Genomic DNA, 56,507 nt, shown 5'->3' with positions numbered 1-56,507 from the left:
GCATCCAGCACGGACACCGCCAGCACGGTCACCACGGAGGCCGTGGAGACGGCCAGCGCGACCGCGACGTCGGCCGGGTCGGTGCCCGGCATGCTGGCGCAGACGGCGAAGCCGAACAGGAAGAACAGGGCGCCGGGAGGATTCCACCGCCGGATGTCCGCGAGAGCCGCAGCCGCAGCGGCGACGAAGGCCGTGCAGACCACCAGCAGCCAGGGAGCCGGTCGGGCCGCGGCCAGCGCGACTCCCGCGACGATCACCAGCACCTGCGCGGCAGCGACCTCCGCCTGGACCCGCAGTCGCGTCCGTGGCGGGCGCCGCCGACCGTACACGGCCACCGTCGAGGCCAGCAGTGCATAGGGAGACCACTCCAGGCGCCCTGCCGCGGCGAGCGCGAGGACCGGTATCAACGCCGACACCGCCAGACGTATGGAAACCCGGTGCGCCCCGGCGTTGGGGCCGAGCTGCACGAAGTCGACCAGGCGTGGAACCGCTTCTGCGATCGGGAGACCCTGCTGTGCGCGCGACGACACGTCATCCCACCTCCTTCACCAACAGACTACTTTGCTGGAGAAGTTTTTTCTTCGCCAGGCAAGCACTTTCTTCTCTTCCGAAGTAGATTGGAGGCATGGCAGATGCGATCGACATCATTCGAGCCCAGTGGGCGGCGGCGGAACCGGACGTGGACACCAGCCCGGCGGAGGTCGTCGTGCGGGTGCTGCGCATCGCCCGGATCCTGCAGAAACGCAGCGATGACGTACTGGAGCGGCTCGGGATGACCCGGGCCGAGTTCGACATCCTCTCGCTGCTGATCCGGGCGGGCCGGCCGGTCAGCCCCACGGAGATCTGCGACCAGTTGTGGACGTCGGGGGCCGGGACGACCAAGCGGCTGCACAAGCTGACCGAGCGACGGCTGATCGTGCGCCTGCCGAACCCGCAGGACGGCCGCAGCATGTTCGCGGAGGCCACCGAGGCCGCCCGGGAGCAGGTGGTACCGGTGCTACATGAACTGACCCGCTTCGAAGGGCAGCTCATCGAGCGGTTGGGTGGCTCCAAGGACTCCGTCGTCGACGCGCTGCGCACCCTGCTGGCCGCGGTCGAAGACGATCGCGCCGAACCGGATCCCCGGGCCCTGCTCCGCTCAACGGCGCTGCGCCGCCCGGCCCCGGGCCGCGCAGCCACCTGATTCGCATGACCCTGTCCGCCGGACCCCCGGCGCGGTGCTCAGATCGAGCACCGCCCGCATCATTCCCGGCCCTCGGACGGTGCCCGTGGCGGCTCAGGTTGCGTGAAACCGCCCGCGAGCAGCACTTGCTCGGTGCGGCGGTAGTGCTCGGCCAGCAGATCGGCTGCGAGGTCCGCGTCGCGGGCCACTGCGGCCTCCATGATCGCGAAATGCTCGGCGCCGACGTCGCGCTTGGCCGACAGCTTGGCGGCGGCCGGCCCGGACCAGCGCCGGTACAGCTCGGTGGCCGCGCGCAGGGTGTGGCAGAAATCCAGCAGGAGCGGCACCTGGCACGCGCCGATCAGCGCCTCGTGGAACGCGGCGTGAGCTGCCGCCCACTCCTCGCTGGTGCGTTCCGGGTCGTCCGCCTCGCGGATGGGGGTGCGCGCCAATCGGTGGTGGGTCGAGACGACCTCGCTCTCCCAGGACAGATCGCCACGCTCGACGGCCAGCCGCAGTGCTCTGGTCTCCAAGTCGACACGGACCAGGGTCAGATCGCCCAGTTCCTCAGGGGACAGAGTGACCACGCTGAAGCCCTGGCCGCTGCGCGCCGACACGAGCTTCTGCTCGGCCAGCTTCGTCAGCGCCTCCCGGACGACCCCGAGGCTGACGCCGAAGCGCTCGCGGAAGTCGGCGGGGCTGAGCTTGTCTCCTGGGTGGAGTCGCCCGGCCAGGATGTCGCCGCGGATGCGCCGATAGATGTCCTCGTTCAGTGTCACCGCTGTGCCGCGCCTCGCCATGCGCGCAGTCTAGCCGAGACGACTGCAGAGGCAGAAGACGTTTCCCTATTGACGAATCGTTTCTTGCCCCCTTAGAAACGATCCTGTAAACGCAATGAGAACTACGGAGGCAGCGATGCGCTTGGTCACCTTCCGCCACAACGGGCGGACAGGCTTCGGACGGCTTACTGGGGACGGTGACGCCGTCATCGACTGTGGTCCCCTGCTGGGTCCCGAGCTCGGTTCGGTGCGGGCAGTCCTGGCCGCCGGAGCGCTGGAACAAGTCCGGGAGGCCACCGAGGGCCGCACGGGCGATGCGAAACTCGCCGACGTCGAGCTGCTGCCGCCGATCCCAGATCCGGCGAAGATCCTTTGCGCCGGGGTCAACTACCGCACGCACCGGGAGGAGACCTCGCGTCCCGAGAGCGCGTACCCGACGATCTTCCCCCGCTACGCCGACTCCCAGGTCGGCCACGACCAGCCGCTGGTGAGGCCTGCCGAGACTGAGACCTTCGACTACGAGGGCGAGCTCGCCGTCGTCATCGGTACCGGAGGGCGACGGATCCGCGCCGAGGATGCCTTCACGCACATCGCCGGCTACGCCTGCTACCAGGACGGCAGCGTCCGGGACTGGCAGCGGCACTCCGGTCAGTGGGTGGCCGGCAAGACCTTCCCGGCGACCGGTGGCTTCGGTCCCGCTCTGGTGACCGCCGACGAGGTCCCGGACGTAGCGGCTCTGGACCTGGTGACTCGGGTGAACGGGGAGGTCCGCCAGGCAGCCTCGGTGGGCGACCTGATCTTCTCCATCCCGGAACTCATCGCCTACATCTCCACGTTCACGCCGCTGGCCCCCGGAGACGTCATCGTCACCGGCACCCCGGGCGGTGTCGGCCTGTTCCGTGAGCCGCCGGTGTTCCTGCAGCCGGGTGACGTGGTGGAGGTCGAGATCTCCGGGATCGGCACGCTACGCAACACCATCGCTGCGGAAGCCTGAGGGAAGCGCCATGAAAGCGATCACGGTCTGCCAGGCAGGCGGCCCCGAACAGCTCACATGGGCCGAGGCCACGGCTCCCCGGCCCGCTCCGGGCGAGGTAGTGGTGCAGGTGGCGGCCACCGCCGTCAACCACGCGGACCTTCGCCAGCGGCGCGGCCTGTACCCCGTGCCGCCAGGCGCCTCGCCCATCCTGGGCCTGGAGTGCGCGGGCACGGTCGCCGAAGTCGGCCCCGACGTCCAGGGCATCGCCGTCGGGGACCGGGTCTGCGCCCTGCTGGACGGCGGCGGCTACGCCGAGCGGGTGGCCGTCCCCCAGGGGCAACTCCTCCCCATCCCCGACGGGCTGGACTTCGCCGAGGCCGCCTCGCTCCCGGAAGCGGCCTGCACCGTCTGGCTCAACCTGGTGATGCTGGGCGGACTGACGGCCGGGCAGACCGTGCTCGTCCACGGCGGCACCTCCGGCATCGGCACCCTCGCCCTGCAGGTCATTAGAGAACTCGGTGCTCGGGCCGTGGCCACCGCCGGCTCCGCCCGAAAGACCGAGTGGTGCCGCGACGCCGGGGCGATCGCCGTCGACTACCACCACGAGGACTTCGTCGCCGCCGTCCGCGACGCCACCGAAGGCCGCGGCGCCGACTTGGTCCTCGACTGCGTCGGAGCCCCCTACCTCACCCGCAACCTGGACGCCCTCGCCGACGGCGGACGCCTCCTCGTCATCGGGCTGCTCGGCGGCCGCAGCACCGAGATCGACCTCAACACCCTCCTGCGGCACCGCCTCACTCTCACCGCCAGCACCCTGCGCGCCCGGTCGGCAGCCGAGAAGGCCCGCATCGTCGGCCAGGTACGGGAGCATCTCTGGCCCCTGATCGACGCCGGGCGGGTACGCCCCGTCATCGACCGCATCCTCCCCCTGCCCGAGGCCGCCGAGGCCCACCGGACCCTGGAAGGTGGCGGCCACATCGGAAAGATCGTCCTGACCACCCCACAGCCTGACCTTCTCTCACTTCACCGCGCCCGAAAGGACAGCCGACTGCCATGAGTCTCCACACCCTGCGCCACATCACCCTCGGCGTCCCCGATCCGGCCCCTGTCGCGGAGTTCTACACCGAGTTCGGCCTGCACCCGCTCGGCCGAGGGCGCTTCGCGACCCGCGACGGCGGCGAGCAGCTCCGCCTGGTCACCCGCCCCACCCGCCGCCTGGTCGCAATGACCATCGGAGCCGACAACCAGGACGACCTCGGTCGCGTCGCATCGAGCCTGCACGCCCAGGGGTTCACCGCCGACCGTCAGGAGACCGCCGTCAGCGCGGTCGAACCGGTCACCGGCGTCACCGTACGCGTCGAGATCGCTGCCCCCATCAAGCAGAGCGACAACGGCCCGCTCATCGAACCCAACGCGCCCGGCCGGCCGCTGCGTGTCAACGCCCGTGCCGAAGCCCTGTCCCGGACGGCTCCGGTCACGCCGCGCAAGCTCGGGCACGTCGTCGTCGGCTCGACCGACCTGGCCACCTCGATGCGCTTCTTCATTGACGGCATCGGCTTCAAGGTGAGCGACAGCATCAAGGACCGCGGCTCGTTCCTGCGTTGCTCCACCGACCACCACAACCTGCTCGTCCAGAACACCCCCGCCACCTTCGTGCACCACAGCTCCTGGCAGGTCGAGGACGTCGACGAGGTTGGGCGCGGTGCCGCGGCCATGCTGGAGGCGGACCCGGCACGCCACGTGTGGGGTCTCGGACGCCACCACGTCGGCTCGAACTTCTTCTGGTACCTGCGCGACCCCTCCGGCACCTTCGCCGAGTACTACAGCGACCTCGACGTCGTCGTCGACGACGACCTGTGGAAGCCCGAGGTCTTCAGCGGCCGCAACGCCCTCTACCACTGGGGGCCACCACCACCCCCCTCCTTCATTCGCCCCGACGACCTGGCCGAACTCATGACCGGAGCGCACCAGCCACGCGGCTGAGTGCCGCCACACTGCACCCAAAGGAGTCGCACCATGACAGGTAGAAGAACGACCAGAACCGGCGAAATCACCTGGTGGCGCTTGTGGGCCACCCGCCACCGCCTTGCCGCGGCCCTGATGGCGGGCCTCGTGGCCACCCAGGTGGCGACGATCTTCGGCTACTGGTTCCCCGGCGTGGGCCTGCCCCGCCTGGACTGGAACACCGTGAACGGCCTGGTGTACGTGCCCTTCGCGTCTCCCCTGGAGAAGTTCGCCGTCGGCGGTGTCTTCCACTATGCCGACGGCATCGTCTTCGCCGTGGTCTTCGCGTGTGCCCTGCACCCCCTGCTGCCCTGGCGCAGCACTCGGCTCGGCAACCTGGCCAAGGGACTGGCGTTCGGCACGCTGCTCGCCGTCGTCGCCGTCGCATTCATGACCCCGCGCGTCTACGGACCCGCCATGGGCGCCGACCCCGGGTTCCTGAGCCTGCACCTGGGGTGGAAGTACATTCTCGCGGTCTTCGTCTGGCACTGGGTCTTCGGTCTGCACCTGGCCCTCCTCTACAACCCCCTGCCTTCCGACGCCGGCACCGAGACCACCCTCGCCCATGCCTCCCAGGGCGCCGTACCCGCTGCCACCAGGCAGCAGACCGATCTCGCCGAGATCACCCCGGGCACAGTCGCCTAGGCTCCTTCGGACCGACCGCACGGGAACACCCATGAACAAGCTCCACGCCAATGCCGCCGCGGCCCTCGCGGACATCCCCGACGGCGCCTCCCTCGCCGTCGGCGGGTTCGGCCTCAACGGCGTACCTCATGCCCTCATCGACGCACTGCACGCCCAGGGGGCAGACCGCCTGCGCGTGGTCTCCAACAACTGCGGGAGCGGCGACCGCGGCCTGGGTCTCCTGTTGCCGGACCATCGCATCGCGCACGTCACCTGTTCCTACATCGGGGAGAACAAGGAGTTCGCGCGTCAGTACCTCGCCGGTGAGATCGACGTCGCACTGATCCCCCAGGGCACGCTCGCGGAGCGTCTGCGTGCCGGCGGTGCCGGGATTCCCGCCTTCTACACCCCGGCCGGAGTCGGAACCCAGGTGGCCGAGGGCGGCCTGCCCGTGCGCCACCACCCGGACGGACGGGTCGCCATCGCCTCCCCACCCAAGGAGCAGCGGGTCTTCGACGGGCGCAGCTACGTCCTGGAGCGCGGGATCAGGACCGACTACGCGCTGGTGCGAGCCGCACGCGGCGATACCCACGGCAACCTCGTGTTCCACAAGGCCGCCGCCAACTTCAACCCGGTGGTCGCCATGGCCGGCCAGATCACTGTCGCGGAGGTCGAGGAACTCGTCGAACCCGGCGTCATCGACCCCGAACACGTCCACCTGCCGGGGGTGTTCGTCCAACGTGTCGTGGCGCTCACCCCCCAGCAGGCGGCCGACAAGCCGGTCGAGAAGAGGACCGTACGCCCATGAGCTGGACCCGGCAGGAGATGGCAGCCCGCGCCGCCGCAGAACTGGTCCCGCACTCGTATGTGAATCTCGGCATCGGTCTGCCCACCCTCATCCCCGCGAACCTGCCTGTCGACGCCTCGGTGGTCTTCCACTCGGAGAACGGCATCCTGGGCACCGGCCACTACCCCACGGAGGAGGAGCTCGACCCCGACCTGATCAACGCGGGCAAGGAGACCGTCACCGTGCTGCCCGGTGCCGCGTTCTTCGACTCCGCGACTTCCTTCGCCATGATCCGCGGCGGGCACATCGACACCGCCGTCCTGGGCGCGCTGCAGGTCTCGGCCAGCGGTGACCTCGCCAACTGGGCCGTACCGGGTGCCATGGTCAAGGGAATGGGCGGCGCGATGGACCTGGTGCACGGCGCCCGCCGCGTTCTCGTCCTCATGGACCACACCACCAAGACCGGCGCACCCAAGATCGTGGACGAGTGCACCCTGCCGCTCACCGGTCGAGGCTGCGTCCACCGCGTCATCACCGACCTCGCGGTCATCGACGTCACGGCCGACGGCCTCCGGCTCGTCGAGACCGCCCCGGACGTCGGCCCGGCATACGTCCAGGAACGTACCGGGGCGCCGCTCCAGTGGGACGGTCGCGCTCCGGCGGCGTAGCCGGCAGCGCAGGCCGCGGATCCCGCCCTACTCTTGCCCCAGCGAAGGACACCATTGATGAGCACAGCACCGCACAGCGCCCCCTCCACCGAGGAGTTCGACACGGACGTCCTCGTCGTCGGCACCGGTCCGACTGGCGCCACCTGCGCGCTCGCCCTGGCCACTCTCGGTATTCGCGTGCGGGTGGTCACCAAGTGGAACTGGTTGGCCAACAGCCCCCGTGCGCACATCGCCAACCAGCGCGCCCTGGAGGTGCTGCGCGACCTCGACGTGGAGCAGGAGGCCACCTCGGTGGCCACACCGTGGAACCTCATGGGCGACACTCTGTTCACCGCGAGCCTGGCCGGTGAGGAGGTCGCCAGGCTGCGCACCTGGGGCACCGGCGAAGCCCGGATCAGCGACTACCTGCAGGGCAGCCCCTGTCCGCTGCTGGACATCCCGCAGACCTACATGGAGCCGGTGCTGGTCAAGAACGCCGCAGCCCGCGGTGCCGAGATCGTCTTCAACGCCCAGTACCTCAGCCATGTGCAGGACGACTCCGGCGTCACCTCCACGGTCCGTGACCGGCTCAACGGGCACGAATACACCATCCGCAGCCGCTACCTGGTCGGTGCGGACGGTGCCCGGTCAACTATCGCGGAGGAACTGGGCCTGCCCATCGAGGGCGTCATGGGGCGCGCCGGCACCGTCTACACCCTCTTCAGGGCCGACCTCGCCCGGTACGTCGCCCACCGGCCGGCCGTGCTGCACTGGATCATGACCCCCGGCGCCGGATACGGCGAGATCGGCATGGGCACCTTCCGCGCCGTGCGCCCCTGGAACGAGTGGATCGCCGGCTGGGGATACGACATCGACGGCCCGGAGCCGGACACCAGCCCCGAGGCGGTCCTGCCGCGTATCCGCGAGATGATCGGCGATCCTGACGTGGACATCGAGATCGAGAACGTCACCACCTGGCAGGTCAACCAGGCCTGGGCCACCCGGTACTCCAAGGGACGGGTCTTCTGCGGGGGCGACGCCGTCCACCGCCACCCGCCGTCCAGCGGGCTCGGCTCCAACACCTCCATGCAGGACGCGGCCAACCTCGCCTGGAAGCTCGCCTACGTGATTAAGGGATGGGCCGGGCCCCGGTTGCTCGACTCCTACTCCGAGGAGCGTGCGCCCGTAGGTGCCCAGGTGGTCGCCCGGGCCAACCAGTCCCGCATCGACTACCGCCCGGTCAACGAGGCGTTCCGCACCGAGGGCCAGGCCGATCCGGTCTCGGCCGGCCTCGCGAAGGTCCGCGACACCGGCCCTGCCGGAGTCGGAGCCCGTGAAGCCCTCGTCGCCGCCATCGAGGGCAAGAACACCGAGTTCAACGCGCAAGGAGTGGAACTCAACCAGCGCTACCGGTCCTGCGCCGTCATCCCTGACGCCGAAGCCGGCGAGGAGACCTGGCAGCGCGATCCCGAGCTCCACCTGCAGGCCACCACCCGGCCGGGCGCCAAGATCCCGCACGTGTGGCTGGTCGACGAGATCGGGCACAAGGTCTCCAGCCTCGACGTGACCCAGAAGGGCACGTTCTCCCTCGTCACCGGCCTGTCGGGCCAGGCGTGGGTACAGGCGGCGCAGAAACTCGACCTGCCGTTCCTGCGCACCGTCGTCATCGGGGCCAAGGGCGCAGAGGACCCGTACCACGACTGGCACCGCGCCCGCGAAATCCACGAGGCCGGGGCACTGCTGGTCCGCCCCGACGGCTATGTCGCCTGGCGCCACGGGCAGCCGGTCTGGGCCGACGAAGAGGCGTTCCACCTCCTCCAGAAGGCCCTGGTCACCCTCCTCCACTGACCGGCGCCTAGTTGGCGCCGATCACCTTGAAGCTCGCGTCCTCGAAGATGTGATGCATGTTGGTGCCGATGTCGTGGACCTCGTACCCGCCATCGGAGAGCTGAACGACCCGGTCGACGAGGCCGCCCGGGTACTTGGCCAGCGCCGCCGCCACCGCCTGGTCGGCGGTCGCCGCGCCGACGATGGTGCCCTGGCCGTCGCTGTAGTCCGCGGGAATCGTGCCGAACGCCTGCGTCCCGGCCTTCTGCCCGCGCTGCAGCGCGCTGACGTCCGAGGACGCCGTCGTGTAGGGGCTACCCGCGGGCTCGACGATCACCGTGGTCGCGGTGATCGACTTGTTGTTCACCGTGCCGAGCACCAGGACACCGGCGCCGTTCTTGACCGCGTCCGCCGTGGTCGCGGTCGAGGTGCCGCTGGTCGCGTCCTGATAGGCGGTGGACGAGGCCTCGCTGACGGTGATCTGTCCGCCGGTCGGTGTCGTCACCGTGAACCCGTTCCCGGACACGCCGCTGACGGTGCCCGAGGTGCCACCGGGCTCGTTGACGGAACGGGCATTGGACGCCGATCCACCCTCGCCCAGGGCCCCGCGGGCCTTTCCGCCCTTGAACCCCGAAGCAGCACTGGCCGTGGTGTGCGATGAACCCGAGGTGGACACCACGCCGATGGCGATCCCGCCGCCCACTGCGAGCACCGCCGCACCGGCAACGATCGCGATGTTCCGCTTGTGGGAGAAGAACCCCCGCGATGCGGACGGATTCACCGGCACAGGCGAGACGAGCTGCGCGGGCACGGGGTCCGGCTCACCGGTCGGCTGGCCACCGCTCCCCGGCCCGTCGTCCGGAGTGTTGCTGTGTTCGAAGCCACTCATGGTCGGAAATCCCCTCTGCGACTACCTGTACAGAAAGTCTGGATGCCGCGCATGTGCCGGACCTGTGGCAGCCGTGGGAGTTCCCTGAAGCGGCATCACGCCTGCAGCATCCCGCCCTCCGTCTCGATCACCCGTACCGGGTGACGTGGCCTAACCCGGCAAGGAGGTAACCATGGTGGCGCAATGCAGTACGTCCGTTCCCAGCAGGCTGCCGAGGTCTCACATGCTCATCGAACTTCGGACACTCCAACTGAAGATCGCGGCGGGGCCCGCAGTCACCGACGCCTTTGCCGCGGTCCTACCGTCGCGCACCGAACTCTCACCACTGGCCGGCTTCTTCGCGACGGAGGTCGGCACGCTCAACCAGCTGATCCAGCTATGGCCGTACGAGAACGCCGCCGAGCGCGAGTCGGTCCTCGCCAGAGCGGAGAAGCTTCCCCAGTGGCCGCCGCAGATCGACGAGCATGTGATCGAGGAGGAGGTGCGGCTGCTGGAGCCGCTGCCGTTCGCGCCGCCACTTGAACCCGGCGAGTTCGGTGCAATCTACGAGATCCGCACCTATACCTACGGGGTCGGCTTCATGCCGGAGGTGATCGAGCGCTGGTCAGAGAAGCTCCCCGAGCGGCGCAAGCTGTCACCGTTCATCGGTGCGTATCGGACGACCACCGGCCGACGCAACCAACTGGTACACATCTGGGCCTACCGGGATGCGGCTGAGCGCCAGCGGATCCGCGCGCAGGCGATCGAGACCGGGGCCTGGCCGCCGAACACGCACGCCGAGGGGATGCTGCTCCGCCAGGAGAACATCCTCACGATCCCGGCTGTGTTCTCGCCTCTTCGCTAGCCGGGCCATGTCCGAAATACTCCGATCCGGGTGATGCGCACTAACCCGACGCCGCCGCAATATTTCCTTGGCAGCTTTGGATGAAAAAGGAGGATTCCATGTCTTCGACTCCCCTCGTCCCGACCGATATCACCGCGCACGTCAAGAGCACGTACTTCCGGGTGATCCTGCCGCGATCCGAGGAGAAGCCGCTCACCCAGCGCTACACGGACAATCTGAACGGCCGTGTGGCCTATGCCTTCGATTGGCCCGCCATCGATACCCGAGTGGTCGGGCTGGAATCCCCGTACGGGAATGTCTCGGCCATGTTCACCGATGATCCCGAGTCGTTCGACCAGTGGCGGAAGGACACGAAGGTGATGTTCGAAGTCGACGATGTGCCCGCCGTTCTGGAAGCGGCCGAGCGCCACGGCCTCAAGATCGTCCAGAAGCTCGGCCGTACCCCGGTCGCCATGCAGGGCCGCTTCGAGCTTGTCCCCGGCTTCGTAGTGGAACTCATCATGTTCCTGCCCTCCGGGGAAAACTGAGCGGGGGCTGCCATGCCGAGCGAAGTCCGGAAAGCCGTTCCCGCCGGTGCCGGCGAGGACGACCACGCCACCGTTGTGATCAGTCGCACCGTCCGGTCGGGGCACGAGCAGGAGTACATGGGCTGGGTGAGTCGGCTGATCAGCGCGGCAGAAGCCTTCCCCGACAACCTGGGGGCGGTGGTCCTCACCCCGGAGCCCGGCGAGTCGAACGTCTTCCACATCGTCCACCGCTTCGCCGACGAGGCTTCGCTCCAGGCATGGGAGGACTCCGAGACCCGCCGCACCCTCTCCGCCGAGGCCGACACGTTCTCGACCCTGCAGCGCCAGGAAGCGACGGGGATGGAGACGTGGTTCGCGGTCGGTTCCGCCGCCGGATCGTCAGCACCCAAGAAGTGGAAGATGGCGAGTCTGACGTTCGTCGTCGTCTACTGCCTGACGGCGATCGTCATTCCACGAGAGATGGCGTGGCTGCCCAGGTCGTGGTCGTTCTACGTGACCAACATCTTCACCAACGTCATTATTGCAACTCTGATGACCTACGTGATCATGCCGGTGCTGGCGCGTGTCCTGAAGCGATGGCTGTACGCGCCGTCATGATGCAGCATTTCCTCAGAAATACCGACTGTGAAAAGGAGCCAATCATGGGCCAGCCTAAAGGAATGTTCACCTACGCGAACTCGGCGCTGGTGCTGATCGACTACCAGCCCCCGATGTTCGCCGCGATCCGCTCGGAAATCCCCGCAGAGGTGGTCGAGCTCAATGTCCGCGCCCTGATCAGGTCCGCCAAGGCCATGGACATGCCGGTCGTGGTCAGCTCGGTCGGCGTGCGGAGCGGCACGAACGCCGCCACACTCGAGTCCATCGTCGATGAGCTTCCCGGCTACCAGATTCTCGATCGCTCCACGATGAACGCCTGGGAGGACACGGCGTTCAAGGACCAGGTGGTGGCGACGGGTCGCCCGCGGCTGATCTTCGCCGCGCTGTGGACCGAGATCTGCCTGGTCTACCCGGTCATCTCGGCGCTGGAAGACGGCTACGACGCGATGGTCGTCGTCGACGCCGTCGGCGGCACCTCCCAACTGGCACACGAGACCGGCATTCAGCGCCTCACCGCCGCTGGCGCCGCACCGACCACCACACGTGCCTGCATCGACGAGCTCTTCCGCGACTGGCGCACCCCGCAGGGCGCGGCCTGGCGCGACGAGATCCTGAAGCCCTGGTACCTGCCCGAACTGCAGGAACTGAGCAAGGCGAACCCGGACGCCCGCTGGGCGGTCAACTGACCATGGGCCGGTTCTCCAGCAAGCGGGTCGTTCTGACCGGCGGCGCCACCGGTATCGGCCGAGCCACCGCCCTCGCGTTCGCGCGCGAGGGCGCGGCGGTGATGATCGGCGACATCGACGACCGTGCAAAGCAGACTGTCGAGATCATCATCAAGTCCGGGGGGACGGCCGCCTTCCAGCGCACCGACGTGTCGGATCCCGTACAGGCAACGGCGCTCGTCCAGCGGTGCGTCGACGAGTTCGGTGGCCTCGACGCCGCGTTCAACAACGCCGGCGTGCTCCCGCCGACCAAGGCCTTCCACGAGATGTCGCAGGACGACTTCAACCGCGTCATCGAGGTCGACGTCAAGGGCGTGTTCAACTGCATGCAGGCCGAACTCAGGCACATGCTCGAGCACGGTGGGGGCGCGATCGTCAACACCACCTCGGTCGCCGGCGTGATCGCCGACCCGGGCATGGCGCCGTACGTCGCGGCCAAGCACGCCGTCGTCGGCCTGACCAAGGCGGCAGGCGTCGAGTACGCGCGAAACGGGATCCGCGTCAACGCGATCGCGCCCGGTCTGGTGCGGACGCCGATGACCGACCGCTGGCTCACCGACGAGGACTTCTCCAAGGCGTTCCTCGCCGCGAGTCCGATCGGTCGGCCGGCTGAACCCGAGGAGATGACCGGCCTGGTGCTGCATCTGTGCTCGGACGAGGCGACATTCACCAACGCCCAGGTCTTCGTCATGGACGGCGGCCAGACGGCGCACTGAGGAGCCGCTCATGAACGACCCACTCACCTTCCAGGTCGTCGCCGGCGACTACGGTCTGTCGGGCAATCAGCCCGCCAACTACACGCTCGTGCAGGGGGAGCGCGAGGCCCTGCTGGTGGACGTGCCGTTCGCGCGCTCCGACGCGCACCGGCTGATCGCCGCGATCCTGGACAGCGGTCGCGCGCTGAAGACCATCTTCATCAGCCACGACCACCCCGACCACTTCTTCAGCCTCGACCTCCTCAGCGACACCTTCCCCGAGGCCGTGGTCGTCGCGCATCCCGTGGTCGTCGCCGACATGGGGCGCTCGATCCCGCTCAAGTTCGAGCGCTGGGCCGAGGGGATGGGAGCCAACGCTCCACGGCGCGGTGTCGTGCCGACCCCATGGGAGAAAGGCGAGATCGAGGTCGAGGGCCGCACCCTCAAGATCCTCGGGCCGATGCAGGGCGACCACGTCCACGCGACGGCACTGTGGGACCCCGGCACCCGGACACTGGTCGCCGGCGACCTGCTGTTCAACGGGGTCTTCCTGTTCCTGGGAGAGCACCGCCCCCCGCAGTACGACGACTGGCTGAAGAGCCTCGACGACCTCGAATCGCTGCAGCCCGCGCGCATCATCGCCGGGCACTCGAAGCCGGGGCTGCCCGACGACAGCCTTGCGATCGACTGGAGTCGCCGTTACCTCACCGAGTTCAAGAGAGCGGCCAAGGCCGCCACGTCGTCGGGGGAGATGGCCGACATGCTGCGCGCCGCCTTCCCTGACGCCGTCGGGTTCCCCGGCACCCAGTTCCTACTCGACGTGCCCACTCAAGTCGCCACCGGAGAAATGGAGCCCTGGGATGAGTGACAAGCCCGCGTACCAGGACGAGTTCGAGTCGACCAGGCCGGACGAGATCGCCCCTCTGATCGGCAAGCACCTCATCTACACCTACGACAACGGCTGGGGGTACGAGGTCTACATCCGCAACGAGCGCGCATTCGACTACCGCATCCACGACGGCCCCTTGGCCGGGCGCTGGGTCAACAAACAGGCGGCGCACATCGTGCGACTGGCCGACGGCGTCTACAAGTGGTCGTGGGACGAGCCCACGGGAACCGTCGTGAGCCTCGCCGTCAACCTCAACGAACGCATCTTCCATGGGGCGACGTTCTTCCCGGCATGGATCCCGCTGAATTACGACAAGATCGCGCTGCACCAGAACGAGCATCTGGACGAAATGGCGCACCTGCGGGACCAGGGGCCCACGTATCCGAAACTGGTGATGGACGAGTTCGCCCAGATCACCTTCATCGAAGATCGCGGGCGCGACAACGACGAGGTGATCGATCGCCCGCCGAGCGAGGTGCCCGAGGGCTACATGACGAGGCGCAACTGATGCCGCGGGTCGTCGTCGCACGGGACTACGGCGAGGCAGACGTCCTCGACGTCGTGGAGGTACCTGCCACACCGATCGGGACGGGCGAGGCACGGGTTCGGATCATGGCCGCCGGCGTCAACCCGATCGACTGGAAGCAGTACGCGCCTGCCTTCTACGGCGGCGATCGTGGCAGGCTGCCACTGCGGCTCGGGTCCGAAGCCGCGGGTGTGGTGGTCGAAGCCGCGTACGGCGCGGCCGGCCCCGCCGGCCCGGTGAGGGTCGGTGACGAGGTGATCGTGTTTTCGGTCGGCGGGGCGTACGCCAGCGAGGTCACCGTCTCGGCTGCCGCTCTGCTCCCGAAACCGCCCGAGATGACCTGGGAGCAGGCGGCGAGCCTGATGCTTGCGGGCACGACCGCGATGCACGCCGTCGTCGCGTCCAGGCTGCGCAAGGGCGAGACGCTGCTGGTCCACGCCGCCGCCGGGGGCGTGGGCCAGATGCTCTGCCAGATCGCGGCCGCATGGGATGTCAAGGTGATCGGAACCGCGCGCGAGCGCGACCACGAGATGCTCCGCGGTTGGGGCGTCGAGGCCGTGACGTTCGGCGACGGGCTGGCCGATCGCGTCCGCGCGGCCGCCCCCGGCGGTGTCGACGCCGCGATCGATCTCGTCGGTACTCGGGAGGCGATCGAAGTCTCGACCGGATGCCTCCGCGACAGCAACCGCCTGCTGTCCACCGTCCACAACGACGTCACCTCCGACCTCGGCGTGCGCGTCATCGGCGGGACTGGGCCCGATCACGGCAGCGACATCCGGATGGCGGCGCGCCTGGATCTCGTCGCGCTGGTCGAACGCGGGCAACTGCAGGTCAGTGTCACACAGACGTTCGCGCTGGACGAGGTCGCCGACGCTCACCGCAAGAGCCGCAGCGGCTCGGCTCAGGGCAAGCTTGTCCTCCTTTCCTGAGGCATTTACCACCGAGATTCTTCGACGCAACGCGCCAGGAGGTCACCGATGTCCACTCCCACAAACGGATGGCTAGATGAACCTGCCTCAAGACCAAAGCCTGTGACGATCCGGCATCGCCGCGATTTGGGATCAAGGTCGTAGACGCACCCACCCACCATATGATCAGGCCGCCAAGTCTTGATTCTGTATTGAATGGAACATTCGCTGTGACAACGTCGCTGGAACCAGTACCAGAATCATCACTTCCGGAATCATCGGGACCGGAACCGGCAACGAAGCGCTCGATCGGCCGGATCACGCTGATGGTGATTGCGGTGGTGATCGGTTTGTACATCCTGATCGCTCAACTGCTTGCGGTCATACCTGTCCACTGGACCAAACCCGCCCTCCAATGGGCACCTACGCAGATGGCGATCCTGGGTATTGATATCTATATCCGAGATCCGCTCGGTTCGTGGAATCTGGTTCTCGCTGTTGTCGCCGTGGTCGCGGCGATACTGGCATGGCGAGCGCGCGCAACCCGATGGGCACGCATCGTATCGGTCGGCACCTCGGTTGGGCTGGTGCTGTCCATCGTTGCCGCCATCGGTCTGGCCGCGGTTGCCCACACCGCGACCGGAAAGTGGATCCTGTTCGCGCCCTCGGTTCCTTTTCTCCAGGCGGGTGATGCGCCAAACGAGACCATCACCTATGCAACCCTCGACGGGAAACCGATTCAGGCGGACCTATATCTTCCCGCGAAATCGAACACTCCGGCACCGCTGGTGGTCTCCATCCACGGCGGTGGCTTCATTGGCGGGTCGAAGCGCACCAACCCCTTCACGACGTGGCTCGCCGGCCACGGTTATGCGGTGATGGATGTCGAATATCGTCTCGCCGACAAGGACCACCCCCGTTGGAACACTGCGGATGCCGACGTCGGCTGCGCTATCACCTGGGCGGTCGCGAACGCTTCGCATTACCACTGGGATATGAACCGGGTTGCGACCATGGGCGATTCGGCGGGCGGAAATCTCTCGATCAACGTCGCCTACAAGAGCAACAACGGCGCTCTGCAGCCGACCTGTGGAACCGCTGCCGACCTGCCCAAGATCCGTGCCGCCGTCGCCGAATATCCAGCGGTCGATCTCACCGACTCGGGGACCGACACCGCAATGGGCGACCAACTCACCCCGAAGTACATCGGCGGAAGTGTCGCTGAGTATCCCGACCGTTACGCTGCCACGGACTCCGCGCCGCAGATCAGTCCCAAGTCTCCGCCCACCCTGATCCTGCAGGGCGGAAACGACCACCTCGTCCTTGCTTCGCGCACTGCGGCTTTCGTCCAGAAACTGACCGATGCCGGGATCACCAACCGAACTATCCAGTTCCCATTCACCGATCACGGCTTCGGCCTGGTCGATCTCGGCACTCAAGCGCAGGCCGGTCGCATTGCGGTTCTGGACTGGCTCGAGCGCTACGACGGCTCCTAACCGGCCAGACGCCGCGTCACCATTGGTGACGCGAAGCCAGCCCCGGTCGCGCGATCAGGGCACAGCGGACGAACCCTGGGATACCTGATGTTATGAGGGGGACTTCCCTTGCGCGTGACGCTAGGAAGTCCCCCACCATGAGCCGAGTGCGGTCAACGGCGCCGTCGCCAGGATGTGCGACCGTCATCCGGCATTCACCCGACTGCCCAGCAGCATCATCGAGTGTCTGGGCGGGTTTCACCGCGCCCGTGCGTACTGTGCGAGGAGTCTGAGCGTGCGAGCGCGCTCGACGGCCTCGCCCCGGCTGTTGACGTCGAGCTTGCTGTAGATGTGGCGAAGGTGGACCTTGATCGTGTTCGGCGATACGAACAGCTCGCTCGCGATCTCGCCGGTTCTGAGATGCGACGGCAGGTAGCGCAGGACGCGCAACTCGGCCTCCGACAGCGGCTCCGGCATGGAGGGCGTGCGAAGGCTCTCCTGCGCTGGTGAGGTACCTGCCAGCAGGTCGAGGATCTCCGAGATCAGCGAAGGGTGCGAGGTACGGTCCCGGCGATGGCGTTCGAGCAGCTCCGGGGCGGGATGGAGCAGAAACGGCAGGATCAGGCGGTCCGGTTCGGCCAGATCGAGCGCCGTTTCCAGTGCAGCAGTGGATGCACCGCGTTCGCCCAGGGCCTCGCGTGCCAGCGCCTCCAGCAGGAAGGTCTGCACCTGCCATACCTGCAGGTTGGGTCCGACCGATGTGCCGTCGAGCACCGGTTCGAGCGCGGCCACCGCACCCTCCGCGTCGCCTTCGGTGAGTCGCAGCACCGCCAAGGCCTGGCACATCGCCGTGGCGTCGTGCTGGTTGCTCTCGGCGGCGGCCAATGCCTGCTCCGCGCGACGGGTGTCCCCGAGGCGTACCAGGGTCTGGGTATGCAGAGATCGGGTACGAGCGGTGAGCGGGTGGTGGGCCACTAGTCGCTCACCGAGCGCCGCTCCGGTGCAGAAGGCGCTCAGCGCCTCATGGTGCCGACCATGTGCGAGTTCATACAGGCCGCGGGCGTAGTGGAGCAGCATGGCCACGGCCGGGTAGAGCTCGTCGCGGGAGGATGCCTCGGCCCGTTCGAGCCATGGCTCGGCCTCTTCGATCCGGGCCTGCCAGAGCATCGGCACGGCCAGCGCGACGCACGGGATGGCGATGATCGGTTCCTGGGACCAGCCGTTCCGCTCAGCCAGTTGGAGGGCCTGATGACTGCGCTCCGGCACCAGGTCCAGCGACCACAGATGTGCGACGAGCGCCGCGTGCGCGAGGCCGTTGAACTCGAGGTAGGGCCGTTCGAGCTGGCGCGCGAGGGAGATGCCCTGCGCCAGGTACCGCTCCGGTTCATCGACACGCATCAGCCAGGACTCGGCGATGCCGAGGCTGACCAGCCCGAGTGCGCGCATGTCCGCGCGCAGCGGAATCCCGGGAAGCAGCGGGGTTTCGGGCGCGAGGAGGCGCTCGGCGCTCTCGAAGACAGCGGGGAGGTTGCCGCGGAGCCGGGCGAGGTTGAGCCGGAGGATGGCAAGCATGGCCTGCAGTGCGTGTCGGCGATCGTCCGGCAACGAGGCCGAGCCGCGCTCTGCGATCGCCAGCAGTTCTTCAGCTCGGTCGGCGGATCCACGATTCAGGTGGTCGGCCGCCGCCACCGCGGCGAGCTGCGGGTCGCTCGGCGTAGCATCGGCGGGGAACCCGTCAAGCAGCTCGTGCCCGGTGGACGCCTGGCCGTCGAGTTCGAGGGCGAACCAGTGGTCGGCCAGCAGTGTGCTCGCGAGCGCCCAATCCCCGCCGGCCTGCGCGTGGCGGATCGCCTCGACCGGCCGATCGTGCTTGGTGTACCACTCGGTTGCCGTGCGGTGCAGGGTGGGGAGTTCGTCCGGTTCGGTTCGGCGCAGTTCGAGGCGCAGGAGATCGGCGAAGAGGTGGTGGTAGCGGAACGAGGATCTCGTGGGATCGAGAGACACGGTGAACGCGCCCGAGTCCTCGAGGTCCTGCAAGATCCGCTCGCTGCCGACGTCGCCGGTCAAGGCGTCGGCCAAGGGCCCGTCGATGCGCTCAAGGATCGAGGTGCGCAGCAGGAGCCGCCGAACAGCGGCGGGCTGTCGGCCGAGCACTTCGGCCAGGAGGTACTCGGCGACGGTCCGCTCACCGCCGGAGAACTCGATCGCGAACCGCTCCGGATCCGAATGCCGGGCAAGCAGGAGAGCGGCAAGGCGAAGTCCGGCAGCCCAGCCCTCCGCGCGCTCGTACAGCAGCCCGACGGCCGACTCCGACAGCTGGACGCCGGCCGCGTCGAGCAGCGCGCGGGCCTCGTCGGGCGTGAAGCGGAGGTCGTCGGCGCGGATCTCGGTGATCCGATCCTCGAGGCGCAGCCGGTGTAGGCCGAGCGGCAGGTCGTGCCGGGTCGCGAGGACGAGGCGGAGCGCGCCCGTGCTGCGCTTCAGGAGCAGTGCGAGCTGGTGCAGCGTCTCCTCGGAGCGCACTTCGTGAAGGTCGTCGATGACCAGGTACACGGGTTCTTCGAGCGCCTCCAGATCCTCCACCAGGCGCTCGACGATCTCGAATCCGTTCAGGTCGGGGGCGGGTGTCAGCGCTCGGACGAGACCTGAGCCGGGAACGGTGCCCCGGATTTCGTCGAGCACGGTGAGCCAGAAGCGCTGGGGGTCATGGTCCTCGCGTTCCACCGACACCCAGGCGGTACGGGCGGCCAGTCCGGCCGCCTCAACCCATGACCGGAGCAGGACGGTCTTCCCGCTCCCTGCCGGCGCGACGATGATCGTGAGCATGCCTGCCCCGCCGAGTCGCTCGAACAGTGCCGGACGAGCGATCGTGTGCAGTTCTGCCTTGGGATGGACGGCGAAAGTGCCGTGCCCCGGAGGCAGCGAGGTCGCAGTCATGCCTCTGACCTCCTACCCAGAGAACGTCCCACCATACGTGGAGTCGAGAGCCAGGCTAGCCATGGACGACGCGAGGAGCCCGCCGACGCGCTGCGGTCACAGGTCGCGCAGTGCGCGCCGCAGCACCTTCCCGGTCGCGTTGCGGGGAAGCTGATCGACGAGGACGACGTCGCGCGGGACCTTGTAACGGGCGAGATTCGCCCTGACGTACGCCTTGATCTCCTCCGCGCTGACGGTGGCGCCGGGGCTGGGGACGACGACGGCGCGCAGACGGGTGCCGAACTCTGGGTCCTCGACGCCGATGACGGCCACCTCCTGGACGTCGGCACGCTCGGCGAGCAGGTTCTCGATCTCGAGCGGGTAGACGTTCTCGCCGCCGGAGACGATCATGTCGTCGTCGCGGCCGTCGATGTGCAGGAGTCCGTGGGCGTCGAGGTGGCCGATGTCGCCGGTGGTCATGTAGCCGTCGATGACCTGCTTGTGGCGGCCGTCGGTGTAGCCCTCGAACGGTATGGCGCTGCGCACGAACACGCGGCCGGGCAGGTGGGCTTCGGTGATGCGCCGGTCCTGTCCGTCGAAGATGGCGACCTCGGACGTCAGCGGTGGTCGGCCGACCGTGCCGGGGGCGAGGCGCAGATCCTTCGGCTGGGCCACCGCGGCGATGCCGACCTCGGTGGATCCGTAGATGTTGTGCAGGACCGCGCCGAAGATGTCCTGGGTCCGGGTGGCGAGTTCCGGGGAGAGCGCCGAGCCGGACACGGCGATGGTCTTCAGCGCGGAGAGGTCGTAGCCGCGGATGACCTCCGGTCCCAGTTGGAGGATCCGCTGCAGCATGGTCGGGACCGCGACCAGCATGTCCGCGCGGTGTGCGGCCAGCATCCGCAGGGTGTTCTCCGGGTCGAAGCGACGGGCGAGCACGATCTTGTTGCCCAGTGCGGTGCCCACGACCCAGTTGCTGAACCCGGTCGAGTGGAAGACCGGCGACGCGATCAGTATCGTGCCGCGGCGCGGGAAGGGGATGCGGTCGACCAGTTGGACGCTGGCGAGCGGAGTCACCTTGGTGCGCGGTGCGCCCTTGGGAAGCCCGGTGGTGCCGCTGGTGAGGATGGTGAAGCCGCCCGGTCGCTGGGGTGGCGGCGGCACCGCGCGGCTCCCTGTGGCGATCAGGTCGTCCAGGACCTGGGCCCCGGGCGGCACGCTGTGTCCCTCGTCCACCCAGGTGAGGATGCGCGGGAGCGAGGAGGGCAGGGCGTCCAGCAGGTCGTTGAACTCGCTGTCGTGCAGCATGGCTCGCACCCGTTCGCGTGCGGCGACCTCGGCGAACTGCGGTTTGGCGAAGCCGGTGTTCATCAGGGCCAGCCGCAGTCCGGCGCGACCTGCCGCACTGATCGCCAGGATCAGGCCGCGGTGGTCGCGGGCCAGGACACCGGCCACGGACCCCGGGGTCAGCCCCATCGCGAGCAGGGCGTTGGCCAGGGCGTTCGACTGTTCGTCGAGTTCGCGGTAGGTCAGGACGCCGCGCTCGTCGGCGAGGGCCGGCGCGTCCGGAGCGCGCCGAGCCACAGCCATGATCATCGATGCCGGGGGGCCGTAGACGTTGTTGTTCCGGGCCGCGCGCAGGGTGAGGTCCAGCCTGGTGAGGTCGATGACCCCGGTCCGGTGCAGGCGGACCACGGCGTGGGCGGACCGGGCGGCGTCGCGCAGCCGGGTGGTGAGCGGGTCGGACGTCGAAGGCATGGGTGGATACCTTTCGGGTCATGGGGGTTCGACGGTGGGGTCATCTGCTGGTGCGCATGATGCGGCGGCAGCGGCGTTCCAGCAGGACGACGGCGAGGCCGAAGAACCGGAACTGCGGGTTGGTGGTCTGCTTGTGGTGGTAGCGGTAGTAGATCTGCTGGCAGATCGCGGCCAGTCGGAACAGGCCGAAGACCTCGTAGAAGGCCCATTCGCGTTCGGTCAGGCCGATGCCGGTGCGGGCGCAGTAGTGGTCGACGACCTCGCGCCGGGTGAGCATCCCGGGTGCGTGGGTGGGCTGGCGGCGGAAGAGCTTGAACGCCGCACTGTCGTCCTGCTGGACCCAGTAGGCGAGCGCCCCGCCCAGTTCCATCAGCGGGTCGCCGATGGTCGCCATCTCCCAGTCGAGCAGTCCGATGGGGCGGGTGGGATCGGTGCGGTCCAGGACGAGGTTGTCGAAGCGGAAGTCGTTGTGGACGGGCACGGCTGCGCGGTCCGCGGGCTGGTTCTCGTCCAGCCAGGACATCACTGCCTCGAACGAGCTGACGTTCCACGTCCTGGCCTGGCGGTAGCGGTTGGACCAGCCGGCGATCTGGCGGCCGACGTAGCCGGGTCCCTTGGACATCCACGTCAGTCCGGCTGCCTCGGGGTCGACGGAGTGGAGTTGGACCAGTACGTCGAGGGCGTTGACGCAGAGCTCGCGGACCCGCGCCGGAGCCGTGTCGACTTCCCGCGGCAGCTCCTTGCGGGGGATGAGGCCGTCCAGGCGCTCCATCAGATAGAAGGGGGCGCCGATGATGTCCTCGTCCTCGCACAGGGCGACCGTGGCCGGCGCGTAGGCGAAATGCGGTCGCAGGGCGCTCTGGACGCGGTATTCGCGTGCCATGTCGTGCGCCCCGTCGGCGCGCCGCCCGCCGGGTGGCCGCCGCAGGATGAGGTCCCGGTCCGGATACTCCAGCAGATAGGTCAGGTTCGATGCGCCACCGCTGAACTGACGCACCGCCGGGAGAGCGGACAAGGTGTCGTCCGCGAGATGGGCGCGCAGCCACACGGCCAGGGCGGCGACGTCGAATGCATCCTCGGTCCGCACGCTGCGGGCCTCCGACGGGGCGGACACTGGGTTCACGTCAGCCTCCTGACGACCGGGAGCGGGAGCCGTTTCATCAGCACGGCCAGGGGTGCCCAGGGCCAGCGGGGAACGTAGGCGACGCTCTTGCGCGCTTCGATGGCGCGCACCATGGCCGTCACGCCGGGCTCGGTGTCGACCATGAACCGGGTGCGCTCGGCCGCGGCGGCGTTCATCTCGGAGCGGATGTAGCCGGGGCAGATCAGCGAGACGTCGACCCCCGGAATGCGTTCCGCGCGCAGTCCCTCGGCGAGCGCGGCCACGCCCGCCTTGCTGGCGGCGTAGGTGGTCATCGACCGCCGCATGCCGCGCAGGGCGGCGAAGGAGGAGACGAGGACCAGGTGCCCGCGGTGCTGGGCGCGGAAGACGGCCAGCGCGTGCTCGCTCTGCGAGAGCGCGCCGAGGAAGTTCGTCGTCGCCGTGCGGCGGTTGGCCGCCTGGCCGCCGGTGCCCAGCGGTGCCCCGTCACCGGTGCCGGCGTTGACGATGACCCGGTCCAGGGTCCCGAACTGCGCGCGGAACGCCTCGAAGACGGCCTGCACGGCGTCGTCGTCGGTGACGTCGAGTTCGGCGATCCGCACCTGGATGCCGGGGTGTGCGGCGGTGAGTTCGTCACGCAGGGCGGTGAGGCGGTCCAGGCGGCGCGCGCACAGCCCGAGCCCGTAGCCCAGGGCGGCGAACTGGCGGGCCATCTCCTCGCCCAGCCCGGAACTGGCGCCGGTGATCACGATCGTTCCCCTGGTCATCGCGCGGCCTGCTGCGCGTGCTTGGCCAGTTCCAGGCGGCCGACCAGGTCGAGGTGGACCTCGTCGGGTCCGTCGGCGAGCCGGATGGCGCGTGCGGTGGACCAGGCCGCCGACAGCGGCAGGTCGTCGGACAGGCCCGCCCCGCCGTGGATCTGCATGGCGAAGTCGATGACCTCCTGCGCCATGGCGGGGACGTGAGCCTTGATCTGGCTGATCTCGCTCAGGGCGCCCAGGGCGCCGACGGTGTCCAGCTTCCAGGCCGCGTTGAGCACGAGCAGCCGTGCCGCGTCGATCGCGATCCGCGCTTTCGCGATGCGCTCGCGGTTCCCGCCCAGGCGGGCGATCGGCCGCCCGAAAGCGGTGCGCTCCAGGCCCCGCCGGCACGCCGCCTCAAGGGCCGTCTCGGCGAGTCCGATCAGGCGCATGCAGTGGTGGACGCGGCCGGGCCCGAGCCGCCCCTGGGCGATCTCGAAGGCCCGTCCCGGGCCGAGCACGATGCTGGTGGCAGGTACCCGCACGTCCGTGAAGGAGACCTCGCCGTGCCCGAAGGGCTCGTCGTAGCGGCCCATCGCGGGGAGCAGCCGCTCCACGGTGACCCCTGGTGCGTCGACGGGAACCAGCACCGTCGTGTGCCGCCGGTGCTTGTCGGCGTCCGGGAAGGTGAGCCCCATGAAGAGGATGACGGCGCAGTCGGGGTGACCGATGCCGGTGGTCCACCACTTGCGGCCGTTCAGCACGACCTCATCGCCGTCGAGGACCGCGGTGGCGGCCATGTTCGTCGCGTCCGACGACGCCACCTCCGGCTCGGTCATCCCGAACGCCGATCGGATGCTCCCGTCCAGCAGGGGATCGAGCCACCGGTCGCGTTGCGCCTGGTCTCCGTACTGGAGCAGCACCTCCATGTTGCCGGTATCGGGCGCGTTGCAGTTGAACACGTGCGGTGCCAGGAAAGAGCGGCCGGTCAGCTCGGCGATCGGGGCGTAGTCCGTGTTGGTCAGACCCGTGCCACCGTCGGTACCGAACCGCGCGGCGTAGTCGCCGGCATGGGCCGCGGGCAGGAACAGGTTCCACAGTCCCGCCTTGCGCGCCTCGGCCCGCAACTCGGCGAGAAGGGGGAGCGGAACCCAGGGATCGCCTCCGCTCTCACGCAGGGCGGCGACGTCGCGGTGGTACTGCGCCTCGATGGGGAGTATCCGCTCGTCGATGAAACGGCCCACCCGCTCGCTCAGATCGGCGGCGCGGGCACTGGGAGTGAAATCCATGTCTCTTGCCTTCAGTTCGATTCAGTGGGAGCGATGCGCGGAACCGTAGTGATCGCCAGCGCCGATTCATCGAGGCTGCCGAGAACCAAGGTGCCCGCTTCTTCCGCGATACCGGTGACCATGGCGTACGCGGTCCCGTCCGTCTGCAGGTCGTGGATGATCGATCCGTGGAGGTCGACGCCGACCACCCATGCGGTGCGCTTCGGCGCCGGCTTCAGCCGCTCGGGAAGCCGCCACACCATCCGCCGCAGCACCCCCGGGCGCGGCAGCAGGGCGTCGAGCAGCGGGTTGCGCGGCGAGGCGAGCGCGACCCAGATCAGTCCGTCGCTGCCCAGCGCGATGTTGTCGGGGAAGCCGGGCAGGTTGTCGACCAGCGTCTCCCGCGTGCCCGCCTTCGGACCACGCAGCCAGTACCGGCTCAGCCGGTACGCCCCCGTTTCGGCGAAGACCAGCGCTTCGCGCTCGGGCGTGAAGGCGACCCCGTTCGCGAACTGCAGACCGTCGAGCAGGACGTCCACCGCACCGTCGGGGGACAGCCGCAGCAGCCGTCCGGTGCCCGAGTGTTCGAGCAGGTCACCCATCCACTGCTCGAACGGCCAGCGGCGCGACGACGCGGTGAAGTAGATCATCCCGTCGTCCGGGTCCTGCACGACATTGCTCGCGAAGTTCAGCAGTTCCCCGTCGATGCGGTCGACCAGGACCTCGATCGACCTGCCGGGCCCGCCCCAGCGCAGCAGCCCCCGATGGGCGTCGCACACGAGCAGCGAGCCGTCCGGCCCGGCGTGCAGCCCCAGCGGGCGGCCTCCGGTGTTCGCCACCGAATCGACCGCGCCGGTGACGATGTCGACCCGGAGCAGGGCGCCGTCCGCGGTCCCGGTGTAGACGCACCCGTCGGCGCCGAAGACGACGTCCTCGGGGCCGTGACCGGGCAGCTCGACGCGCCGCAGGACATCCGCGGACGGCGAACCGGGGCTCCGTCCCGCCCGCTGCGGTGCGGTCGGCGGGGACCAGCGAACCGGCTCCATCCGGGGACCGGAACGAATAACTCTGTCCATCGCGTCTCCAGTCCGAGGCCAGCAGTGCGGCTCTGTGCATATGCAATGCTAGAGACGGGCGAAAGCCCGATGAATAGGCATTCGACCCGCCGATGATGTGCCTGTGCACATTCGAACGAACTGGAGGACGGCCCCGCATGGAGTTGAGACCGGGCGGCCCCGAGATCCGGCTCGACGCGCACCGACGCGGGATCGCGGCCCGGATCGCGGCGATCATCTCCGAGGTCGATCCGGAACTGAACGCGATCGCCGCCGACCTGGCCCAGCTCTACCAGCAGCGCATCCCCCGGTACGACCAGGTCGACGCCAACTCGATCGAGCACAACACGCACACTGTGCTGCGCATCGTCGTCGACCAGCTGCGCGGTGATTCGGCCCACGCGAACACCGAGGAACTGACGGCGCTCGCCCGCGGCTGGGCGGTCCAACGGATCCCCCTGGATCTCGTCGCCCACAGCATCCAGATCGGCGCGCGCAGGGTCTTCGAGCTCATCCGGCAGCGCGCGACAGCACAGGGCCTGCCTGCCACGGTGATCGACGAAATGCAGGATCTCACCTGGGAGTGGGCGACGGCCTCCGCCACGGCCGTGCACCTGGTCCTGCAGGAACAGGCCGTGGTCGGGGCCGCACACCGCGCCGACTTCCTCCGCCGCCTCCTCGACGGAGCCATCCCGCCCACGGCGCTGGTCGCCGAAGCGCGAAACCAGCGACTCGACCCGGGGCACCACTACCGAGTCGCCTGCACGGCCTGGGACGAGACCGCTGCGACCTCGGACCTACTGGCGGCGCTGCGTGCCCACGGAGCCACCGCGAAGCTCCCCGTCGTCGACACCGTCATCGACCGGCATCTGGTTGCCCTGCTCCCTCGGACTCCCGGCCAACTGCCGCCCCCTGCGACCGTCGCACTCGGCCCCGCGATGCCCCTCGGAACCGCTTCCACTTCCTACCGACAGGCCCGGCGAGCCCTCGACCTCGCCACGCGCTTCGGCAGAGGCGGCCTCGTCGACCTCGCCACGCTGGGCCCCCTGCCCCTGCTCGGCGCGGCCGAGGACGCGGCAGACCTGCTCACCGAGAGGCACCTCGCCCCCCTGCACCAACACGGCTCCGCCGGCACGGAGATCATCGCCACCGTCGAGACCTACCTCGACTGCGACCGCCGCATCGACGACACCGCCGCCGCGCTCTACCTGCACCGCAACACCGTCCGCAACAGGCTCACCCGCTTCGCCGAACTGACCGGACTGGACCTCGACCGCACCGACGACCTGGTCGTCGCCTGGTGGCTGCTGAACCGGGAGCGGCAGCAGACCGGCTGAGTGAGGAGCGGCCCTGGATGTGCACCAGCACATTCCAGCCGTGTCGTGCGCCTATGTATGCCGGAGTTGATCATTTCTAGCATTGCGGATGCACATGACCCCCAAGTGAAAGGACCCCCGGACATGTCCACGAGTCAGGGAGACAACTCCGGCGCCGACCTGGTGCTCGCCGAGCGGCACGGGGCCGTGCTGCTGCTGACGCTCAACCGGCCGGACCGTCTCAACGCCTGGACCTTCGCCCTGGAGGAGCGCTATTTCCAGCTCCTCGATCAGGCCGAGGCCGACCCCGAGGTGCGGGCCGTCGTCGTCACCGGGGCGGGGCGCGGTTTCTGCGCCGGAGCCGACCTGTCGGACCTGCAGATGGTCAGCAGCCTCGACCGGACGGATGTCGAGCTAGCCGCTCCTGCCCGTCCCCGCGAGCGCCCGCTCTCCCTGCGGAAGCCGCTGATCGCCGCGATCAACGGCGCGGCCGTCGGTCTCGGCCTGGTCGAGGCGCTCTACTGCGATCTGCGCTTCAGCACCTCGGAGGCGAAGCTGGGAACCGCGTTCGCCCAGCGCGGCCTGATCGCCGAGTACGGCATCGCCTGGCTGCTGCCCCGCATCGTCGGCCAGAGCCGCGCGCTGGACCTGCTGCTGTCCGGTCGGCTGATCCGGGGCCAGGAGGCGCTGGCGATGGGCCTGGTCGACCGGGTCGTGGAGCCCGAAGAGCTGGTGGAGGCCGCGATCGCCTACGCCGCCGACCTGGCCGCTTTCTCCTCCCCGAACTCGATGAGCCTCATCAAGGACCAGGTGTTCCGCGCGATGGACTGCGACCTGCCGACCGCCATCGCCCACGCCGAAGGGCTCATGCTCGAATCCTTCGGCCACCCTGATGCCGCCGAGGGCGTCATGGGTTTCCTGGAGCGCCGCCCGCCGAACTTCCAGCCGCTCGCTCTGACCTGAACCGGGGGCACCGAGCTTCGAGGCGTCGCATCAGACGTCACTCGCGCCGCGGCCGGTCGTTGCGGACCAGGCCGGCCTCGTAGGCGATGATCACGGCGTGGACGCGGTCGCGGGCGCCGATCCTGGTGAGGACCCGGCTCACATGGGTCTTGATCGTGGATTCGGAGAGCACCAGCTGCCGGGCGATCTCGGTGTTCGTCAGGCCTTCTGCCACGGCCTGCAGTACTTCGCGCTCGCGCCCGGTCAGGTTGGCCACGCGCGGGTCCACCCGGTCGTCGGCGCCTTCGGCGTCGGGGGCGTGCTTCAGGAAGGTGTCGAGGAGTCGGCGGGTCAGCGCCGGGGCGACCACGGCGTCCCCGGCGGCGACGGCGCGGATGCCGGCCAGGAGCTCCTCCGGCAGGGCGTCCTTGAGCAGGAAGCCGCCGGCCCCGGCGCGGAGCGCGCTGTAGGCGTAGGCGTCCAGGTCGAAGGTGGTCAGCACCAGCACTTTGGAGCGGCCGCCCGAGGCGACGATGCGCCGGGTGGCCTCGATGCCGTCCATTCCGGGCATTCGGATGTCCATCAGGACCACGTCCGGGCGCAGCTCCGCCGCCAGGCGCACGGCCTCGGCGCCGTGCGCGGCCTGCCCGACGACACTGGTGTCGGGGTTGTTCTCGAGCAGCAGCTTGAAGCCGAGCCGCTGCAGCGGCTGGTCGTCGACGATGAGCACGGTGGTCAAGACCGGTCCTCTTCCGATGGGGGCTTTTGGTCGAGCGGCAGGACGGCGTGGACCAACCAGCCGCCGTCGCCGGTCGGGCCCGCACGGGCGGATCCGCCGGCGAGGGAGGCGCGCTCGTGGATGCCGACCAGTCCCTGCCCGTCCGGGCCCCCCTCGCGCGGTTGCGTGGGTGCGCCGTCCGGGCGGCCGGTGTCCTGGACGCGTACGTCGACCTGCTGCCCGCCGACGCGCAGGACTACCTGCACACTGGTCGCGGGTCCGGCGTGTTTGAGGCTGTTGGTCAGTGCTTCCTGGACGATGCGGTAGACGGTGAGCTGGATACCGGGCGGCAGGGTGTCGAGGTCGCCGGAGGTGCGGTGGGAGATCCGCGGTCCGGCAGCCTGGATCCGTTCCAGCAGCGGGGCCAGGTCGGCGAGGCCGGGTTGCGGGGCCAGTTCGTCGGCGGCCAGTGGCTGGTCGGCGCTCTCGCTGAGGGCGCTCAGGGTGCGGCGCAGTTCGCTGAGCGCCTGCCGGGCCGTGCCAGCGATGACGGGGAGCACCTCGGCGCCGCTGGCGGGGTTGTTGGCGGCCGCGTAGCCGCCCCCGTCGGCGAGGCCGATGATGACGGCCAGGTTGTGGCCGATGATGTCGTGCATCTCGCGGGACACGCGGGAGCGTTCGGCGAGGGTCGCCAGCTGCACCCGCTGCTCGCGCTCCACCTCCAGTCGGTGCGCCCGGTCGGCCAGCGCGCTCAGCTGTGCCTGGCGCGCCCGCACCACCAGGGCCAGGGTCGCGGCGGCGACGGAGGTGGCGCACAGGAAGAACAAGCTGTACAGGGGTTGCTGCTCGAACGGCTTGACCCGGTACGCGGACACCGCCAGGCCGGCCACCAGGAACGGTGCGGGCCACAGCAGCCGGTTCAGCCGTTCGTAGCGGGCCATCGAGTAGATCGCGATCAGCAGGCCGACGACGCTGCGCTGCGACTGGCCCCACCACGCCCACTGCACCACGCAGGCGGCCAGGACCACCGCCAGCACCGCCAGCGGTACGCGCCGCCGCCACACCAGAGGCACCGACTGGCCCAGCACGGTCAGCACCAGCAGCGCGACCGGTCCTTGAACCGCCGCCTGGCCGTCCCTGCCCTGGTTCGGGGCGACCAGGCCCGCCGTGAGCAGCACCAGCGCCAGGGCCGTGTCCAGGAGCAGTGGTCTGCGCCGGACAGCCTCGCGCAGCCGACGGCCCCGGCGGACCGCCCGGCGGGCCAGCGGACTGCCCCACATCTCCTCGAACTCGGGAGGGAACACCTCCTGCGGCGGGGGGCTGCCGGCGCTCACGATCTCGACACCTGTTCCTCCGGGTTCCCGTGGTTCACCTGCGCAAAGGCCCCCACGGCCACTGTAGGGCGGCCATGGGGACCACAGCGTGTCCAGCGGGGCCTACGCGTCGGAGCGCTTCAGCCGCCAGGCGGCTCCGGCGAGTGCCAGGGCCACCCACCCGGCGAAGACCGCCAGGCCCGCGCCGGGGCTGAGCGTGTTGCTCGCCTGGTGCAGCGCGAAGATCGAGCCGCCCGCGTTGCCGGGCAGGTAGGGGCTGATGTCGTTGCCCAGGTTGCCGGGCAGCAGACTCGGCAGCAGGTTCAGCAACATCAGAGAGGCCACCAGCGTTCCGATGCCCCCGGCCACCGAGCGCACCAGTGCGCCCAGGGCCACGCCGAACACGCCGACCAGCCCCAGGTAGACGCCGGCGCCCAGCAGGCTGCGCAGGACACCGGCCGAGGACAGGTTGAGCGCGATCGCCTGGCCGCTGAGAGAGTGCTCCCCGGCCAGGAAGGAGGCAAAGGCGCCAAAGGTGGCGACGACCAGGGCCACGGCACCGTAGACGGCGGCCTTGGACCAGAGCACCGGCAGCCGCCTCGGGACGGCGGCCAGGGTGGACCTGACCATGCCGGTCGAGTACTCGCCGCCGGCCACCAGCACCCCGAGCACGCCGATGGCCAGCTGGGCGAAGCCGCTACCGCCCAGGGCGATGCCGATCGCGTCCTTGGCGTCCGCGCCAGGACCCCGTCCGGTACCGGTCGGGGAGTAGTTCGCCGCCGCGAGCAGGCCGAAGGCGACCAGGAACAGCAGGGCCAGGCCCAGGGTGATCCAGGTGGAGCGCAGCGACCAGAACTTGGCCCACTCAGCCCGGAGCACCCGCGTACCGGTCACCTTGTAGGGCGGACGGGGCCGGGGGGACGAGGAAGTCCCCGGGGTGCCGGGTGTCGCGGGATCTGCGGTCAGGGTGCTCATGCGACGCTCCTCACGGGTGCCGGTGCGGTGGAGCCGTGGTACTCGACGGAGTCCTCGGTCATGGCCATGAACGCCTCCTCCAGGGAGACGGCCTGCGTGGTCAGCTCGTAGACGGGCAGCCCGTGGTCGAAGGCCGCAGCACCGATCTGACGTGCGGTCAGTCCGGAGACGGTCAGCTCCTCGGAGCCGGGCGCGCCGGTGATCTCCACGTCGGGTCCCGCCAGCAGGTCCCTTAGCCGGGCGGCCTGCGAGGTGAGGACCTTGACGCTGTGTCCGCCGGCGTCCTGGATGAACTGCTCGACCGTGGTGTCGGCCAGCAGTCTGCCGCGGCCCACCACGATAAGGTCGGTGGCGGTCTGCGCCATCTCGCTCATCAGGTGCGAGGAGACGAAGACGGTGCGCCCCTCAGCGGCCAGCCCGGTCAGCAGGTTGCGGATCCACAGCACGCCTTCCGGGTCCAGGCCGTTGACCGGCTCGTCCAGCATCACCGTCTGCGGATCGCCGAGCAGCGCCGCGGCGATGCCGAGCCGCTGGCCCATGCCGAGGGAGAAGGCCCCTGCCCGCTTGCGGGCGACGCCTGTCAGACCGGCCAGCTCGATGACCTCCTCGACGCGGCGCCTCGGGATGCCGTGGGTCAGGGCGAGGGCGTTCAGGTGGTTGAAGGCGGAGCGGCCCGGGTGGATGGACTTGGCCTCCAGCAGCGCGCCCACCTCCTGCAGCGGGGCACTGTGCTGGTCGTAGCGGCGGCCGTTGACCTGGACCGAGCCGCTGCTCGGGGCGTCCAGGCCGATGATCATGCGCATGGTGGTGGACTTCCCGGCGCCGTTGGGCCCGAGGAAGCCGGTGACCACGCCCGGTCGGACGGTGAAGTCCAGGCCGTCGACGGCGGTCTTCTCGCCGTACCGCTTGACCAGCTGATGGATCTCGATCATGGATGCGTCCTCGGGTTCCGGTGCGGAGCCCGTCGGTCGACGGTGCTGCCGCCGACTGACGGTGCTGCCGACGGTCCTGCCGCCGGCCACATCCCCACCGTAGGTACGCGCCACGGCCCGACCACCGGTACCGCAGGCGGAACCTCGGACGGGGAGCGGCACCCCGGTACCGCTCCGCCTCAGCCTCGCGGAGGAGACCTCAGATGCGTACCGTCGTCTTGCCGCGTGCGCCGCCCGCAGTGTTCCGGGCCAGTGCCTCGGCCGTCTGGTCCAGCGTGAGGGTCTGCTGGACGGGGACGGTGATCCTGCCCGACGCGACCTCGGCGGTGATCCGGGCGAGGAGGTCAGGCTTGTCCTGCATCATGAAGTTGCTCACGGAGATCCGCTCGGAGGCGAGCAGTTCCGGCGCTGCGGTGAAGGTCACGGACGCAGCCGCGCCGCCGTCGCGGACCAGTCCCGCGTAGGCACTGAAGCGGGCCGGGTCACGGGTGAGGTCGAGCAGGGCGTCGACCCCGCCGGGGTGGGTCCTGCGGACCTGCTCCGCGATGTCGCCGGTGGTGTAGTCGGTCGTCCGAGCGGCGCCGAGCTTCCGGATCCACCGGTCGGCGTCGGGACGGGCGGTCGCGATGACCTCCGCGCCCCAGGCGGACGCGAGCTGGACGGCGACAACACCCACTCCGCCGGTGGCGCCCAGGATCAGGACCGACTGCCCGGCGTGCACACCCATGGCTTCGAGGACGCCGAGCGCGGTCATACCGGCGGTCGGCAGCGCCGCCGCGATGTCGGCCGGCATGCCGTCCGGGACGTGCTGGAGCGCCCCGTTGTCCGGGGATTCCGTGACCACCGTGTAGTCGGCGAACGTGCCGTGGCCCAGGGGCGTGCGGAAGAACTGGCCGTGCACCATGTCGCCGGGCTTGAGCCCGTGCACCGCTTCCCCCGCCTCCACCACGCGGCCCACGCCGTCCACGCCCAGGATGAGCGGGTACACGCTCGGCATGGACATCCGGCCCTCGGCGATCCCTGCGTCGATCGGGTTCAACGACGCCGCCACCAGTTCGAGCAGGACTTCTCCCGGCGCCGGGCGGGGCACGGGAAGCTCCATCAGTTCGGGTGTGCCACCCGGTGCGTGCACTGCGATCGCGCGCATCGCGCATCTCCTGTTCGTCGGCTGATCTGGGGCCCCGCCCCATCCAGCCACCCGTGTCGGGCGATGGCGGACAGTGGCTGGCGTCTGCCAGTCAACTCCGCATGGCGGTCGACCAGAAGGACCGATCCGATCACCGTTGATACCCGGCAAGTATGAATACCGCTCAGGGTGCTATTCCGTGTCCCCGGCCCGCCAGCGACCCCGGGCCGCCGCGAACACCCGGAGTGAGGTAGGTGCTGCCGGTGATGTCTGTTGTCTGCGGTGGCGAGGCGGCTGAGACAGTGGCGGCCGCGCGAACGAGGGCGGCGACCGCCGGTGAACGTGAGGTCTGCGGCCATGCGACGGCCAGCGTGGCCGGCGCCAGGTCGTCGACCGGCAGGTAGGCGATCTCGGGCCGGGCGTACCGCCGGGTGACCGAGGCGGGAAGGAAGCAGATGACGCGGCTGAGTTCGACGAGTCGCAGGATCTGCGGCAGGTCCGAGGCGTCCTGCACGGTCACCGTGGTGGGTGCGGGGCCCTGGCTCGGATTGGCCCTGTGGGCGGGGCCCTGCTCGGCGCGGGATCCGTCGGGGAGACTGCGGCCTGTCAGGTCGGCCAGGCACAGGGAGATCCGGGCAGCCAGTGGATCGGTCGCCGACAGGGCGATCAGGAACGGCTCGGTGAGCAGGGGCTCGTAGTCCAACCCGTGCCGGTCGACCGGGTCGAGCAGGAGCGCGGCGTCGGCGCGGCCGTCGTACAGGGCCCGTGCTTGATCGCCGAACGGGCCGAGGACCAGTTCGACCGGCAGGGCCGCCTCATCCTGAGCGTAGGCGTCAAGGATCTGCGGCAGCAGGCCGCCGTCGATGTCGGCCTTGAGTGCCAGGCGTAGGCGCGGTTCGGGTTCGCCGGCGTGCTGGGCGCGTCGACCGGCTGCGCTGATCGAGTCGAGCACGGTCCGGGCGTCACTCAGCAGGGCCTTCCCGGCCGGCGTGAGCGCGACCTGGCGCGTGGTGCGTTCGAACAGCGCGACGCCGAGTTGGTGTTCCAGGTCGCGGATCGCCCGGGACAGCGGCGGCTGCGCCATGCCGAGGCGTTCGGCGGCGCGCCCGAAGTGGAGTTCTTCCGCTACCGCGACGAAGTATCGGAGCTGTCGAGTCTCCAGCTCATTCATACTTCCACGGTATCAGTGGCCACCGGATCGGTCCTTCAGGTGGACCGCCGTGCGGGGTTGACTGGTGGTGACTAGCCCGACCAGCACTACCGCAAGGAGAACAGCGTGCCCGCCAATGCCGTTGACCCGAACGAGACCACGGCCGCCCGGCGGCTGCGGGGTGAGAAGATCGCCGCGGAACTGAGCGGGGACCCGAGCCCGGCCCTGCTGGAGGTGCTCGACCGGGACTTCCCCTTCCTGGCCAACGCCCTCACCTCCTATGCCGTCGGAGAGGTCCTCGCCCGCACTGTGCTCGACGTGCGCACCCGCCAGCTCGCGCTCGTCGCCGCGTTCGCAGCGCTGGGCCTCGGCGACTTCGTCAAGATCCACGGCGGTTATGCCCTCAACGCCGGTGTCACCGAGGACGAACTGAAGGAGATCGTCTACCTCACCACCATCCCCGCAGGGTTCGCCCGCGCAGTCCAGGCCTCGCAGGCGGTGGCCGAGCTCCTCGCCTCCCGTCGACAGGCCTGAAGGCATCGCCGAGCCCGGCCTACTCGGCGTCCTGGTCGGCGGGCCGGCCGGTGCTGTGCTGTTGCTGCAAGGCGGGTAGCACCAAGACCTCATGGAGCCGCCGCATGTCCTCGACGACGTCGAGGCTCGGATCGCGGAGCCATTGCAACTGCAGGCCCTCCAGGGTGGCTACGAGGGTGCGGGGCAGCCAGCCGTCCGCTCCGGCCTCGCCGAGCAGCGATCGGAGCCGCGCTTGGAGTCGATCGTTGCGGGCGTTCATGAAGGCGTGCGCGGGATGGCCGGTGTTGGCCGAGGCGACGAGCATGTCGACGTACAGCTTGACTTCGCCCGGCGTCTCGTAGGTCTGCTTGAGCGCCCTGTAGCTGCCCTCCCAGGTGTCCATGTCGAAGAGCTCACGGGCCACCTCGTCTCGCATGGCGAGCACCGACAGGAGCATGTCGTCCTTGCTGTCGAAGTAGTGCAGAACGCCGGCCTCCGTCAGCCCGACGGCATCAGCGATCTGCTTGAGCGAGGGGGCCTGCTGCTGGTCGGCCTCGCCGTAGAGGCGCAGGGCCGCGCGCAGGATCTCCGCGCGCTTGGCGACGCCCTTGGGAGTCGAGCCACGCTGCTCTTCACGTGCCATGGGGTCGCCACCTGTCGGGGTCGGGGTCCGGTCTTCGATGAAAACCTAGTGTCACTTGGAAACCTTCGCAAGAAACCTAGTCATCCTCGGCTTTTGGTTCTAGTGTCGCCGTCACGACAGGGCCCCCAGCAAGGGCGGCCCCTGATCGTAAAACCTAGTACTCCTAAGTTTGTGCGTCCTGGCCCTCTTCCGAGGAGACACCCATGCCTGATCCCCAGAGCAGCTGGCCGGTCGGCAGTTTCGAGCTGGCCGGCACTGATCCGACGGTCACCTCGCCGAGCCGGCTGCCCGCCGACCTGACCTGGCGCCCGGCCGTGGTGCCCGGCGGAGTGCACGAATCCCTGATCGCGTCCGGGGAGCTCGACCACCCCTTTCTGGACGAGAACGAGGCGACGGCGGCCTGGATCGAACAGCGCGCCTGGTGGTACCGAACCGAGTTCACGCTGTGCGACCGGGCCCAGGAGGCCGACCGGCTCCGGTTGGTCTTCCACGGGCTGGACACGGTGGCCTCGGTCTGGCTCAACGGCACCCTGCTGGGGACCCACGAGAACGCCTTCCGCCCCGCCGTGTTCGACCTGACCGGAACCGGTGAACAGCGGAACTCCCTCGTCGTCCGTTTCGCTCCGCCGCTGGCCGGGATCACGGTTCCGGCCGAGATCGCCCGGGTCGCCGAACTGCGCCGACAGGGCCTGCTGGCCATGCGAACGGGCGACGACGCGGACCCGGAACGAAATGCGATGCCACCGGGCGTGCTGGCCACCGGCCCCGAGCTCACGCTGCGCCGCAAGCCCACCTTCTCCTGGGGCTGGGACTTCGCCCCGCGGATTCCTTCCATCGGCATCCACGCGCCGGTCGAGATCGTGGCCGAGAGCCGCGCCACCATCACCGCCCACCACGCCTACGCCCGCTCGGTGGACCCGGTGCGGCGGCGCGCCGTCGTCCAGATCGACGTCGAGGCCGAGACCGCCGTCCCCCGTCCCGAGACGGGCGGGAGCGTCACCGCGACCGCCGTGCTGACCGCGCCGGACGGCCGCCTCTTCACCACCGCCATCCCCATCGCGCTGACACCCGAGGGCACCGGACGGGGAACGGCCCAGGTCACCGTCGAGGACGCGCACCTGTGGTGGACGCACGACCTCGGCGCGCAGCCGATGTACGCCCTCACCCTTGAGCTGACCGACGGCGACGGGCCCGTCGATCGGGTGGCCGACCGAATCGGTCTGAGGACCATCACCCTCGACCGCTCAGCCGATCCCGTCGCCGGGGGCCGACTCTTCCGCTTCCTGCTGAACGGCTCGCCCGTCTACGCACGCGGCGCGAACTGGATCCCGGCCTCCATGTTCATCGGCTCGATCCCGGAGGGCACCCACCGGAGCCTGGTCGAGCTGGCCCGCGACGGCAACATGAACATGCTCCGCGTCTGGGGCGGCGGCACCTACGAGCACAAGTCCTTCTACGACGCCTGCGACGAGCTGGGAATCCTCGTCTGGCAGGACTTCATGTTCGCCTGCACGGACTACCCGAGCGAGGACCCCGGCCTCTACGCCGAGGTGGTCCAGGAGGCGGCCTTCCAAGTCAGGCGCCTGCGCAACCACCCGAGCCTGGCGCTGTGGTGCGGCAACAACGAGATCGAGGGGATGCACGCGCTCGTCACCCGCTCCGTCGCACCGGGCAACTGGGGCTGGCACTTCTTCCACCACCTGTTCCCCGAGACCGTCGAGCGGGACTGTCCCTCGGTGCCCTACTGGCCGGGCAGCCCGTGGGCCGATGTACCGCTGCAGATCAACGGCGTGATCCAGGGCGACCGTCACGCCTGGGAGGTCTGGCACGGCGCCGACATCGGCGCGGGCGGCCCGACCGAGTTCCCGTCCCCGGGTGCGAAAGTGCACTGGGACCGGTACCGCTACGACCACGGCAAGTTCATCAGCGAGTTCGGCATCCACGCTGCACCCGAACTGGCAACGATCCAGCGCTGGACCCCCGGAGGGCAGCAGAGCCTGGGCTCGGACGGCCTGCTGCACCGGATCAAGGACGTGCCCAAGAACAAGGGCGAGGCGCTCATGTCCCACGAGACCGGGACGCCCAGCAGCATCGAACAGTTCGTCGACTTCTCCATGGCCTGCCAGGCGGAGGGCCTGAAGTTCGGGGTCGAGCACTACCGCCGCCTCCAGCCTTCCAACAACGGGGCCCTGGTCTGGCAGTTCAACGACTGCTGGCCCGGGATGAGCTGGTCGGTCGTCGACTACGACCTGGTGCCCAAGGCCGGGTACTTCGCCCTCCAACGCGCCTTCGCCCCGGTCCTGGCGAGCTTCCGGCACACCGACGACGGCGGACTCCAGCTGTGGGTCACCAACAGCACGCCCGGCCCGGTCCGGACGGCGGCACGGATCGAATTGGCCGAGTTCGCCGGAGCCCGCCTGTGGGACGAACTGGTCCCGGTGAACCTCGGAGCGATGGAGTCGCGGCAGGTCTGGCACGGCCAGGCACCGGGGTCGCAGGCATACGCCTGGGTCTCGGCCGACGACGGGTGCTTCCCCGCCAACCGGCTGTTCTTCGACCGCCTGAAGAACATCGACCTCAGTGCGGGCCGCCTGAAGGCAGCCGTCGAACGCACCGGCCGGACCACCGCGGCAGTGACCCTCGCCTCCGAGGGCTTCACGTACCTGGCCAGGGTCTCCACCGGCACACCCGGATGCCGCTACAGCAGCAACTACCTCGACCTGCGCGACGGCGACCAGCACACGATCGAAATCACCGGCCTGCCCGCGGACTTCGACCTGCGCGATCTCCACATCGCCTGCTACGGCCCGAGACCCACCATCCAGTCCTGACCCCGGCCCACCCATCAATGACGAAGGGAGCCTTCGAATGTTCGCCAAGCGTGCAGCACTCTGCGCAGCGATAGCCGCCCTGACCGCCACCGCCGTGGCAGCCTGCGGCGGCCCGTCCTCCACCCCCACGTCCACCTCCGGCAGCGGCGGAACCAGCGCCATAGCGATCGGCCTGCAGTTCGCCACGGTCAACTTCAACCCGTGGCTCGTCCCCAACGGCCCGAACTACAGCCTCAATTACACCTCCGCCGTCTACGACTCGCTGACGACGCTGACCGGCCCCGACAAGGTCGGCCCCGGCATCGCCACCTCCTGGACCGAGCCGAACCCCACCACCCTTGAGATGACACTGCGCCCGGGGATCGCCTTCGCCGACGGGACATCCCTGGACGCGGCCGCGGTCAAGGCCAACTTCGACTACGCCAGGACCGCTTCACCGGCCGGCAGCCTCGTCACGTACATCAAGAACCTCACCACGACAGTGGTGAATGCGACCACCGTCCGCTTCACCTCGACGGTGCCGGTCACGGACCTGCCCTTCGACTTCGCCACCGGAGCCGGGTTCATTGTGAGCCCGAAGGCCCTGGCCCACCCTTCGAGCCTGAACGACCAACCGGACGGTTCGGGCCCCTACACCCTGGACGCTTCCGGCACGATCTCCGGCCAGCAGTACACCTTCACCCGACGAGCGACCTACTGGAACAAAGCGGCCTTCCCCTACGGCAAGGTCACGCTGCGGGTCTACAGCTCCCAGCAGGCCCTCGACTCGGCCGTCCGGTCCGGCCAGGTGCAAGTGGCGCAGGGCGCCGCGCAGACCAACGCCGCCGACAAGGCGGCCGGTCTGACGGTCGTGCCCGCCCCCCAGATCACCACGGCCGGCATCTGGATCAACGATGAAGCCGGCGCGGCAGTCAAGCCGTTGGGGGACGTCCGGGTCCGGCAGGCGCTGAACTACGCCGTGGACCGCAAGGCCATCGCGGCCCTGGGCTTCGGTGCCGACGGGACGGCGACCTCGCTGGTCGTCGGCCCGGACAGCCCCGGTTACCGGGCGAACGCCGCCGCCTCCTATCCGTACGACCCGGCCAAGGCCAAGGCCCTGCTGGCCCAGGCCGGCTACCCCGACGGCTTCACCCTGCCGATGCTCAGCACCCAGAGCGGCGACCTGCTGGCCCAGGCCGTCGCCGGGTACCTGCGCGCGATCGGTGTGACGGTGCAGATCTCGGACCACAACACCGACTTCGTGCAGCAGGCGACCTCGGGACGGTGGGCCAGCATGGTGTTCGAGTGGAGCATGGACCCGGCCGCGCAGAGCATCGCGTCCCTGGTGTCCGCCAACTTCGGCCCGCACACCCCGCAGCAGGACGCGCAGATCCAAGCCCTCGCCGCCCAGGTCCTCGGCACGACGGGCACCGCGCAGTCGACGGCCATCGATCAGGCGGTCGCCACCATCAACCAGCAGGCCTGGTTCGTCATGGTCGGCACCGTCGGCTTGACCTACTCGACCGCGAACACCGTCAGCTGCACCGACCTCGGTCTGGCAACCTGCCTGCTGTCGTCGCTGCACCCGGCGAAGTAGCCCGGCATGGGGACTCTCGCGCTACGGCGCGCCGCAGGCGCGGTCCCGCTGCTGCTCGTCGTCTGGACCGCGGCGTTCTTCCTCCAGCAGCTGATCCACGGCGACCCGGCCGCGTATGTCCTGGGCAACACCTCGACAGCGGCGCAGCGCGACCAGCTCGACGCCGCCTTCGGACTGCACCGCTCGCCGCTGGACCAGTACCTGTCGACGTGCGCCAACCTGCTGCGCGGCGACCTCGGCAGGTCATGGATCACCAGCGAGAGCGTGGGCCGGCTGCTGTCGACGGCGCTGCCCGTAACGCTGTCGCTGGCCCTGCTGTCGACGCTGGTCACGGCCGCAGTCGGAACAGCCCTCGGCATCTGGGCCGCGCTGCGGCGCGGCAGCAGGGTCGACCGGGTCCTGCAGTTGGCGGCCGGAGCAGTGACGGCCGTCCCCAACTACTGGGTCGCGGTCGGCCTGGTCTACCTCTTCGCCATCCAGTACCGGGTGCTGCCCGCGACCGGGTACGTGCAACTGAACCAGTCCCCGGGGCAGTGGCTGCAATCGCTGATCCTGCCGGTCATCGCCCTGTCCCTGGCCCCGATCGGCCCGATCTTCCTCCAGGCCCGCAGCGCCGTGGCCGAGGCGCTGGACGCCGACTACGTCCGGACCGTCCGGGCACTGGGCATTCCACGGCGACGCCAGGTCCTCAAGCACGGCCTGCGCAACGCCGCCGCCCCGATCGTCACCGCCGTCGGCTTCAACACGGTGGGGCTGCTTGCCGGAACGGTGGCGGTGGAGCAGATCTTCAACCTGCCCGGTCTCGGCTCCCAGTTGCTGTCGGGTGTCCTGGGCCACGACGTCCCCGTCGTCCAGGGCGTCGTCCTGGTCTTCGCGGTCGGCGTCGTCATCGTCAACCTCGCCGTCGACCTGTTGATCGGGGTCCTGAACCCCAAGGCGAGGCGTGCATGAACACCGTCGTCCACCGTGCCGACAGCCCGGTCGGGCCGGCCGGCCCGGCGGCGCGGGCCAGCCGCGCACTCGCAACCTCGCCCCTGGCGATGACGGCCGTCGCCTGGCTGGTCCTCGTCGTGCTCACCAGCGTCTTCGCCGACCAGCTCGCACCGTTCGACCCGCTGACGCAGAACCTCACCGAGCTGCTCAAGCCGCCGTCGGCGACGCACTGGCTCGGCACCGACAGTCTCGGCCGCGATGTCCTGTCCCGGCTGATGCACGGCGGCGACACCCTGCTGTGGGGTGCCGCGGAGGCCACCGCGATCGCCGTGGCCCTCGGGCTCCCGGCCGGCCTGCTGAGCGGATACCGCGGCGGGATCGCCGACGCCGTCATCTCCTGGCTGGTCGACCTCACCTTCGCCGTTCCCGCGTTCGTCGTACTGGTCGCGCTCGCGGTGATCTACCCGCAGAACACCGCGGTGATGATGGCCGTGCTCGGCGTGCTGGGAGCCGGAGCCGCGACCCGGCTGGTACGCAACTCCACCCGCACGGTGCGGGACGAGTTGTTCGTCGACGCCGCCCGCGTGTCCGGTCTGCCGCTGCGGACCATCCTGTTCCGGCACGTGCTGCCGACCGTGGTCGCGCCGGTCATCATGCTCGCGGCCACCAGCATGGCGATCTGCGTCATCGTGCTGTCCTCGCTGTCGTTCCTCGGTCTGGGCGGATCCCCGGAAGCGCCGTCCTGGGGTCAGATGATCTACGAGGCGTCGCAGAACATCACCGTCGACTCCTGGCTCCTGGTGCCGCCCGGCGCGGTACTGATCCTGACGGTCATCGCCTTCAACCTCATCGCCAACACGGTCCGTGACGCGCTTCCGGGCGGCCCCACGCCCCGTCCCGTCCGGCACCGGCGCACCGTCCTCTCTGAGCCTGCCGCCCAGCGGCCGGACGCCGAGCCGGAAACGCTGCTGGGCGTCCACGGGCTCGTCGTCGAATTCCCCTCCGGCCCGGTCGTCGACGGTGTCACCTTCGCCGTCCGCAAGGGCGAAACCCTCGGCCTGGTCGGCGAGTCCGGCTCCGGAAAGACCGTCACCGCCCTGGCGATCCCCGGTCTGCTGCCCATCGACGGGCAGATCACCGCAGGCTCGGTACGGTTCGCGGGCCAGGAACTGGCCGGCGCCGCGGAGCGGCTTCTGAGCCGGGTCAGGGGGCGAGGCGTCGCCTACATCGCGCAGGAGCCCATGGCCGCCCTGGACCCCTGCTACACCGTCGGGAACCAGTTGCGGGCGGCCCTGCGCCATTTCGGCGCCACCCGCCGCGCCGCGGCCGCACGGGCTGGGGACCTGCTCCGAGAGGTGGGCATCAGCGATCCCGATCGTGTGATGAGATGCCACCCCCACAAGATCTCCGGAGGTATGGCGCAGCGCGTCGCGATCGCCCTGGCCCTGAGCGGCGACCCGGCCCTGCTGATCGCCGACGAGCCCACCACCGCACTGGACGTCACCGTCCAGGCAGCGATCCTCGACCTGTTCCGGAACGTCGTTGCCACGGGTGAACGCGCCCTGGTGCTGGTCTCCCACGACATCGGAGTCGTCGCCGACGTCTGCGACCGCGTCGCGGTCATGTACGCCGGGCAGATCGTCGAGCAGGGAGAGACCGACACCGTCCTGAGGGTGCCCCGCCACCCGTACACCCGCGCGCTGCTCCGGTCGATGCCGAGCCTGGACACCGCCGGACGCCTGCCGGTCATCCCCGGCTCGGTGCCCGCACCGGACGCGTGGCCCGAGGGCTGCCGGTTCGCCGCCCGCTGCGCACTCGCCACGGACGCCTGCACGAAAGGACCGATCCCGCTCATGGACGTCTCCGGCCCATCACCACGCACCACCCGCTGCATCCGCGGCGATGACCTCACCCCGGAGCCCAGCCGATGACCCCGACACCTGAGGAAGTGCAGCCCCGCACGGACGCCCGGCTGCTGGAAATCGACCACCTGCGGGTGTCGTACGGCCGACGCAGGCGCGCCCACACTGCGGTGGACGACGTCACGTTGAACGTCGGGGCCGGCGAGGCGGTCGGGCTCGTCGGGGAGTCCGGATCGGGGAAGTCGACCATCGGACGGGCGGTGCTCGGTCTGACCGCGCCGAGCAGCGGCCGGATCCGCTTCGAAGGTGCGGACGTCACCTCGGTACCCGCCGAACGGCGCGGAGCGCTCACCGCCGACCTTCAGGTGGTCTTCCAGGACCCGTACGGCTCGCTGAACCCGGCGCGAACGATCAGCCAGACGCTCACCGAGCCGCTACTGACCCACCGGGCGATGACCGCCGAGCAGGCCCGGGCCCGAGTGCAGAGCCTGCTCGGCCAGGTCGGGCTGCCCGCCGACGCCGCGAATCGCTACCCGGCCGCTTTCTCCGGCGGCCAGCGCCAGCGCATCGCCATCGCCCGGGCCCTGGCCAGCGACCCCAAGCTGGTCATCTGCGACGAGCCGGTGAGCGCCCTCGACCTGTCCACGCAGGCCCAGATCCTCAACCTGCTCGCCGACCTGCGTGCCGATCTCGGCCTGGCCTACTTGTTCATCGGCCACAACCTCGCCGTCGTCCGCAACCTCTGCGACCGCGTCGTCGTCCTGTACTGCGGCCAGGTCATGGAGACCGGCCCCGCCGCGCAGGTCACCGGCCACCCCCTGCACCCCTACACGGCCGCCCTGGTCGCGGCGGCCCCTGTGGCGGACGTTGCAGCCCAGCGGGAGCGACGGCTGGCGCGTGTGACCGTCGCTGAACCCCTGACGGTTCCGCCCGGTGGCTGTCCCTTCGCCGGACGGTGCCCGCACGCCGAGGACATTTGCAGGCAGCAGCGCCCGCCTCGCGTCAAGGTCGGCGAGTCCGTCGTCGCCTGTCACCTGTTCGCACCCGACTCTGGGCACAGCCAGGCTTCCGGGGGCGTTGACGAGAGGGTCTGATCCGCGGGCGCGGAGGTCGCTGAGCCGCCCACGTCAGCGCAGGTGCTTGTTGACCTTCTCCGCACAGCTGCGCAGGACTTCGATTTCGGCGTCGTCAAGGACGTCGAAGACAAGCCCGCGAACCTCTGCGACATGCGCGGGAGCCGCCTCCGCCATGTGCGCGAGTCCGGCTTCGGTCATGACGGCCTTGGTGTACCGGCCGTCACCGGCGTCCGTCATGCGCTGCACGAATCCGCGCCGTTCGAGTCTGCTGATCAGGTGCGACAGTCGGGAAAGCTCCGCGTTGGAGCGGTTGGCCAGGTCGGACAGGCGCATCTCATGGTTCGGCTGCTCAGTCAGACCCGCCATCACGTAGTACTCCAGGTAGCTCAGACCGGCATCGCGCTTGAGCTGTGCCTCCAACACGGACGGCAGTTGCCCCATCAGGAACGTCAGCTCGCGCCACGCGCGCAGCTGGGGAGCGGTCAACCACTGGGGTTCCTGGCTGTGCTGTTCGGCCGTCGGCATGCGCGGAGCCTATCACTTGAATTTTCATGCATCGGTGCTAGTCTCCCAGTTACATGAAAATTCAACTCATGACGAGAACGGATACGCCGATGACCGTGACCATCCCCCCTGCGGGTGACTACGTGATCGATCCCAGTAGGTCGACCATCGATTTCACGACCAAGCACATGTTCGGGCTCGGTGCGGTGACCGGAAGGTTCGCCCTGCGCTCCGGCCGGATCACGGTCGCCACACCCACCAACGCCAGCGGCGCGGTAGTAGTGGCCGATGCCGCCAGCTTCTCAACCGGCCACCGGGGCCGAGACGCGAAGGTGCTGTCCAAGGCCATTCTCGACTCCGCCTCGTACCCGGAGATCCGCTTCGCGTCGGCCGGAGCAGTGAGCATCGACGGTCGCTGGACGCTCCGCGGAACGCTCACGGCACACGGAGAGGAGGCCCCGGTCGAGTTCAGCGTGATCGAATCCGCCATCGATGGCGGCACGCTCAACGTCGTCGCCACGGCAACCGTCGACCGCTACGCCCACGGCATCACCGCAATGAAGGGCATGGCGGGCCGCTACCTGCAACTGACTGTCACGGTCCACGCCCACCAGTGATCCCCAGCGGGCGCTCCACCTGAACGGGCCGCAGCGGCGAGAAGGCCTCTCGGCGGGTGCGATACAGACAATCCAGGAGGCCACCGATGCTGTTGCCGATCACCCGAATCGCGCTGCGCACCTTGTTCGCCCTGCCGGCACCGCTGCGCCGGCGGATCGCGGGCCGGCCGGTTCATCTCGACGGGCAGGAACTGGATCTCGACACCCAGTTGTTGATGACGCTCCGACGTCGACTCGGGGCCGGTTCGGCGGGCCGCGAAACCGATCTCGCCGTAGTCCGCAGGCAGTACTCGCTGTTCACGGCCGCCATCAACGCGCCGAAGATCCGATCCGTTCAGATCCGGGACCTGGCCATCTGCGACGACAGGATCCCCGCCCGGCTCTACCGGCCCGCAGGGCAGGCGACGGGCTCGCCGCTGCTGGTGTACTTCCACGGTGGCGGATTCGTCCTCGGCGACCTGGACAGCCACGACCACCTCTGCCGACTGATCGCGGCACACGGCGATCTCGCAGTGCTGTCGGTGGACTACCGGCTCGCACCCGAGCATCCGTTTCCCGCCGCCGTCGAGGACAGCGTGGCCGCCGTCGAATACGCCATCGCGCACGCCGATGCCCTGGGAATCGATCCGAACCGGATTGCGCTGGGCGGCGACAGCGCCGGCGGCAATCTCGCCATCGTGACCGCCCTGCAGGTCAAGGGACCGATGTTCGTGCTGGCGTTCTATCCCGTCGTTGAGGCCACCACCGCTCCACCGTTGCCCTCGCGAACCCTGTTCGGCAACGGGCTCATGCTCACTGAGAAGGACATCGCGCTGTTCGACGCGATGTACATTCGCGACGCGTCCCAGTACGCCGACTGGCGGGTCGCTCCGATCCACGCTCCCAACCTCGCGGACCTGCCGCCGCTGTATCTCGCCACCGCCGGGTTCGACGTGGTGCGCGACGAAGGCGAACTGTTCGCCCACAAGGCCGCGGAGGCCGGCGTCCAGGTCGTACAACGCCGCCACGAGAGACTCACCCACGGCTTCGCCAACATGACGCAACTGCTCCCCGCAGCCAACGATGCGGTGCTCGAGGCCGTCGCAGCCCTGCGGCTTGCCATCTACACGACGAGCACCGGCGGACCCGGCGAGGGGGAAACGTCCACCTCGAGGCGCGGAGCCGAAGGGTCGCCACCACACTGCTGAGCGCGCTGATTGCCGTCACCGAGGCCGCCGGGATCTGGACCATCCAGTCCGGGATCTTCCCGCAGAACACGGCCAGCCTCGCCGTCCACGCCCGCGCCGGCTTCTGCGCGCCGAGCACCCGCGAGCGCCGCCACCACAGGCTCCGGCGCGACGTGATCCTGGTCGAACGCCGCAGCCCTCTGGTCGGCCGAGAAGCCCACGGGTCGTCACCCACACGCCGAAAATCACTTCACCGCTGTCCGCGAAGGGCTACTTGCAGGTCTCCTCGGCCGACGCCCATCCCGCAGGGATACTAGACGACTTCGTGACCGAGGTCCCGGGCGAGGTCAGCGGGGACCTGCCGGACCAGGCGTTCCCCAAGCCGCTGACCGAGGAGGTGCGCGTAGGGCGGAGTGCCCACGTTGTTGCTCTGCCCCACGCCCATGGGCGCCACCCCCAAACAGCGCGTGATCGGCACACAGAATGTGTACCGACCACGCGCTGAACAGAAGTTGGATGCGTGCGACGGTGGACGCCCTCTGCTCACCCGCCGGCCCACGACGGTGTCGCAGAGCCCTCTGGACTCCGACCGGACGGGCCAACCAACCGTCCACTGGCTGCCCCAGCCCAGCCACTACCATACCCACCCGACCAGAAAACAGCAGGTCATCGAGCTCTCAGTCTCCTCGCCGGGTCCGAAGATCTCCAGCCACTGGTCGCGCTCGGTGGCGGGTACGCACATCCGCGAGCAGGTGCCCGCGATCAGCTCGGGCTGGGATTCGCGTGCCCTGCTCGCACAGCCTGCACGAGGAGCGATGGATCCGCTCGCAGATCACGCAGGCCAAGCCGTTCCTGGGGGATGCGCTGGCGTGTGGCGAGGAGGGCGCCGACGGCCGGGTGCAGATCGGCGGGGAGCCATGTGAGTAGTGGGGTGGGGTCTGCGAGGCCGGTGTTGGACCTGTCGGGGCGCGGGGTGCCGTTTGCCAGCAGCCATCGGTAGAGGTTAGCGGCTGGGCGGAGGGTCGGGAGGTGCCGTGCGGTGGCGGTGGTGGCTGCGTTGGCGGCGATGCGCAGGCCGGCGGCGTCGAGGTCGCCGAAGTAGTAGAGGGCGGCCGGTTGAGGTGCCAGGAGGGTCATTGCGGTGATGGAGACGGGGAACTGGTTGCCGCATCCCCATCCGATGTGCAGGTTGGGGCGGGTGCGGGGGTCCAGGCTGCGGGCGGTGGCGAGCAGGGAGTGGAAGGTGGCGTTGTTCTCTGCGATCAGCAGGCGGGGTTCGCCGTGCCCGGGTACGTGCTGGGAGGGGAAGGGGACGGGGGTGGCGTAGCAGGCGAGGAGGTCCAGGGTCAGGGAGCCGGTGGCGAAGAGCCGTTTGGTGGTGAGGGTGGCCAGGGCTTTCTCGTCGTCGAGGATCTCCAGGGAGCGTTCTTCGATGGGGACGGGTTCCGCATTCGGGTTGTCGCGCAGCCAGCTGGCGATGCGGTCCAGGAGTGCGTGTTCGTCAGGCCGAGTGGCGAGGGCTGCGGCTCGTTCGAGTGGTTGGGGCCAGACGCGCTGGACGGGGCGCTCGGTCCGGGTTCGTACAGTGGGCTTGGCGATCCAGCGTGGCAGGGGTGGTTGGGTTCGCTCGTCCCAGCCGGATCGAGTCCTGGGGAGTTGGATGGTGCCTGCCTGGGCCAGTTCGGTGAAAGCCGTGGCGAGGCGGGTGCGTGCGGTCGGGTCTCCGAGGAGGGTCGGGTCGGTGGTCGTGGCGTGCTGCAGGAGCGCTTCGGTTCGGATGCGTTGAGTTGGATGGGCCGTGATGAAGGCGGTCAGCACGTCGATGAGGTGGCGTGTCATCGGTCGGTCCCGGGTGCGGTGCTGCCGGATTCGTCGTGGGCGACGCGTACGGAGGTGATGTCGCCTGTTTCGGCTTCGTCCGTGCTCGCGGTGGCGTCGGGGACGATGTAGCGGCGGTGGCTGGTGCGTCCTGGCCGGTTGTCGAGACGGATGACGTTGGGGAACAGGGCGATGGCGTTGGGGTCCTTGACGCCGGTGGTGTAGACGAGTTGGACCTTGTGTGCGGCCGCGACGGCGCGCTGGAGGCGGACCAGGGCGCCGTGGGAGGCACGGCCGATGGGGTTGTCGAGTAGCAGGACACCGCCGGAGCGGTCTCTGCGGCCGGAGTTGGCGGCGCGCAGGGCGGCGATGGTGCAGTAGAGGGCGACGCAGACGGTGAGTTTCTCGCCGCCGGACCATTTGCCCAGGCGGGTGATGTCTTCGGTGGTGGCGACGGTGTCGGGAGCCGGCTTGAGGACCTTAACGGTGAATCCCCGGGGGCCGACCGCCTCGTGGACGGCTTCCTTGAGGAGCGGCAGTCCTTCGGGTTTGACGCCTTGGGCGACGCGCCGTTCGATGACGCGGTTGACGTAGGTGCGCAGGTCGGCGTCGCTGGCGGGGGCTTCGAAGGAGATGCGCAGCATCTGCTTGCCGGCCCAGCCGCCGGTCGTGGTGTTGACGCGCGAGTAGCGCTCGGCTTTGCGCAGGGTGTCGAGGGTGTTGGCGACCAGGCGGGCGAGGGAGTCGGTGACGATGGCCTGGTCCTTGCTGATGCCGGCCAGTTCTCCGTCGATCATCTGTGCGCGCAGGCGGAGTTGGGTGGTGTGGGCGGCGGCGCTGCGCGCGAGGATGTCCTCGGGGTCGTGCAGGACGCGGTCCTTGGCCGGGGTGGCGACGGTGGGGTACTTGGCGCCGAGGGTCCGCAGGGCCGCGACGGCGTTGGTGCGTTCGGCTGTGGCAGCGGCGCTCAGCTTTTCGGCGGAGCGGATCTGTGCGGTGACGTGGTGTTTGCGCTCCTGGGCCTGGGTGCTGTCGCCGAAGAATGCGGGTGTGTTGCTGTGGTCCGGTTCGGGCAGTCCGTCGGCGAGGAGCCGAAAGAGCGATTGGCGGCCTTCGAGTTCGGTGTTCAGCCTGTCCAGGTCGGTCAGTTCTCGTTCGGCAGCGGTTCGGCGTTCGATGGCGCTCTGGCCGGCGTGGTCCTGCTCGGCGGCGAGGGCGTCGGCGTGTTCGGGCGTGGCTGGCTCGGTGGGCAGGGCGCGGCGTGGAGGTTCTGCGCGACGCTTCTCGATCGTGTTCAGGGTGGTGGTGTGCCGCTCGATCGCGGCGTTGGCGTGGCCGCGTTGTTCGGCTGCGTCCCGTTCTGCGCTGCGGGCTTGGGCGAGTGCCTGGGTGCGGCCGTGGGCGCTCTGTCCCTGCGGGGAGGCGATGAGCTCGGCGGCTTGCTGCTGGATGGCAGTGGGAATGTTGGCCAGTGCGCGGTTCTCCTTGGACAGGGTCTCGGTCAGGGTGCGCTCGCGCTCGGCCAGGACGGATTGGGCAGCTCGGATCTCCCAGGAGCGGCGGGCCTGCTGGTGGCGCTGCCGCAGGGTGTCGAGGGTGTACTGGGGGTCGTCGCCGACCAGTGGTGGGGTGTCGAGGTAGGTCAGTCCGCCTGCCTCTGCGCGCAGCGCTTCACCTGTCTGCTGGTGCTTGTCGGCGATGGCGTCCTGCTTGGTCGCGGACTCGAAGGCGATGTCGGCTTGCTCGGCGAGTTGCTCCGCGAGGTCGTGTGCCGCTGTGGCTCTGATCAGGGCGTCGTGGAGGTTCGCCCGCCATGTTGCCGCGGTTTCGGTCCGCTTGATCAGACTGGACAGTTGGGTGCGGAGTTTGACCACGCGGGTGATCTCGTTCTGGGTGTCCTGCTGGACTTGCGTGTCGGTCGTGTCGGCCCGGTCGAGATCGTCGAGTGCGGTGCGGGCGTTGCCGAGGGCGGTGTCGTGTGCGGCCAGGGTCGTGTCGAGATCGTCAATGCGACTGCTGAGTGCGGGCAAGTGGTCGGTCGGGCAGTGTCCGAGGAAGGAGGTGAGGGCGTTGAGAAGACCGCGGTCTACCTCCCTGGACTGGGTCAGCGCGGTCTGCTTGGCCGTGTGCGTGTCGCGGCGGGTCGTTACGTGGCGGATGGTGGTGGCGGTGGAGGTGGGATCGATCAGTCCGCGGTGCAGTCCTGTCCACTGCGGGCCGGGGGCGGCGGCGTCCTGGTCGGCGCGTGGCCGTGCGGCGGCGATGTCGGAGGCGGCTTGCGCGGTGTAGACGCCGACCAGTGCGGTGGTGGCGATGTCTGCGGCGGCCAGGGCCCGGGTGGCGCTGTCTGCCTGTTCGGTCGCGATGACCAGGCCTGCGCCGAGGCGGGAGGCGTCGGGGTCGGTGAGGGCGTGGGCGAGTCGGTGTGCGGGCAGGAGGGTGCGCAGGTGCTGCCAGCCGCTTTCGGCGGTGACGCCGTGTTCGGCGAGGGTTGCTTGAACACGTTCGGCGTCCAAAGTGGTGGGGAGCAGGCCCGTTCGCGCATGGACGTCCAGGGTGCGCTTGTCGTCCATGCGTTCGGCTTCGAGGCGCACCAGGTCCAGATCGCTCTCCAGGATCGCGTTGGAGAGTCTCCTGGTGAGGGTGTCGGCTTCGGCCCATAGGTCTGCGGGGGCTTCGTCGGTGGCCTCGATCAGCTCCCGTACTCGTCGGTGGCTTGCGAGTTCGGCGGCCTGTCGGGTGAGGGCGGCGTGGTCTGCAGCCAGGCGGGTTCGGTCGCCGTCGAGCCGGGTTCGCTCCCCTGTCAGTGCTGCGAGTTTGTCGGTCAAGGTGGAGCGGGCTGCCGGCCGTTGCTCGCGGCGCTCGCGGATCTCGTCGAGGACGCTGGTGAGCGTCTCCTGTTCGCCTTCCAGGACGGCGTCGTGCTCGGCGGGGTCTGTGTTCTCGGTGGGCAGTACTCGATCGCGGACTGCTGCGCGGAGGTCTGCGGCGAGGGCGTCGAGGTCGGCCTGGGATTTGGCCGCCGCGCTGTCGGCTGTCTCGGCGTCGGTGCGCGCGGCAGCAGCCCCTGCGCGCAGTTTCTTGCGGTCCTCGAGTGCGGCGTTTGCCGCTGTGGATGCCGTGTCGGCGCGGGTCTTGTGGTCGTCGGCTGTGGCCGTCAGTCGGACGTGCAGACGCGCGGTGTGTTCGTCGTGCTCACGGCGTTGAGGGGCACTCTGCTCGCGTTCGGCTGCGGCCTCCTTCCTCGTGAGCTCCAAGGCGTGTTCTGTGTCTGCCTTGGCGGCGAGGTGGTCGGCTGCTTCCCAGCCGCTGACGAGCTCGGTAGCTGCGGTGACTGCTGCCTTGGCGAGGTCCGTCTGGGTTCGGGCATCGGCGATCCGCAGTTCGGCGGCGCGCTTCTCGTAGAGGTAGACGAGGTCGTAGGCTACGCCGCGCTCTGTCTCGGCGGCAGACTTGCGGGCTTCGATGCCTGTTCTTCCCTCGGCGAGGGTTAGCTGCTGAGCCTGTGCCTGGGCGACTGCCGCGCCGAACGCGGCTGCCAGTACGGCGCCTTCGCCGAGGGCTTCGTCCAGCTGTTCTTGCAGGTCGTCCACTTCTCCCTGGGCCAGGGTGACCCGTTCCAGGCCGGTGACGGCGTCGAGGCAGAACTCGCGTTCGGCTTCCTTGCCCGGCTTGGTCGCCAGCAGCGATGCGATGGAGGACAGCCGCTCGGCGACGTTGGAGGCTTCATCGGGCGCGACCGTCAGGTCGATCAGCAGGTCGATGAACTCGCGGGCGGAGGCGAATTTGAAGAGGTCCTCGACGCCGCCTTCGACGTGGTTCATCTGCTTCTGGGTTCGAAACAGCGACGGATCCAGGCCGCGGTTGGCCAGCTGTGTGGTCCACTCGTGCTGACGCTCCGCGGTGACCAGGTCCATCGCCTGCGGGTGGCGGCTGGCCGCTTCCTTGAGTGCGGCGATGTAGGCGGCCCGCCGTCGCGGTGTGCCGTTGGCCTCGGTGATCGGCAGCCGCTCCAGGTCCAGGACACCGGGGATCGCGTAGAAGGCGTAGAAGGTGGTCTCGAGTTTGTCCCGGGCCCGGTCCGCGTCGGCCGGGCGGCGCAGATCCGTCCACTCGTAGACGGCTCCGGTGACCAGGATGCGGTCGGGCTGGCCGTCGAGGGTCTGCGGCGCGGCGGCCGGGTGCCAGACCGCGACCGTGTGGGAGGTGTCGCCGCTGTCGACGTAGTCGGTCAGGCTCCGCTTGACGGAGCGACCCATGAAATCGGTGGCCTTGGGTAGTACGAGTGCGTAGAACAAGGACAGCAGCGAGGACTTTCCGCCGCCGTTGCGCAACCACACGATGGAGTCGGCCGGACCGGTTGTCGCGGTGGGCGGCGGTGTGAAGGAGAGGGTGACGTCGGTGAAGCGGGCAGAGCGCTCTCCGATGGAGTGCAGCCGCAGTGCGGCGAGGTGGTACGTCACTTCTCTCCCGATATGGAGTCGTCGCTGGTGTCGTTCGGCTGGGAGTGGGCGGCGGGGTCGGGATGCTGCCCGCGGGCCATGGCGGCGAGGAAGGTGTAGGCGGGTTCGCTGGCCATGTCCTTGATCTGGATACGGAAGCGTTCGGTGAGCATCCACACCCCGTCGGCGCCGTCGGGGCGGGCCATGCCCTGTTCGGTGAGCCAGCCGAGGATGTTGCGGACCCAGTACAGGGTGCACTTGGGCGACAGGCGCCCCGATCCGCGGCCGCGCTCGCCGACAAGGCTGGGGGGCATCTCGTGGTAGACGCGCCAGGCCTGGTCCAAGCCCTCCTCGGGAATGACCTCGCCGGCCGCGTCGGTGGCCTGGAGGCGCTCGCACATCGAGCGCATCCACTGTTCGAACTCGGTGTCGGGTACGCGGCGGATCCGGTCCTCGTCGAGTTCAGCAGGGCTCGGGTAGGCGTAGGCGGCAACTCCCACGAGCAGCAGGCCGGCCAGCAGCCGGTTGTTGCGGGAGCCGGCATTGGGCATGTCGGCGACGCGGAACGCGAACGGGGACTCGGGTTCCACGCCCAGGACCAGTCCGAAGTCGCCGTCGGACAGGGCTCGGCAGCTTAGGCCGTGCAGGACCGCGTCGGTGGCAGTCCGGAAGTCGGGTTCGGCACGGTAGCGGCCGAGCAGCCGACGGTATTCGGCACTTCGTCCGGGCCGTTGCGTGGGCTGCAGCGCGAATCCGATCAGGGTGCCCAGGTCGATGTGGTCGGACTGCGTCAAGGTCATGCGTTCTCCTGGGCAAGGAGTCGGTGGCCGCCGGCCGGTGGTGGGTCCGCGGATTCCAGGGCGTCCGGGTACGGGGCGATGATCAGGTCGTCGCCGGCCCATCCGGTCAGGGACAGTTTCAGTCCGTCGGTGTCGGCCACCGCGCGCGGCCCCAGTATTCGGGCGGCGAGGTCGATTGAGATCGGCTGGCCGGGCTCCAGGTCCTCGGGTGCGTAGCACCACAGTGCGGTCAGCGCCAGGATCTCGGCGGTCTGCTGCCGGTCGGATGCCGTGGTGTCCTGTGTCCCGGTCAGCGCTTGGGCCAGCAGGACGGACAGACGGGCGGGCAGGCCGGTGCGCAGGACGACGCCCTGGGCTGCGGCGATGATCTCGGGGGCGATTGTGGGCGGGTCGGGCTCGCCGACCTCTTCCTCGCCTTCACCGTCGTTGCGTGCGTCGTCGAGCGGGGCCCGGGCGCTCCACAGGTCGTCGATCAGCCGGTACAGCCGGGGAAGCTTGGGCGGCCTTGGCCCGGTGACGTCCGAGAGCCAGCGATCCACGACCTGTAGGGCAGTGGTCGAGTCCTGGCCGAGCAGGGGGACCAGGACCTCCTGGCCCAGGTCGGGCAGATGGCCGGTGGCGGGTGGCCGGAACGCCTGCCGGTTCTGCTCGTCCAGGAAGACCCCGCGGGCGGTGATCACCTGACGGTGCAACGCCTCGTGCCGGCGGGCGCACTCGGAGAGGATGCCGGAGATACGTGCTGCGGCGGCGGTGACCTGCGAGTCCTCCGCCTCCAAGGACTCGCGGACCTTCAGCAGCAGTCGGTGCTCGGACTCCAGCCGTGCGGCGATGTGCTCACGCGCGGCCTCCAGGCGGGCGGGCACGTCGTTGGCCCACTGGTCCAGCACGGCCCTCAGATCCCGCCGGGTGTCCTTGATCAGCCTATTGAGGTCGTCCGCGAGTGAGACGGATAGCAGCCTGGCGCGCACTGCGGCCCGTTCTGCAGCGGCGAATGCGCCTTTGGCGAGCTGGCGTTCAAGCATCACCTCGTTGGCGACCTGCTCGTCCTCGACGTCGAACTCCAGGCCGCCGACGAGGGCGTTGATCGCGTCCCTGGTGGCGTTGAGCACCACTTCGCCCCGGACCGGGTCCTCGCGTTCGACCAGCAGCCGAAACTGCACCTGGCGCTGCCGGTGGATGCCGTCCCGGCGGGTGTAGTCGCTGATCCGATAGGTGAACGGGGCCTCACGCTGGCCGCGGTTCAGGAGTGCGTCAGCGGTGTAGGCGGCTACCCGCTGGTGCTCTTCCGCCGGACGGTCGGGGGCAGCACGGCGCGCGAGGGCCGCAATGGCGTCGGCGACCTCACTGTAGGTCGCCTCGTCCTCGAAGCCCTGCTGGGCGATGACTCTGTCGATGGCGACAAGAGCGAACGTGGCCACGTCGTAGGTGTCGTCCGGCCAGTCCTGTCGTGCTGCACTACCGGCGGCCTCCGCAATCGGCCGTGACCTCATCAGGACTGCCACGCGGGCGGGAAACGTAGGGTCGAATGCGGATAGGTCCGCAGCTCCGATCGGCCCCGAAAGCGGGTTGCCTTTCACCTGGTCAAGGGTCATGCTCATCGTTCGCTTCCTCCCCCGCACCAGCTCGTAATCCGTACCCTAATCGCTGACTAGGACATCGTGCCGACAGATTTCGCATACAGCTCGTAACCGCAAGTAAGCAGCGGCAGCAGAACCGTGACCCGGGCAGGACGAAACCGCGAAGCCCGGCTTCTGAGCCAGCACACCCGGATGCGGGTGATGCAGGGATCCACGAATGGTGTCGCCCGAGGGCGGTCGCAGCGGTCACGTCGTGAGAGCGACTGCGACGGCCTGCGGGGCACGCAGTTTGCGCAGGATGGCCAAGCTGTATACGCGCAACGCGTCCGTCCAGTCATCTCAGCTCGACGGGGCCCGACCGTGGAGCAGGTGCTCGATCTAGGTATGAGCGAAGTGGTCGTCGGAGGTAAGTGCCCCGGCGATCTCACCGACGACGGTGACGGCGAGCTGGTAGTGAAACGGGGCAACAGGACGGGACAGATTGGAAGTGGCCGACAGAATCGGCCGCACGTTCGTCCTCATGAGCGCTCCGCTGGGGCCGCATGGCCAGGAGGCCCGGGTCAACCGACCACGCCTCGACCTCGGCCGTAGCCAAGACGTCCCTGAAGGGGACAGCTGGCGCGTCTGGCATCATCCCGCAGCAGGTCTTCCAAGCGCTCACGCCAGGGCGACCGTAATGGCCCCTGCGGGCGGCCGCAGGGGAGCACGTCGGTGGCTGCCTGACCTGCAGAAGGTCGTGGCAGATCAGAACCACGTGCAGGATTGATGAGCTGATGAGTACGGGAGCAATACGGTCACCTAGTACTCCAGTTCGACTTCGTGATCTAGGTGGGCGAGCTGGCGGTGAGGCGTCGTCGGTAGTGGCAGCGCCTTGCTTGTGCTTGGTGGCGTCTGCGCCAGTTTGACCAGGCCAGCAGCATGGCCACGGATGCGGACGGTCGCTTGAACAGGGCGCCGATCAGGTGGCGGAGCTCCGGGATGGTGAGGTCGATCGGGTCGCTGCTGCGGGCGGGACGGTTCGGTTCTGCGCTTCTGGCCGGTCTCGTGCTGGTGGCGACGGCGGTGAGGAAGGCCAGTGAGAGCATGGCGAGTGTGATGTGGCGGTGCCAGGCGGTCCAGTGGCGGACCTGGTAGTGGTCCAGGCCGACCTGGCCCTTTGCGGCTTGGAAGCACTCTTCTATGCACCACCTGATCCCGGCGACGCGCACGAATGCTGACAGGGCTACTTGCCCCGGTGACCAGCAGAGATAGAAGGCGAGTTCGCCGGTTGCTGGATTGCGGCGGATCAGCAGGCAGCGGTTGGCGTCGGAGCTGATCTGCACCCAGGCCCAGTCGTAGTAGCGCGGGCCCTTCGCCCCGGAGCCGGCGCTCTGTCGGTGCCAGGCATCCGGGGGCAGAGCGGTTGCCGCGGCGTCGGCCCGGACGACGGTGCGGTCCTGGTTGATCCGCACGCGGGTGGTGCAGGCGACCGCCAGGACGTAACCGACCCCCCGTGCCTCCAACGCGGAGCGAAGCTGCGGGTCCTGGCTGTAGACCTCATCGCCGGTCACCCAGGAGGACGGGCATCCCGCGTCCAGGGCCGCTTCGATCATCTGCAGGGCCAGGCGGGGCTTGGTCGCGAACTCGACGTCATCGGGAACCCCGGAGCCCGACCGGCGCTCGGAGTCCTCGCACCAGGTGTGCTCGGGCAGGTAGAGCCGACGGTCGATCAGCGCCCGTCCCCGCTCGGATGCGTAGGCGAGAAACACTCCGACCTGGGCATTCTCGATTCTTCCCGCGGTTCCGGTGTACTGCCGCTGGACGCCCGCCGAGCGATCGCCCTTCTTCAGGAACCCCTGTCAGCGACGGCGCTTTTCCCCTACTTCGGGCGGTTGCTGTCGGCGTAATTCCCCACCCTGACGGCGGTCGGTTCCCCAGGGGGATCCCGGTCGTCGGCAGGGGCCGGTCTACTCCCGGT

General features: G+C 69.3%; 48 protein-coding genes and 2 pseudogenes (1 of these 50 running past the window's edge). 28 read left to right on the top strand and 22 right to left on the bottom strand.

Annotated elements, in window-relative coordinates:
- Positions 1-530, bottom strand: the beginning of a protein-coding gene (locus tag ACEZDE_RS31615; RefSeq protein WP_380543819.1) for an FUSC family protein. The gene continues 535 nt to the left of window position 1, outside the view; 530 of the gene's 1,065 nt are visible here — the first part of the coding sequence; the start codon lies at positions 528-530; the stop codon falls past the left edge of the window.
- 95 nt (positions 531-625) lie between these two features.
- Here ACEZDE_RS31615 and ACEZDE_RS31610 point away from each other — a divergent pair, with 95 nt between their 5' ends.
- On the top strand, positions 626-1,183 hold the full coding sequence (locus ACEZDE_RS31610; RefSeq protein ID WP_380543816.1) for a MarR family winged helix-turn-helix transcriptional regulator: 558 nt from the start codon (positions 626-628) through the stop codon (positions 1,181-1,183).
- A gap of 59 nt (positions 1,184-1,242) precedes the next feature.
- On the opposite strand, the gene ACEZDE_RS31605 is transcribed toward ACEZDE_RS31610, so the two are convergent.
- Entirely contained in the window at positions 1,243-1,941 is a 699-nt protein-coding gene (locus ACEZDE_RS31605; RefSeq protein WP_380543813.1) for a GntR family transcriptional regulator, read from the bottom strand.
- 115 nt (positions 1,942-2,056) lie between these two features.
- On the opposite strand from ACEZDE_RS31605, the gene ACEZDE_RS31600 reads away from it, so the two are divergent.
- Genes ACEZDE_RS31600 through ACEZDE_RS31570 form a run of 7 tightly spaced genes read left to right on the top strand, consistent with a single transcriptional unit; the run spans position 2,057 to position 8,827 of the window.
- Positions 2,057-2,935, top strand: a complete 879-nt coding sequence (locus ACEZDE_RS31600; protein ID WP_380543810.1) for a fumarylacetoacetate hydrolase family protein — start codon at positions 2,057-2,059, stop codon at positions 2,933-2,935.
- Positions 2,936-2,945: 10 nt separating this feature from the next.
- Positions 2,946-3,974: an NAD(P)H-quinone oxidoreductase gene (locus ACEZDE_RS31595; RefSeq protein WP_380543807.1), complete on the top strand. Its 1,029-nt coding sequence runs from the start codon at positions 2,946-2,948 to the stop codon at positions 3,972-3,974.
- Complete coding sequence (locus ACEZDE_RS31590) at positions 3,971-4,900, top strand: VOC family protein (RefSeq protein ID WP_380543803.1); 930 nt, start codon at positions 3,971-3,973, stop codon at positions 4,898-4,900. Before ACEZDE_RS31595 ends, ACEZDE_RS31590 begins: the two co-directional genes overlap by 4 nt.
- Before the next feature lie 33 nt (positions 4,901-4,933).
- The gene (locus tag ACEZDE_RS31585; RefSeq protein ID WP_380543800.1) at positions 4,934-5,566 is read left to right on the top strand and encodes a hypothetical protein; all 633 of its coding nucleotides are present in this window, start codon (positions 4,934-4,936) and stop codon (positions 5,564-5,566) included.
- A 31-nt stretch (positions 5,567-5,597) separates the two neighbouring features.
- Positions 5,598-6,353: a CoA transferase subunit A gene (locus tag ACEZDE_RS31580; RefSeq protein WP_380543797.1), complete on the top strand. Its 756-nt coding sequence runs from the start codon at positions 5,598-5,600 to the stop codon at positions 6,351-6,353.
- The gene (locus tag ACEZDE_RS31575; protein WP_380543794.1) at positions 6,350-7,000 is read left to right on the top strand and encodes a 3-oxoacid CoA-transferase subunit B; all 651 of its coding nucleotides are present in this window, start codon (positions 6,350-6,352) and stop codon (positions 6,998-7,000) included. The genes ACEZDE_RS31580 and ACEZDE_RS31575 overlap by 4 nt, the downstream gene beginning before the upstream one ends.
- A 57-nt stretch (positions 7,001-7,057) precedes the next feature.
- Entirely contained in the window at positions 7,058-8,827 is a 1,770-nt protein-coding gene (locus ACEZDE_RS31570) for an FAD-dependent oxidoreductase (RefSeq protein WP_380543791.1), read from the top strand.
- 7 nt (positions 8,828-8,834) lie between these two features.
- Here ACEZDE_RS31570 and ACEZDE_RS31565 read toward each other — a convergent pair whose 3' ends face one another.
- Positions 8,835-9,695 carry a hypothetical protein gene (locus tag ACEZDE_RS31565; RefSeq protein WP_380543788.1) on the bottom strand — a complete coding sequence of 287 codons (861 nt, stop codon included), beginning with the start codon at positions 9,693-9,695 and terminating at the stop codon, positions 8,835-8,837.
- 223 nt (positions 9,696-9,918) lie between these two features.
- Between ACEZDE_RS31565 and ACEZDE_RS31560 the strand changes: the two genes are divergently transcribed.
- From ACEZDE_RS31560 to ACEZDE_RS31520, 9 genes are all read left to right on the top strand, one after another.
- Entirely contained in the window at positions 9,919-10,539 is a 621-nt protein-coding gene (locus tag ACEZDE_RS31560) for an NIPSNAP family protein (protein WP_380543785.1), read from the top strand.
- Between the two features lie 98 nt (positions 10,540-10,637).
- Positions 10,638-11,066, top strand: a complete 429-nt coding sequence (locus tag ACEZDE_RS31555; protein WP_380543782.1) for a VOC family protein — start codon at positions 10,638-10,640, stop codon at positions 11,064-11,066.
- Between the two features lie 12 nt (positions 11,067-11,078).
- Positions 11,079-11,663, top strand: coding sequence for an antibiotic biosynthesis monooxygenase (locus tag ACEZDE_RS31550; protein ID WP_380543778.1), 585 nt, complete (start codon positions 11,079-11,081; stop codon positions 11,661-11,663).
- Positions 11,642-12,349, top strand: a complete 708-nt coding sequence (locus tag ACEZDE_RS31545; RefSeq protein WP_380543775.1) for an isochorismatase family protein — start codon at positions 11,642-11,644, stop codon at positions 12,347-12,349. Before ACEZDE_RS31550 ends, ACEZDE_RS31545 begins: the two co-directional genes overlap by 22 nt.
- 2 nt (positions 12,350-12,351) lie before the next feature.
- The gene (locus ACEZDE_RS31540) at positions 12,352-13,104 is read left to right on the top strand and encodes an SDR family NAD(P)-dependent oxidoreductase (protein WP_380543772.1); all 753 of its coding nucleotides are present in this window, start codon (positions 12,352-12,354) and stop codon (positions 13,102-13,104) included.
- Between the two features lie 10 nt (positions 13,105-13,114).
- On the top strand, positions 13,115-13,951 hold the full coding sequence (locus ACEZDE_RS31535) for an MBL fold metallo-hydrolase (RefSeq protein ID WP_380543769.1): 837 nt from the start codon (positions 13,115-13,117) through the stop codon (positions 13,949-13,951).
- Positions 13,944-14,480, top strand: a complete 537-nt coding sequence (locus ACEZDE_RS31530; protein ID WP_380543766.1) for a phenolic acid decarboxylase — start codon at positions 13,944-13,946, stop codon at positions 14,478-14,480. Before ACEZDE_RS31535 ends, ACEZDE_RS31530 begins: the two co-directional genes overlap by 8 nt.
- On the top strand, positions 14,480-15,427 hold the full coding sequence (locus ACEZDE_RS31525; protein ID WP_380543763.1) for a quinone oxidoreductase family protein: 948 nt from the start codon (positions 14,480-14,482) through the stop codon (positions 15,425-15,427). The genes ACEZDE_RS31530 and ACEZDE_RS31525 overlap by 1 nt, the downstream gene beginning before the upstream one ends.
- A 209-nt stretch (positions 15,428-15,636) precedes the next feature.
- Positions 15,637-16,902 carry an alpha/beta hydrolase gene (locus tag ACEZDE_RS31520; RefSeq protein WP_380543760.1) on the top strand — a complete coding sequence of 422 codons (1,266 nt, stop codon included), beginning with the start codon at positions 15,637-15,639 and terminating at the stop codon, positions 16,900-16,902.
- Positions 16,903-17,139: 237 nt separating this feature from the next.
- On the opposite strand, the gene ACEZDE_RS31515 is transcribed toward ACEZDE_RS31520, so the two are convergent.
- From ACEZDE_RS31515 to ACEZDE_RS31490, 6 genes are all read right to left on the bottom strand, one after another.
- Complete coding sequence (locus tag ACEZDE_RS31515) at positions 17,140-19,818, bottom strand: LuxR C-terminal-related transcriptional regulator (RefSeq protein WP_380543757.1); 2,679 nt, start codon at positions 19,816-19,818, stop codon at positions 17,140-17,142.
- Between the two features lie 96 nt (positions 19,819-19,914).
- Positions 19,915-21,555, bottom strand: coding sequence for an acyl-CoA synthetase (locus tag ACEZDE_RS31510; protein ID WP_380543754.1), 1,641 nt, complete (start codon positions 21,553-21,555; stop codon positions 19,915-19,917).
- A gap of 40 nt (positions 21,556-21,595) precedes the next feature.
- Positions 21,596-22,678 (bottom strand): phosphotransferase family protein, encoded by a 1,083-nt coding sequence (locus tag ACEZDE_RS31505; protein WP_380543751.1) that lies wholly within the window; start codon positions 22,676-22,678, stop codon positions 21,596-21,598.
- Positions 22,675-23,424, bottom strand: coding sequence for an SDR family oxidoreductase (locus ACEZDE_RS31500; protein WP_380543748.1), 750 nt, complete (start codon positions 23,422-23,424; stop codon positions 22,675-22,677). Before ACEZDE_RS31500 ends, ACEZDE_RS31505 begins: the two co-directional genes overlap by 4 nt.
- Positions 23,421-24,686: an acyl-CoA dehydrogenase family protein gene (locus tag ACEZDE_RS31495; RefSeq protein ID WP_380543745.1), complete on the bottom strand. Its 1,266-nt coding sequence runs from the start codon at positions 24,684-24,686 to the stop codon at positions 23,421-23,423. Before ACEZDE_RS31495 ends, ACEZDE_RS31500 begins: the two co-directional genes overlap by 4 nt.
- Positions 24,687-24,697: 11 nt before the next feature.
- Positions 24,698-25,711 carry an SMP-30/gluconolactonase/LRE family protein gene (locus ACEZDE_RS31490; protein WP_380543742.1) on the bottom strand — a complete coding sequence of 338 codons (1,014 nt, stop codon included), beginning with the start codon at positions 25,709-25,711 and terminating at the stop codon, positions 24,698-24,700.
- 167 nt (positions 25,712-25,878) lie between these two features.
- Here ACEZDE_RS31490 and ACEZDE_RS31485 point away from each other — a divergent pair, with 167 nt between their 5' ends.
- Entirely contained in the window at positions 25,879-27,057 is a 1,179-nt protein-coding gene (locus ACEZDE_RS31485; RefSeq protein ID WP_380543739.1) for a PucR family transcriptional regulator, read from the top strand.
- A 123-nt stretch (positions 27,058-27,180) separates the two neighbouring features.
- Positions 27,181-27,999 (top strand): enoyl-CoA hydratase-related protein, encoded by an 819-nt coding sequence (locus ACEZDE_RS31480; RefSeq protein ID WP_380543736.1) that lies wholly within the window; start codon positions 27,181-27,183, stop codon positions 27,997-27,999.
- A 37-nt stretch (positions 28,000-28,036) separates the two neighbouring features.
- Here ACEZDE_RS31480 and ACEZDE_RS31475 read toward each other — a convergent pair whose 3' ends face one another.
- The 6 genes from ACEZDE_RS31475 to ACEZDE_RS31450 all read right to left on the bottom strand — a co-directional run bounded on the left by ACEZDE_RS31475 (position 28,037) and on the right by ACEZDE_RS31450 (position 34,213).
- On the bottom strand, positions 28,037-28,717 hold the full coding sequence (locus ACEZDE_RS31475) for a response regulator (protein WP_380543733.1): 681 nt from the start codon (positions 28,715-28,717) through the stop codon (positions 28,037-28,039).
- Positions 28,714-30,030, bottom strand: a complete 1,317-nt coding sequence (locus ACEZDE_RS31470) for a sensor histidine kinase (protein WP_380543730.1) — start codon at positions 30,028-30,030, stop codon at positions 28,714-28,716. Before ACEZDE_RS31470 ends, ACEZDE_RS31475 begins: the two co-directional genes overlap by 4 nt.
- A gap of 102 nt (positions 30,031-30,132) precedes the next feature.
- Positions 30,133-30,984: an ABC transporter permease gene (locus ACEZDE_RS31465; protein WP_380543727.1), complete on the bottom strand. Its 852-nt coding sequence runs from the start codon at positions 30,982-30,984 to the stop codon at positions 30,133-30,135.
- A complete protein-coding gene (locus tag ACEZDE_RS31460; protein WP_380543724.1) occupies positions 30,981-31,916 on the bottom strand; it encodes an ABC transporter ATP-binding protein in 936 nt (311 codons plus the stop codon). Before ACEZDE_RS31460 ends, ACEZDE_RS31465 begins: the two co-directional genes overlap by 4 nt.
- 199 nt (positions 31,917-32,115) lie before the next feature.
- The gene (locus tag ACEZDE_RS31455; RefSeq protein WP_380543721.1) at positions 32,116-33,063 is read right to left on the bottom strand and encodes an NADP-dependent oxidoreductase; all 948 of its coding nucleotides are present in this window, start codon (positions 33,061-33,063) and stop codon (positions 32,116-32,118) included.
- A 163-nt stretch (positions 33,064-33,226) separates the two neighbouring features.
- The gene (locus ACEZDE_RS31450; protein WP_380543718.1) at positions 33,227-34,213 is read right to left on the bottom strand and encodes a LysR family transcriptional regulator; all 987 of its coding nucleotides are present in this window, start codon (positions 34,211-34,213) and stop codon (positions 33,227-33,229) included.
- A gap of 105 nt (positions 34,214-34,318) precedes the next feature.
- On the opposite strand from ACEZDE_RS31450, the gene ACEZDE_RS31445 reads away from it, so the two are divergent.
- The gene (locus tag ACEZDE_RS31445; protein ID WP_380543715.1) at positions 34,319-34,726 is read left to right on the top strand and encodes a carboxymuconolactone decarboxylase family protein; all 408 of its coding nucleotides are present in this window, start codon (positions 34,319-34,321) and stop codon (positions 34,724-34,726) included.
- A gap of 19 nt (positions 34,727-34,745) precedes the next feature.
- On the opposite strand, the gene ACEZDE_RS31440 is transcribed toward ACEZDE_RS31445, so the two are convergent.
- Positions 34,746-35,348 (bottom strand): TetR/AcrR family transcriptional regulator, encoded by a 603-nt coding sequence (locus tag ACEZDE_RS31440; RefSeq protein WP_380543712.1) that lies wholly within the window; start codon positions 35,346-35,348, stop codon positions 34,746-34,748.
- Between the two features lie 203 nt (positions 35,349-35,551).
- Between ACEZDE_RS31440 and ACEZDE_RS31435 the strand changes: the two genes are divergently transcribed.
- From ACEZDE_RS31435 to ACEZDE_RS31415, 5 genes are read left to right on the top strand one after another with little or no spacing between them, the layout of a single operon-like run.
- Positions 35,552-38,179: a glycoside hydrolase family 2 protein gene (locus tag ACEZDE_RS31435; RefSeq protein ID WP_380543709.1), complete on the top strand. Its 2,628-nt coding sequence runs from the start codon at positions 35,552-35,554 to the stop codon at positions 38,177-38,179.
- Positions 38,180-38,216: 37 nt separating this feature from the next.
- The gene (locus tag ACEZDE_RS31430; protein WP_380543706.1) at positions 38,217-39,755 is read left to right on the top strand and encodes an ABC transporter substrate-binding protein; all 1,539 of its coding nucleotides are present in this window, start codon (positions 38,217-38,219) and stop codon (positions 39,753-39,755) included.
- 6 nt (positions 39,756-39,761) lie between these two features.
- Complete coding sequence (locus ACEZDE_RS31425; RefSeq protein WP_380543703.1) at positions 39,762-40,706, top strand: ABC transporter permease; 945 nt, start codon at positions 39,762-39,764, stop codon at positions 40,704-40,706.
- Positions 40,703-42,619, top strand: a complete 1,917-nt coding sequence (locus ACEZDE_RS31420; RefSeq protein WP_380543700.1) for a dipeptide/oligopeptide/nickel ABC transporter permease/ATP-binding protein — start codon at positions 40,703-40,705, stop codon at positions 42,617-42,619. Before ACEZDE_RS31425 ends, ACEZDE_RS31420 begins: the two co-directional genes overlap by 4 nt.
- Positions 42,616-43,644, top strand: coding sequence for an oligopeptide/dipeptide ABC transporter ATP-binding protein (locus tag ACEZDE_RS31415; protein WP_380543697.1), 1,029 nt, complete (start codon positions 42,616-42,618; stop codon positions 43,642-43,644). Before ACEZDE_RS31420 ends, ACEZDE_RS31415 begins: the two co-directional genes overlap by 4 nt.
- Before the next feature lie 33 nt (positions 43,645-43,677).
- Here ACEZDE_RS31415 and ACEZDE_RS31410 read toward each other — a convergent pair whose 3' ends face one another.
- On the bottom strand, positions 43,678-44,151 hold the full coding sequence (locus ACEZDE_RS31410; protein ID WP_380543694.1) for a MarR family winged helix-turn-helix transcriptional regulator: 474 nt from the start codon (positions 44,149-44,151) through the stop codon (positions 43,678-43,680).
- A gap of 89 nt (positions 44,152-44,240) precedes the next feature.
- Here ACEZDE_RS31410 and ACEZDE_RS31405 point away from each other — a divergent pair, with 89 nt between their 5' ends.
- From ACEZDE_RS31405 to ACEZDE_RS31395, 3 genes and pseudogenes are all read left to right on the top strand, one after another.
- The gene (locus ACEZDE_RS31405; protein WP_380543691.1) at positions 44,241-44,747 is read left to right on the top strand and encodes a YceI family protein; all 507 of its coding nucleotides are present in this window, start codon (positions 44,241-44,243) and stop codon (positions 44,745-44,747) included.
- An 86-nt stretch (positions 44,748-44,833) separates the two neighbouring features.
- Positions 44,834-45,934, top strand: coding sequence for an alpha/beta hydrolase fold domain-containing protein (locus ACEZDE_RS31400; RefSeq protein WP_380543688.1), 1,101 nt, complete (start codon positions 44,834-44,836; stop codon positions 45,932-45,934).
- A pseudogene (locus ACEZDE_RS31395) lies at positions 45,889-46,119 on the top strand (N-acetyltransferase family protein); the annotation flags it as partial. The gene ACEZDE_RS31400 and the pseudogene ACEZDE_RS31395, both read left to right, overlap by 46 nt.
- Before the next feature lie 556 nt (positions 46,120-46,675).
- Here the strand turns inward: ACEZDE_RS31395 and ACEZDE_RS31390 are convergent.
- From ACEZDE_RS31390 to ACEZDE_RS31370, 5 genes and pseudogenes are all read right to left on the bottom strand, one after another.
- Positions 46,676-47,752: a Wadjet anti-phage system protein JetD domain-containing protein gene (locus tag ACEZDE_RS31390; protein ID WP_380543685.1), complete on the bottom strand. Its 1,077-nt coding sequence runs from the start codon at positions 47,750-47,752 to the stop codon at positions 46,676-46,678.
- Entirely contained in the window at positions 47,749-52,194 is a 4,446-nt protein-coding gene (locus tag ACEZDE_RS31385; RefSeq protein WP_380543682.1) for a hypothetical protein, read from the bottom strand. The genes ACEZDE_RS31390 and ACEZDE_RS31385 overlap by 4 nt, the downstream gene beginning before the upstream one ends.
- Complete coding sequence (locus ACEZDE_RS31380; RefSeq protein ID WP_380543679.1) at positions 52,191-52,973, bottom strand: hypothetical protein; 783 nt, start codon at positions 52,971-52,973, stop codon at positions 52,191-52,193. Before ACEZDE_RS31380 ends, ACEZDE_RS31385 begins: the two co-directional genes overlap by 4 nt.
- Positions 52,970-54,391: a hypothetical protein gene (locus ACEZDE_RS31375; protein WP_380543676.1), complete on the bottom strand. Its 1,422-nt coding sequence runs from the start codon at positions 54,389-54,391 to the stop codon at positions 52,970-52,972. Before ACEZDE_RS31375 ends, ACEZDE_RS31380 begins: the two co-directional genes overlap by 4 nt.
- A gap of 983 nt (positions 54,392-55,374) precedes the next feature.
- A pseudogene (locus ACEZDE_RS31370) lies at positions 55,375-56,385 on the bottom strand (IS701 family transposase); the annotation flags it as partial.
- Between the last annotated feature and the right edge of the window lie 122 nt (positions 56,386-56,507).

This window comes from Streptacidiphilus cavernicola, from assembly GCF_042510955.1.
Taxonomy (GTDB): domain Bacteria; phylum Actinomycetota; class Actinomycetes; order Streptomycetales; family Streptomycetaceae; genus Streptacidiphilus; species Streptacidiphilus cavernicola.
The sequence above is the reverse complement of the archived record's forward strand: the minus strand, read 5'-3'. Positions and strand labels throughout refer to the sequence as shown.

Excerpts from the sequence above, each read along its gene's own strand:
- ACEZDE_RS31610 (WP_380543816.1), top strand. The coding sequence starts at position 626 with ATGGCAGATGCGATCGACATCATTCGAGCCCAGTGGGCGGCGGCGGAA.
- ACEZDE_RS31600 (WP_380543810.1), top strand. The coding sequence starts at position 2,057 with ATGAGAACTACGGAGGCAGCGATGCGCTTGGTCACCTTCCGCCACAAC.
- ACEZDE_RS31595 (WP_380543807.1), top strand. The coding sequence starts at position 2,946 with ATGAAAGCGATCACGGTCTGCCAGGCAGGCGGCCCCGAACAGCTCACA.
- ACEZDE_RS31590 (WP_380543803.1), top strand. The coding sequence starts at position 3,971 with ATGAGTCTCCACACCCTGCGCCACATCACCCTCGGCGTCCCCGATCCG.
- ACEZDE_RS31585 (WP_380543800.1), top strand. The coding sequence starts at position 4,934 with ATGACAGGTAGAAGAACGACCAGAACCGGCGAAATCACCTGGTGGCGC.
- ACEZDE_RS31580 (WP_380543797.1), top strand. The coding sequence starts at position 5,598 with ATGAACAAGCTCCACGCCAATGCCGCCGCGGCCCTCGCGGACATCCCC.
- ACEZDE_RS31575 (WP_380543794.1), top strand. The coding sequence starts at position 6,350 with ATGAGCTGGACCCGGCAGGAGATGGCAGCCCGCGCCGCCGCAGAACTG.
- ACEZDE_RS31570 (WP_380543791.1), top strand. The coding sequence starts at position 7,058 with ATGAGCACAGCACCGCACAGCGCCCCCTCCACCGAGGAGTTCGACACG.
- ACEZDE_RS31565 (WP_380543788.1), bottom strand. The coding sequence starts at position 9,695 with ATGAGTGGCTTCGAACACAGCAACACTCCGGACGACGGGCCGGGGAGC.
- ACEZDE_RS31560 (WP_380543785.1), top strand. The coding sequence starts at position 9,919 with ATGCTCATCGAACTTCGGACACTCCAACTGAAGATCGCGGCGGGGCCC.
- ACEZDE_RS31555 (WP_380543782.1), top strand. The coding sequence starts at position 10,638 with ATGTCTTCGACTCCCCTCGTCCCGACCGATATCACCGCGCACGTCAAG.
- ACEZDE_RS31550 (WP_380543778.1), top strand. The coding sequence starts at position 11,079 with ATGCCGAGCGAAGTCCGGAAAGCCGTTCCCGCCGGTGCCGGCGAGGAC.
- ACEZDE_RS31545 (WP_380543775.1), top strand. The coding sequence starts at position 11,642 with ATGGCTGTACGCGCCGTCATGATGCAGCATTTCCTCAGAAATACCGAC.
- ACEZDE_RS31540 (WP_380543772.1), top strand. The coding sequence starts at position 12,352 with ATGGGCCGGTTCTCCAGCAAGCGGGTCGTTCTGACCGGCGGCGCCACC.
- ACEZDE_RS31535 (WP_380543769.1), top strand. The coding sequence starts at position 13,115 with ATGAACGACCCACTCACCTTCCAGGTCGTCGCCGGCGACTACGGTCTG.
- ACEZDE_RS31530 (WP_380543766.1), top strand. The coding sequence starts at position 13,944 with ATGAGTGACAAGCCCGCGTACCAGGACGAGTTCGAGTCGACCAGGCCG.
- ACEZDE_RS31525 (WP_380543763.1), top strand. The coding sequence starts at position 14,480 with ATGCCGCGGGTCGTCGTCGCACGGGACTACGGCGAGGCAGACGTCCTC.
- ACEZDE_RS31515 (WP_380543757.1), bottom strand. The coding sequence starts at position 19,818 with ATGACTGCGACCTCGCTGCCTCCGGGGCACGGCACTTTCGCCGTCCAT.
- ACEZDE_RS31510 (WP_380543754.1), bottom strand. The coding sequence starts at position 21,555 with ATGCCTTCGACGTCCGACCCGCTCACCACCCGGCTGCGCGACGCCGCC.
- ACEZDE_RS31500 (WP_380543748.1), bottom strand. The coding sequence starts at position 23,424 with ATGACCAGGGGAACGATCGTGATCACCGGCGCCAGTTCCGGGCTGGGC.
- ACEZDE_RS31495 (WP_380543745.1), bottom strand. The coding sequence starts at position 24,686 with ATGGATTTCACTCCCAGTGCCCGCGCCGCCGATCTGAGCGAGCGGGTG.
- ACEZDE_RS31490 (WP_380543742.1), bottom strand. The coding sequence starts at position 25,711 with ATGGAGCCGGTTCGCTGGTCCCCGCCGACCGCACCGCAGCGGGCGGGA.
- ACEZDE_RS31485 (WP_380543739.1), top strand. The coding sequence starts at position 25,879 with ATGGAGTTGAGACCGGGCGGCCCCGAGATCCGGCTCGACGCGCACCGA.
- ACEZDE_RS31480 (WP_380543736.1), top strand. The coding sequence starts at position 27,181 with ATGTCCACGAGTCAGGGAGACAACTCCGGCGCCGACCTGGTGCTCGCC.
- ACEZDE_RS31465 (WP_380543727.1), bottom strand. The coding sequence starts at position 30,984 with ATGAGCACCCTGACCGCAGATCCCGCGACACCCGGCACCCCGGGGACT.
- ACEZDE_RS31460 (WP_380543724.1), bottom strand. The coding sequence starts at position 31,916 with ATGATCGAGATCCATCAGCTGGTCAAGCGGTACGGCGAGAAGACCGCC.
- ACEZDE_RS31455 (WP_380543721.1), bottom strand. The coding sequence starts at position 33,063 with ATGCGCGCGATCGCAGTGCACGCACCGGGTGGCACACCCGAACTGATG.
- ACEZDE_RS31450 (WP_380543718.1), bottom strand. The coding sequence starts at position 34,213 with ATGAATGAGCTGGAGACTCGACAGCTCCGATACTTCGTCGCGGTAGCG.
- ACEZDE_RS31440 (WP_380543712.1), bottom strand. The coding sequence starts at position 35,348 with ATGGCACGTGAAGAGCAGCGTGGCTCGACTCCCAAGGGCGTCGCCAAG.
- ACEZDE_RS31435 (WP_380543709.1), top strand. The coding sequence starts at position 35,552 with ATGCCTGATCCCCAGAGCAGCTGGCCGGTCGGCAGTTTCGAGCTGGCC.
- ACEZDE_RS31430 (WP_380543706.1), top strand. The coding sequence starts at position 38,217 with ATGTTCGCCAAGCGTGCAGCACTCTGCGCAGCGATAGCCGCCCTGACC.
- ACEZDE_RS31425 (WP_380543703.1), top strand. The coding sequence starts at position 39,762 with ATGGGGACTCTCGCGCTACGGCGCGCCGCAGGCGCGGTCCCGCTGCTG.
- ACEZDE_RS31420 (WP_380543700.1), top strand. The coding sequence starts at position 40,703 with ATGAACACCGTCGTCCACCGTGCCGACAGCCCGGTCGGGCCGGCCGGC.
- ACEZDE_RS31415 (WP_380543697.1), top strand. The coding sequence starts at position 42,616 with ATGACCCCGACACCTGAGGAAGTGCAGCCCCGCACGGACGCCCGGCTG.
- ACEZDE_RS31410 (WP_380543694.1), bottom strand. The coding sequence starts at position 44,151 with ATGCCGACGGCCGAACAGCACAGCCAGGAACCCCAGTGGTTGACCGCT.
- ACEZDE_RS31405 (WP_380543691.1), top strand. The coding sequence starts at position 44,241 with ATGACCGTGACCATCCCCCCTGCGGGTGACTACGTGATCGATCCCAGT.
- ACEZDE_RS31400 (WP_380543688.1), top strand. The coding sequence starts at position 44,834 with ATGCTGTTGCCGATCACCCGAATCGCGCTGCGCACCTTGTTCGCCCTG.
- ACEZDE_RS31390 (WP_380543685.1), bottom strand. The coding sequence starts at position 47,752 with ATGACACGCCACCTCATCGACGTGCTGACCGCCTTCATCACGGCCCAT.
- ACEZDE_RS31380 (WP_380543679.1), bottom strand. The coding sequence starts at position 52,973 with ATGACCTTGACGCAGTCCGACCACATCGACCTGGGCACCCTGATCGGA.